Below are 57,671 nucleotides of genomic sequence, written 5' to 3'. Positions count from 1 at the left end.
TCTCCGCCGGAAAGATTGCTTCCGCTGTCTCCGACAACGGTATCGTAGCCATTGGGAAGTGATGTAATAAAATCATGGCATGCCGCTTTTTTTGCTGCATTTTCGATTTCGCTGTTTGTAGCATCCGGCTTACCGATTCGTATATTTTCTCGTATAGAAAGATGAAACAAATAATTATCCTGTGAAACATACGCAATATGTTCCATTATCTGCGAAAGCGGTATGTTCTGCACATCGACACCGCCTATTTTCACGGTTCCGCTTCCCGCATTCCAAAAAGACGCAATGAGTCTGGCGACAGTGGATTTGCCCGATCCCGACGGTCCGACCAAAGCCGTCATTTCATTTTCATTCGCTTCAAAGGAAATGCTGTGTAAAACCTCTGTATCCTTGTAAGAGAAAGAGACGTTGGAAAATTCTATTTTTTCTCCTTTAAGCTGTACTCGTTTTACCGGGCGTTCCATTTCTTCCGTATCCAAAAGGCTTCCGATTTCTTTTACGGTGGCATCTACCATAGCAAGGCTGTCTGTATATCGCAATGCCTGAATAAGCGGAGCAATCAAGCCCAATGATAAAATAATGCAGGATATAAAACTGCCTGCGCTTATGCTTCCGCCTATATAAAACAAACTTCCGACAGGAAGAACTCCGATTAGACTTGAGGGTGCTATTGCAATACCTGCCGCATAGTACGGATTCGTCTTTTTGAACCATTCCGATTTAGAATTTTCATTCTCCTTTACCGCCTCTGCATATTTGCGATAAGAATCGCTACTTTGATTAAAAGCCTTAACCACTTCGATTCCGCCTATATATTCAACCGTAGCGGCATCCATAGCTTTTGCGGCTTTAATAACTCTGTCATAACGCTTCTCATAATCTTTCATCATTCCCATATAACAGAGCATCCCGACAGGAAAGGTTGCAAGAGCAATAAGTGCCAGCCTCCAATCAAGGAACATGAAATAAATCAACATTAAGACAGGAATCATAATATTTGCTGTTAATTCCGGTATCATGTGAGCAAGGGGTAACTCCAGTTTTTCAACCGTATCTACAAGCATCGTTTTGAATTTTCCTGACGGGGTATCCAAGACAAATCCCATGGGCACTCGTGACAACTTTTTCGTAAGTGCAGTACGAATATTTTTTAGTATAGTAAATGCGGCTTTGTGAGACCGCACCGTAGATACAGTTGATAGACCAAGCTGCAAAAGGTACCCCAAAAGAGCAATTACTGCCATCGGCATGATTGATTTCAAGCTGTAATCGCCGGCGCATATTTGAATAATAATGCGTGAAACTGCAATATACGGGACGATTCCAAACCCTGCACCAAGAACGGCAAAAACAACCGAACTTAAAAGCAAGCCTTTACATGATCCGGCAAACTCAAATAAGCGATGCAATGTGTTTTTGTTCTTCTTATTCTTCATTTCGATCTCCTTCTGCTAAAATATATTTTTCGATATTTTTCTTTTCTTCACCTCTCAAATCGGCAATTATTTTACCGCCTGACAAAAGCAAAACTCTGGAACATATTGTTTTTATAAATTCAATGTCGTGTGTAATAATGAGCAGGATTTTTTCCTGTTCAGAAAGTCTCTCTACCATCGTTCCTACTTCCCGCATGCTTTTTAAGTCAAGCCCACTGGTCGGTTCATCGAAAATAAGAATTTCTTTATCACAAAGCAAGCTGATTGCCACTGCCAACCTCTGTTTTTGTCCTCCTGAAAGTGAAAGGGGATGTCTGTTTTTTAATTCGGAAAGAGATAAGGCCGATAAAGTTTCGTCAATAACAGACTCATCTGTTGTTTTTGTTCCGAGTGTGCATTCTGTTTCCACACAATCCGTAAAAAGTTGATGTCCGACATCCTGCATCACCATGTAAGATTTTTTAATACGCGCTTTTGCAGACAAACTCCTGCCGTCTACAAAAATATTTCCCGATTTTTGTTTTATCAGTCCGCATATCGTGCGTGCCAGTGTCGTTTTTCCTGTTCCGTTTGCGCCGGTAATTGCGACGATCTCTCCACCATTTGCGGTAAACGAGATGTTTTGCAAGATAATCTTTTCACCATATTTGACATGAATATCTTTCAGCTCTAAGGTGTGTTGGGAAAATTTTTTATCATTGGTATTTGTTTTGATTTCAGAAAGATTTCGACACCTGAGCCCCATATTTTGTATTTGTTCAAGCGGGAGCTCGCAAAAATCCTGTATACTCATATCCTTAAAAATCTGACCCTCCTGCATTAAGATGACCCTGTCTGCAACATCTGTTAAATACCACAAGCGATGTTCTGCAATGATAATCGTTTTCCCTTGTTGTTTTATTTTTTCTATCAGTTTTTTCAGTTCAAGCACGGAATGAAAATCCAGATTTGAGGACGGTTCATCCAATACAAAAATATCCGGATTCGTGGCATACACAGACGCAAATGCAATTTTTTGTTTTTCCCCTCCGGAAAGTTCAAAAATGCTGCATCCTTTTAATTTTTCTATATGCAAATCTTTAGTAATCCTTTCAAGCTGCTGTTTTAATTCTTTCATCTCCAGCATTCTGTTTTCCAGTCCGAAAACAATTTCACTATCTGTATCTGTGTTGAAAAATTGTGTTCTCGGATTTTGAAAAACCGTGCCGACACTATCGGAAAGAGTTGAAATTTCGGTCTCGGCAACATTCATTCCTTTTACAGTTACTTTGCCTGAAAGTTTTCCTTCAAAAAAATGAGGAATCAGCCCGTTTACCAATCTGGTAAGAGTCGTTTTTCCGCATCCTGATGCACCGCACAAGAGAACACATTGTCCTTTTGGAATATTTAAGTGTAATTCCCGTAAAGAAGCTTTTTCCATATCCTTGTAGGAAAAAGAAAGTTTTATAAATTCAATCAAGGGAATACACCTCCTCGTAAAAAATCAAAAAATATCATGCAAATAATCCCTATATAGATTGTTACAATCAGAGCATCATGGATTGAAAAACAAACTTTTTCCATACAGCTGCGCCTTCCGACATGATCTATTCCTCTTGTAATTGCGGCTTGTGTGATTTCATCAGAGATTTTAGAAGCAGATACCAGCATGGGTACATATACATACTCCATTATTTTGACCGGATGGCGTAAAAATCCTGTAAAAGAAGCGGTTATCCCTCGAAGAGCCATGGCGTCCTTAATATAGTTCCATTCCTCAGCCATTGTCGGAAAGTATCGCAATGTAACAGAAAGTGCAATAGTGAAACCTTTAGGCAAATGCAATCGACTGAATGCAGCTAAAAAAGCACTGACCTTTGTAGTTTGTATTAAAAATGTGCCGAGCATAAAACAAGGAATAAGTTTTCTTATATAGACATCAAACATATATATGATGCCTCCGATCGTAACAGGTAATTTTGATATAACAAAAAGCTGTACCATCAATAACACAATAAAGAGAATTCCGTATTTTGAAGCAGTACGGAACTCTTTCGCCTGTAAGAGCAATAATATAGGGATTGCTGTAAAAAGGCATTCTATAACGATACTTTCATTCAGAAACACGGAAATACTTGTTATTGATAAAATCAGCAGCTTTGTTCTGGGATCTAAAGCCATTTATATAATCCCCACTTTTTCAAAATGTTTTTTCAATAATTTTTTACCTATAAGGCCTCCGATTATGGCACAAATAATTGTCCCCAAAATCATTAAGGGGATAACCCACCAATTTATTCTAATAGCATTGATGATTCCTTCAAAAGAAGAAACATCTCCTTTTCTACGCATGAATTCATCAAACTGTGCAGGCATGATAGTCATGGGAATATAGGCTCCCATTGGAGACAGCGCAAACACGCAATAGGCAAGTAAATTTCTTCTGAATGATTTGAAATTTCCTGATTGGCAAATAAAGTCCGCAATAAATCCAAATACGATGAAAAATACCGACATCATCCAAAACATACCGGTAACAAATAACAAGATTCCGGCAAGTATACCAAGTATGGAAAGTGATCCGCGCTTCGGTATTTTAGCGGTGTATAACATAAAAACACTGCCCGCAAATAAAGCTACTATCATCGGCATAAACGGAAAAGTGACAGGTGTCATTTGTGCGATACCGCCTATAACAAATGCAATAACAAAATAAATAAGTGAAAAAACGCCTATGGAAATATAATCTCTTGTTAGTAATATATTTTCTCTATTTTTCATAATAATCTATATCCTTTCTAAATATAGTTGTTAGCCTTTGCTAACCTTGCGTGAAAATTTTACGCTTTATTTAAACCTTAAAAGTCCATCCCATCCCGAATTAAAAAAAACTGCAAGCTCTTTAACATATTTAATGGCTTGTTCTCTTGTCATATCATGCACAATCGTTTCAAAAACAGCTGTAAAATATGCACTGGTAATCATGTGATGTAAATCATGACTGACGTTTCCTGCCATTTTGCCTTTTTCTTTAAGAATAGCGTAATATTTTTCCGTACGGGATACTTCCAATTCTACAAGTTCATGAATATAATCTTCGTATTTTGTGCCTTCAGAACAGCAAATTACAAGCTTGAATTCTTCAAAATAATCATAAATATAATTCACAAAATGCAAAAGATATTTTGTAGACAGCTCTCTGCTTTCTAAAGTTTTATTTTCTGGAATTAAATCAAAATGTGCATCTTGTGCAGCTTTGAACTGTTCTATTAACCCATCAGCTACATCAGAAACAATAGCTTCAAATAAGGCCGCTTTATTAGGATAGTAACCATAAAAAGCACCTTTCGTAAATCCTGCTTCCTCGACAATTATTCTAAGTGAAGCATCCTTAAATCCTTTTTTTAAAAATTCTTTCTTGCCGACTGCCAATATTTTCTTTTGAGTCTCAGAAATAGTCATTTAAACACCTCCATCAACAATATACCATCGGTATATACTATCAGTATATACCGATGGTATATTGTTGTCAATAGTTTTTTTTACATTCATAATAATATTCACATTTTTTCAATTTCCTGTTTGAAATTTACTCTAAAAATTAAATCATACGAGAACAAATTAAACTTATAATGCTAATGTTATCTTTAATCCAGAACTTTTTGAGCCTTAAAACAAAGAAATGTTTATTATGAATGTAAACTATTGCAAAATAATAAAGAATTACAAAAGTCCTTCGATTGGAATTATTCACCATATAAATCAACAAATCTGCGTTCTTCTATGGAGAGAAATATTTTAAAATTAATACAAAACCTATGATATAAATACAGCTAAAGGAATTGATTTATGGTATAATACAAATGTAATACTTAATAAAAGCTTAACGCTTGCTACCCTAATCATTCTTTTGTAGCAAGCACAGTAAGTGTACGGACACTTACGAAAAAATTGATGAAGCAGCCCTCTGGGATCTGCTTCTTTTTTTATCAATTTTTTAACTTGTTAGGGTGTACCCTAAGACCCCGAAATACATTCAAAGGAGGATTTACCTATGGCAAATAGAACACGAAATGAAAGACTTGAAATTAAATTAACTGAAGAAGAAAAGGCTCTTTTTGAGGAGAAAAGAAAACTTGCGAAATGCAAAAATATGAGCCATTTCATTCGCAAGTGCGTTTTAGAAAAGGAAATATATCAAGTGGATTTAGAACCCTTTAGAGATTTACAAGGCTTGCTTTCCAATGCTACAAACAACATCAATCAGATTGCAAAGCGTGTAAATTCTACCGGAATAATCTACAAAGACGATATAAACGATATGAAAAAGCAGATTGAATATTTCTCAAAAGAGTTGTGGCAAATACATTCTCTGCTTCTTAACAGAACTTCCGGAGGTGATTAAATTTTATGGCTATTACAAAAATACATCCTATAAAATCAACACTTAATCTCGCCATTTCATATATTGTTAATGGAGAAAAAACGGACGAGCAAATCTTAGTAAGCACTCATAAATGCCATCAGGAAACTGCTCATACTCAATTTTTAAGAACACGAAATGATGCGGGAACAAACGGAACTGTTCTTGCAAGACACCTCATTCAATCCTTTTTACCCGGAGAAGCAAGTCCTGAAATGGCACATCAGATCGGTCTTGAACTATGTAAAAAGATATTAAAGGATGAGTACGAATTTGTCTTATCTACCCATATAGATAAAGGGCATATCCACAATCACATCATATTCAATAATGTCAATATGGTTACTGGTAAGTGCTATCAATCCAACAAAAGAAGTTACCACCAAATCAGGTATCAGAGCGATAAGTTATGTAAAGAAAATAACCTATCTGTGATTGATGAGTTCTACGAGAGCTATAAGAGAAAGTACAAAATAAATGGCAAGTCATGGTATGAAAATGAGCAATTTAAGAAAGGTACTTCTTGGAAAAGCAGGCTTCAATTTGACATTGATCGTTTGATAAAACAGTCTAAGGATTGGGAAGAATTTCTAAAGAATATGGCGGAACTTGGTTATGAAATAAAACATGGCAAACACATTGCCTTTAAGCCAAAAGATAAGCAGAGATTTACAAGAGCTAAGACGATTGGAGAAGACTATACAGAAGATAGTCTAAAAGAGCGTATTGCAGAAAATCAATCTATTAAAGCCCCTCCTGTCAAAAAACGAATTGGAAATGTCATCAATATGAATAGCAATGCCAAAGTGAAAGAGAGCAAAGGTTATGAATATTGGGCAACCAAACATAACTTAAATACAATGGCTGAATCGGTTATTTTCATCAGAGAACATGGCATTAACTCCGTTAAGCAGCTTGATGAATACATTAGGAAAAGTGCTGAAGAAAGGCAAGGTTTACAAGATAAAATCAAAGAAATTGATAAGGATATGCAGCTACTTTCTGATACGATGGAACAAGTTCATACTGTTAAAAAATATCGAGCCTACTACAAAGAATATAGAGCAAATCCTTCTGATAAGGCATTTTTTGAGGAGCATAAGGCTGAAATCACACGCTACGAAATGGCTCTTGCAAAACTTAAAAAATCCTATTCAAAGCTGCCTGATTCAAAGGATATTTTAGATAAACTTGATAAATTGCAAGAAAAAAAGAATACCCTTATGCAAGAGTATTCTTCTGCAAAATCTACTATGGACGAGCTTTATCAAATACGAAAGAACTATGGAATTTACATGGGCAAGGAGATGGAGAGATGATTTTTTCTCTCCTCTTTTTAAATTCCTAAATTTATTTTCATAACTATTTTTTACGAACTCTCATTTTCTTTAGTATTCTATATGAAATAAAACAGCAACCAATATTTACGATTATGCTAATCAGCAATTCCATAACCGGTGTTTTATATAGTCCCGATAAAACGAATACAGATGATATTAGATATATGGCCCTTACAACTTCCTTTGAGGCAAAGAAAATTCCTATAAAGGAGTATATTTCAGCGATAATCAGAGCTATCCAGTAGCTTCTTTTTACAAGTCCAATAAATGCAATAATTGGAGATATTGCCATAAAAACACCTATTCCAGTTAATACATATACAGCAAAATAATGAACTACTTCACTCATGTTTACCGCATTTAAATGCAATACCGCTTCTACAATTAAAGATACCATAAACAATATTAGATAAACAAAAATGCTACCCAACAGAGTAATTATCATTTTTGCAGTAATCATATTCCTCTCATCTATCGGTATTAGCTTCAATGATTTGAGTACATCTTCTTGTTCTTCACGGCAAATAATATATCCTCCAAACAACGCTATCAAACTTGGCAATACATAATATGTTGTTAAAGACTGCACCTGTAAAATATACCACAAATGTATCTATATACTTTTTGTCACCAAATGAAAATTGTCCTTGAAGAAACACAACCCCTAACGTCATTATGAGTGCGAATACAAGCAAAAAAATCAATTTTGATCTGTGAAGTTTTTTATATTCAGCTAATACAAGCGTCTTCATTATGATAGTACCCTCTTTACTGGACAAACCAGTAAGGAGGGTACATATCAAATGCTCACAGCCTTTTTCTTATATACTCTTGAAAGTATTATCTGAGTTTTCGTTTATTGTTTTAAAACCACTTTTTATTGCAAATAAAACTCCTGCAATCATAAATACAAATACTATTAATAGAGGGACATAATTCATATTTGTTATCAAACCTTTTATTGCAAATGCTAATTCATAGTTGCTCCTGTAGGCTCTTAATACAATTCCAATAATGAACATAAAGATATAGGCTAAGAAAATATTTTTAAACAATATTTTCCCCTCTCCGAAAACCATATTTTCAACTTGTTTTTCTGTCATACCTGCTGTTGATAGAAGTTTAAAGTCATTGGCTCTCGCTCTAAGGTTTCCTTTAAAGCTATTATAGGCATTGGACAGAGCGATGGTTATAAGAATGATTTGGATGCCAAGATTTAATAGTTTTTCATTTCTTGTTTGTTCTTTATTCATAGCAGCTTTTATAATTTCTGTAGAAGTGCCATGATCTGATTTTGGAACATAGCTCGAAATCACTTTTTCGGCATCTTCAAATACTCTTTCTTTGTTTTTATCGGCTTTAATTTTTACAAAGTAATAATAAACTGGGTTGCCTTTATAGATTCCATATTCATCAATAAATTTTTTCATGGTACTTTCACTTGTAAAGATAGATATTTGATTGTCATTATAAGCTTCTAGATTATAAGGCATTTCATCGATACTTGAATCTATTTTTATAGGCATGGACTTACCATCTGCATTATATTTTAAAGTAACTTTTCCTGTATCATTATCAGAAATTTTTATATATTCATTTAAAGAATAAGGACTTCTACTATCTTTTGCAATTTTATTTAGTAGTAAATACTTTGCATTCGAAATATTATTTTCATTTAAAAGTTTTTCGAAATCCTCATCTTTTAAGGCATATATATTGGAATATAATTTATCTTCCGGTATTTTACCGCTATTTAAAGCTTCATTTAAATCCTTAGAAATAAAGTCCTCATTTTCACCAACGTAAAATTTTGTATCAACTCTTTGGTATACATGCAATTGGTCTATGCCTTCAACTTCTTCTATATCATGAACAAAGTTTTTATCCAAAAAATCACCTACATAAATACTAGATTCAAAATTGTAAGGACTTTTATAAGAATTATATTTTTCATTTAAAGCTCTATATGACTGGTCAACTAAAACTGTAGTCAGTACCAAGGCAGACAGAGCCATGGAAATTACAACAATTCGATAGGTTGAACGATAAGACCTGTAATAATCTTTTGCTAAAGTCTTTTCTATTGGTCCATTTATTTTTGATTTTCCTAATTTAATATTTTTTTCTGTAATACCATTTAAACCTTCTATTATCTTTAATTTTGCACTTTTCTTGGCAGGGATCAATGCTGAAAAATACACCATTATCAAGGATAACAAAACAATTATTAAAATAGATATAGGGCTTGGAAATATGAAATGGAAATCCATAGATTTTACACTTTGACCTAAAATATTTGATATGTTTTGATAAGATTTTGTATTATTAAGCCACATCAAATATAAGAGCAGATTTGCAGAAGCCAAAGATAAGATTGTTCCCAAGGCTATTGGTAAGGTTGAAAGTTTAAATGCTTTCTTTCGAATTAATTGCTTTACCTGCTTATCTGTCATCCCAGTGCTTTTTAATAGAGCAATTTCCTTTAAATCCCTATTATTCCATACATTAAAAGCCCCATAAATGATAAATGCAAAAAGTAGGCAAAGAAAGAAGGCTGCTCCATATTGTTCTAAAGCTGAGTTTACAACACTTTTTGGTGGAATGATTCCTTTTGGATAGACCATTTTATATTCTAAGATATCTTTATTATAAAATACTCTACCAATATCTAGGGCATGGTTCTCATCAATATTCATTTCTGATAAAATTTCCCTAGTCTTTGTATAGGTATCTCTTATATTTTTATACCAAATTTCTGCTTCGGTACCAACATTTTTTTCAAACAAGACTTTTTTATCATCACTTTTAGATAAACCTACAAGCATAGCCTCTTCAAATGAATAGCTAAAATCTTCATAAGTACCAACTATTTTATAAGTTTTATCACGAACAGTTATTTCAGAACCCAAATCATATTCTTTATTTTTTATCAAAAATATCTCTGGAACTAAAAGTTCATTTGCTTTTTCTGGCTTTTTTCCTTCCTTAATATCATAACGTAAAAGGCTTGCAGGATCTCCATTTTCATATATAACTGCATTTAAGTCTGTTTTTATTACTTTATTGAAAGAAACTTTTTCTATATCTTTATCGTTTTTTAATTTATCATAAAAACCTTGGTCAATTCCACTTATATTCACATGATAATCTCCAAAAGTTTTCTTTACATACTCATACTTGTCAGTTTTTAACGAGTTGAAGATAAAAATTACAGTTCCTAGTAAAATTACTGCCAAAAGTATGGAAATTTTAATAGCAAAACTGTCTTTCTTATTATTTTTTACAGCTCCATCAGCTAGGTCATTAATAATTTTCATAAGTTTCATCTCCTAAGAAATTTAACCTACCATCTACCATTCTATAGACCTTATCACAAGAATTTGCTACTTTTTCATCATGAGTTATTATCATAATTGTAGAATTTAATCTCTTATTTACAAGTCTGAAAAGTCCTGTGATTTCTTCAGAATTTTTTCTATCGAGATTTCCTGTAGGCTCATCTGCTAGAATGATGGCAGGTCTTGTAATCAAACTTCTGGCAATAGCGACTCTTTGTTGCTCGCCACCTGATAATTGTTTTGGATACCTATCAAGCTTTCCTTCTATTCCTAGTATCAATAAAATTTCCTTTAAATATTCTTCATCTGCCTTTTTATTGTCTAACAAAAGAGGAAGTAAAATATTTTTTCGAACGTTGATGTTTGGAATCAAATTAAAAAATTGATAGACAACGCCTATATTCCTTCTGCGGAATACTGTCATTTCATCTTTGTTAAACTTGGTAATATTTTTATCTTGAATAAATATATCACCACTTGTTGGTTTATCAACTCCTGCTAATAGATGAAGCAAGGTAGACTTTCCTGACCCGCTATCTCCAATAATGGCGACAAGATCTCCTTTTTCTAGTTCAAAATTCACATTTGATAGAGCGCGTACTTCTACTCCACTATTGTAAGTTTTTGTTAAATCTACTGTTTTTACAATATTCATATTTAGCCCTCCTTAACTTGTCTATATAATACTAGGCTTAAGTGACTGGAAAGTGACTAGAAAAAAATGACTGTGCTTTATTTACACAGCCATAATTAAATCAGTTATAAAATCTTAGTTCAAAGGAATTTGATTTCTTCCCCTTATGATATAAAAGCTCTCCATTTTGCCTTTCCATAACAGATTTTGCCATAGGAAGTCCAATCCCATAACCTTTTGAATTTGGATCTATCTTATAAAAACGTTTAAAAACTTTTTCTAACATTTCACGATCCAAACCTTTAGAAAAATCTTCCACAAAAATACTTTTATATAGATTAGTTTCTTTTAGATGAATTTCTATATGTCTACTTTCTGTAGCTTCTATGCCATTTTTCATCACATTGAAAAGTGCTTCATAGGTCCATTTCTTATCGCATATAAGATAAAAGTCTTCTCCATAAAGAGGAATTTCAATATTATCATTAATAAAATAATCTTTTAGGTTTCGTATGATATCTTCAATTAACTCTCTAGCTGATATACTATCTTTTGCCATTTCTATTGTTCCAGAATCAAGGGCTGCCAATTTTAATAAAATGTCAGATAAGTTATGGAGTCTAAGTAAATTATCTCTAAGTCTTTCTATATATTCTTCTGAAACATTATCAATTTCGTCTTCTAATAGGTCTAACAATAATAAGGACCCCGTCAATGGAGTTTTTATTTGATGGGCAATATCTTCCGTATATTCTCTTAGAATTTCTTTATTTTTCTCAGCATTTTCAGCTATTCTCTTGTTTTCTATAATAATTTTAATAATCTCATCTCTTAATTTTCCAAATTCATCATCTATAATTTCATAATTATCCGAGTTTAAATCCAATGAATGGAGAAGGTTAAATATATTATTAATCTTATCTTCTAGCTCTATTTCTTTTTTCTTTTCAAATTTTATAATAATTAGAAACAGGATTATATTTATTAGTAGAAAGCCTAAAAGTGTTAGAATATCAAATCTTGGGTTTAGATAGACTACAAATAAAGACATCAATAAATTTAGGACTATTATAAGTAAAATTCTTTTATTTTTTCTCATTGTCCCACCTATAACCTATTCCTCTAACTGTTTTTATATGCTCTCCATACACGCCAAGTTTATTTCTAAGTCTTTTTACAGTTACAGTTAGAGTGTTATCGTTTACTTCATAAAAATCATAAACCCATACATAATCTAAAATTTTCTCCCTTAATAGATTTATATTTTGGTTTTCTAAAAGCATTTCCAATATAGCAAACTCTTTTAAGTTAAGGTCTAGATCTATTCCATCTATTGAAGCTTGTTTTGAAATGAGATCTAAAGATAAATTTTTAAAAGTCAGTTCGTCAACCTTTTTTATTTTTCTGCTAAATACATTGTCTATTCTCGCCTTTAAAACAGGGAGAGAAAAAGGTTTTGTAATATAATCATCTGCTCCTTGAGAAAGACCTTTGATAACATACTTATCTTCGTCTTTTACAGTAAGCATTATTACAGGAAGGTCAGAAAATTCTCTCAGCCACTTTAAAAAATTAAAGCCTGATCCATCTGGGAGATTAGCATCAAGAAGAATTAAATCAAAATCATTAAAATTAAGATTCTCTGTCTGAGAAAGATTGTTATAAATAATAGTTTCAATATTATGCTTGTTTAAGTAAGTTTTAACAGCAAAAGAAATTGTGCTGTCGTCTTCAATCATTAGTATTTTCAATTCTATACTCCTTTCTGAGATATCACATTTAAAATAACTACAAATTCTGCCAAAGAGACTTTCTAAATCAGCTATTTACATTGCAAACTCTACAGTAAAAACAGTTTTTATATTTGGCACACTACTTACGCTTATTTTAGCATTATTTACTCGCAGTAATTCTTTGGAGATTGATAATCCAAGTCCTGAACCTTTTGTTAATCTTGAACTATCTGCCTGATACATTCTGTCAAATATATACAGAATATCCATCTGTGCTTAAACATTTTTTAATTAAATTACATAATGCAATATCATCATCTATAATTATTATCTCTCTCATATCTCATACCTCCATAATACCTATTCAACATAGTCATCATCAAAGGAAAATACATCATTTGATATACAATCTAAAGTCTAAAGGTTCTTTATAAAAATTAAAACTTATTTATATTATTCGTCCTATTCAATGAAATTAGTTCACCAAAATCTGTATCCAGTTCAATACAAATTCTATAGAGAATTTCCATGCTGACAAATTCACCTTTTCCCATTTTAGCTATCGTTGCAGGAGCTATACCAACTTTTTCCTGTAGGTCTCTTTTTTTCATATTTTTATCTATTAAAAGTTTCCACAGCCCATTATAGTTTATTTTCATATTACCATCCTTAATATTCATATAGTTGAACTTTTATTTCTTTAATTATATCATAATTTCACCAAATAAAAAAGAGTCGGTGCAGCCCTAAGACCACACCGACCATAAATTTACCTCTCAGCTTCTTTGTTTACTTCTTTCTTTTCTTTTGGTTTTTCCTTATCTTCAGCCTGATATTTCTTAATAGCTCCAAGTACAGACTTTTTCTTTTCTTCTTGTCCTTTCATTTGTTCCTTTGCCTTTAGTAGCTTTGAAGAAAGTATTCTGATATTGCTATGTTCCTTTCCGTTATCATCAATAGAGGTTCTTATTTGTCCAAAGAGCTTAACAAAATCTCCCTGCTTAAAGTTCTTTGGAATATCACTTTTTTCTCCATAAGCTGAACAATTATGATACACCTTGTTTCCTTCATCGTCTTTGGATACTACGGAGAAATTCGCCACCTTAAAGGCTTCTCCGCTTTTGTTTTCCCTTTCTACTACATCGACCTCTCCAACAATATTTCCGACAATATTGATAAGATTATCCTTTTCTTCCTGAGCATAAGGCAGGTCTTTTATCTGCCCCTGTTCCCTCAAATCCTCAATCATATAGTCAAATTCCTCATGCAGCAAATTAAGGCTGTCATTGTCCATATAAGCATCATAGAGCTTATCTAAGGCACTTTCATCATTGATACCTTTTTCCATGCTTATAATCGCCTTTACAAAGTCCTTGTGGTTATCACTTACCATATCTTCAATCTGATTTCTCATTGTTTTGTAATCCATGTTTTTATCTCCTTTCATGGCAAAAGGGAGATTCCCCTCCCTATCTTAAAAATTCCTGTTCTTTTGTTTTTTGCTTTTCTTCTGTTTTACTTTCATTTTGATAGGCTCTTATCTGTCCTAAGATAGATGGCTTATCCTCAGATTTTTGTGCGGTTTCTTCTTTGCTATGAAGATTGTCCTCTACATCGTAGGTTGACTCAAAATAGTCGCTATCCCTAAAGTCATTGTCATATCTGTCAGGAATGCCATCATTATCAATATCTTTAGAAAGTGGATCATAGAAGTTACCTTTATCATCAATGTCAAGTCCCGTTGCTGCTCTTAAATCTTCTGAATCAACATAAACCAAATCGTTAAAAGAGGACATTTCTATTTCATTTTTCATATTCTTTAGAGCTTCATTCTCTCCCTTGTTTTCATAATCAAAGCTCTCTGTTTTGATAGGCGTATCATCAATGTACTGCGTCCAAGTTTTCTCCTCTAAATCAAGCTCATACTGAATACCATGCCTTTCATCCGGTGTATTGGTATAGGCGATACCGATATGTTTTAAGTCAGGATACAGGGTATTAAATTCATCATAGCTATGATTTTCTTCATATTCCCTGTTACAGAAATCAATGATTGCCCTTTTTACATCTTCTATAAGCGGATTATCATTTCTCTTTTCTTCCACTTCTCCCATATCGAGTAGCTTATTCAATTCTGCAAGTCTTAACACCTTAGTTTTCAGCTCATCAGCTTTTTCAAAAGGCTTTTTTAATTCCTCTTTGGCATTTTCCAGTTGTTCTTTTGTGCTGATGAGTTTTTCTTCAAGCATGTTTAATTTTTCAGGCATTTTCTCAAGAGCGTTATCCAGTCTTGTAATGTTACCGTCAGCACTTGTTCCAAGCTCTCCCGAATGCTTTGCAGCACCGTTTAAGCTAAAGTTATGTGAATTAGTGAAGAAGTTGTAACTTACCTCTAAATCCATGTTTCTATACTTACCTATAACCTTGCTTTCATTGATTTTCACTTTATAAATAGCTTCAAGTAGCTTTTCTCCGGCTAATTTCTTGTCGATAATCTTCTCGCCTAAAATAGTAATAGAAGTAAACTTTTCCTCTCCTTCTGCTTTAGGCTCTACATTGGAGATATCTTTTTTGACAGCTTCAATGAGCTTTTCCGTTCTTGCGATTTCTTCAGGATAATTTTTCGCCACCTTATCCTCTAATCTGTAACGGTTAGACTTATAGTTTGCTTCCAGCATTTTAAGTTTTGTAACCTCATTATCCAAGTCCATCTTTTCCTTAATCTTAGGATCGCCTGTGGCAAGAGCTTTAATCTCTGCATAGTTAAGGGAGCTTTCGTCCACATCTTCCGCCACACGAACAGGAGTCTTTGAAGTCATAATCTGTGAAATAAATTTCTGCTTATTCTCTATCGTCTGCCATAAATAAGCATCAAATGTATTCTCTGTAACATAACGATAGATATTTACTTTCTCATTTTCGTTCCCCTGTCTTACAATTCTACCCGCACGCTGTTCAAGGTCAGCAGGACGCCATGGCACATCGAGGTCATGCAAAGCAATAAGTTTGTTTTGAACATTCGTTCCGGCTCCCATCTTCTGTGTTGAACCCATTAAGATACGAACTTCGCCTTTTCTTACCTTTGCAAAGAGTTCATCCTTTTGCTTATCGGAATTTGCTTCATGGATAAAGGCGATTTCTTCTTTCGGTATTCCCATAGCTACGAGCTTTTCTCTAATATCATCATAGATGTTAAATTCTCCATCTCCTTTTGGAGTGGACATATCAGAAAAAAGTAGCTGTGTTGACCTGTTTTCTTTTGTCTTATCCCAAATGGCAAAGACATTCTTTACGCATACATTGACCTTGCTATCAGGATTATCAGGAAGCAGAGGATTGATTAAACGCTGATCTAATGCAAGTTTCTTACCGTCATTGGTAATCTTTAGCATATTATCAACATCTGGCTCTACAACTCTATTTCTGACATCATCTGCTCTTTTAGAAAGGCTCTTTAATATTTCCTTTTGTTCTTCAGAAGGCTCTGTTTTAATAACTTCATAATTAGCTTCAGGTGTAGGAAGGTTAAGCATATCCGCAGTCTGAATATCTGCAACTTCCTTAAACATACTCATAAGCTCAGGCAAGTTATAGAACTTTGAAAATCTCGTTTTCACCCTGTATCCTGTTCCTTCAGGAGATAATTCAAATGAGCTTTGCGTTTCTCCAAAAGTGGAAGCCCAAGAGTCAAAATGCTCCAAGTTGTTTTTCTTTAGACTTTCATACTGAAGATAACGCTGCATGGTATAAAGCTCTGTCATAGAGTTACTTACAGGCGTTCCTGTGGCAAAGACCACGCCTTTCCCACCTGTCATTTCATCCATGTAACGGCATTTCATGAACATATCAGAGGACTTAAAGGCTTCTGACTGTCCGATACCTGCAACATTTCTCATTTTTGTATAAAGGTAGAGATTTTTGTAATTATGTGCCTCGTCAATAAAGAGCTTATCTACACCTAATTCTTCAAAGGTGATGACATCGTCTTTCTTAAAATCATCGTTTAATTTCTCAAGCCTTGTTTCCAGTTTTTTCTTTGTCTTTTCAAGTTGTTTTACTGTAAAATTCTGGTTTCTGTCATGCTTGTATTCTTCTACATAGTTTACGATTTCATCAATCTGATCTTGAATGTGCTTTTCCTGATATTCCTTACTCATCGGGATTTTTTCAAACTGCGTATGTCCGATAACAACCGCATCATATTCCCCTGTTGCAATCTTTCCGATAAATCTCTTTCTGTTTTTCGGCTCAAAATCTTTCTTATCAGCCACCATAATATTAGCTGACGGATAGAGCTGCATAAACTCTCGACCGATTTGCCCTGTTAGGTGATTCGGGACAACAAACAAGGACTTACTGCACATTCCAAGTCTTTTACTTTCCATTGCAGAAGCCACCATTTCAAAAGTCTTTCCACTGCCTACCACATGGGCAAGCAAGGTATTTCCTCCATAAAGGCTTCTTGCTATGGCATTTCTTTGATGAGGTCTTAAATCTATTTCCGTATTCATTCCCTCAAAAGAAAGATTGCTTCCGTCATATTCTCTGTTACGGATAGAGTTAAAACGCTCGTTATACAGTTTTACAAGACGGCTTCTTCTTTCCTGATCGTTAAATATCCAGTTCTTAAATTCTTCTTTTAATAGCTCCTGCTTTTGTCCTGCAAGCATGGTTTCTTTTTTATTTAAGACAGAAGTTTTAGAGCCGTCCGGATTTACAATTTGGTCAAATACCTTTGTTTCTTTAAGGTTTAAGGCATCTTCAATCAGCTTATAGGCGTTTACCCTTGATGTACCAAAGGTCATTTCAGCAAGGTCATTTCCTCTGTCCCTGCTTTTTCCTTCTACATTCCATTCGCTTGTAAGATTGGAAAATTTTACCTTAATATCCCATTTGGCATACCCCGGAGTTTTAAGCGTTTCAAAGATGAATTTCTCAATATCTTTAATCGGTATCCAAGTTGCACCAAGCCTTACATTGATTTCACTTGCTTCAAGCTCCTTTGGAAGAACTTTTGTAAGCTCTGCTTTTTGGTATTCCAAACGGTTCATTTCATAGCTTATCAGCTCTTTTTCTTTTCCATTCTCGGAAAAGCCAAGATGAGGAAGCTCTCTTTCCGTTTGTCTGAGCTTTGATAAGTAACTGTCTACTATGGCAATCTTATCCCTTATATTCCCACTTAAATATTCATCCTTTGTTACATAGCCATATTTGTAGGAGTTGCTGCCATTTGCACAAGCAAAAGGTAAATCCCCATCCTCCAAGTTAAAGGAAAGTGGTCTGTAAAAGTTTTGTTCTTCTCTGATATTTAAGTAGATTTCCCCTCGAAGCTCCTCAATTAAAGTCGGTCTGTCTTTTCCTGTAAGACTTCCCATATAGTCAAAGTCCACATATCCTTTTTCAGACACCGATAAGACAAGGGCTTCTAAAGAAGTATCCACATGGTCTATAACTTTAGCCTTTGTAATAGTTCTTTTGGAGAAAATATCTCCCTTTGCCTTGAAATTTTCTTCTTCATCAAGGATTTCTATGGAGGAAACAAGAGGGAAGTTACTATCTTCTTTCAAGGCTCTGGTATTGCTTAAATTATTGACAAAGCCATGCTTCTTTGAAAAGTTATCATAGACTTCATTTAGTTTTTCCTGTGAAGCCTTGATTTCTTCTTCGCTAAAATCTTCTTTCTGCTTGTAAATCACATCTTTTAAGGCAGCATTCAGCTCAAGGTAATCCTTGATTTTTTCTTTATTCTTGTCTGATACTTCCTTTTTGATAAAGAGTGAATTTTCTCTGTAATAGACTTCATCATCAATCAAGGTGTATGAGAAGTTCTTTACATCATCGGTTGCAGGGATAGAAGTTATTTCATCATCAAGTAGCTCTATTTCTTCATACTTGGCATCTTTTGAAATTCTTTCTCCCGCAATCTCGATACGATCCTTTAACGAAGCCATATTGTTCTCTTGCCCTAAAAAGGCTATTGGTTCACATGTTAGAGTTTTTCCAAATCGACCACTTACCTCACGCATAGAACCAAGCACCTGCTCAGGATGATCGACAAAGTATTTGTTATATACAAGTCCATTTTCATCTTCCGCAAGGTGTATCCAATCTTCATCTCGCTCAAGTACGCTATCTCTTTTCTTTAGGAAGATAATATCCGAAGTTACTTCTGTGCCGGCAACACCCTTAAAGGTATCATTTGGAAGCCTGATTGCTCCTAAAAATTCAGCTCTTGCTGCAAGATAGCGTCTTACACTTTCGTCTTTTTTATCCATTGTCCCTGAAGATGTAATAAAGGCGATAACCCCGCCGTTTCTTACCTTATCAATGGACTTGGCAAAGAAATAATCGTGAATAAGGAAGTTATTGCGGTTATATTCCCTGTCATTTACCTTGTACTCCCCAAAGGGAACATTTCCGATTGCAACATCAAAGAAGTTGTTGGAAAAGGAAGTTTCTTCCAGTCCCTTTACCTGTACTTCACTTTCAGGGTATAAAAGTTTTCCAATACGACCGCTTACCGAATCAAGCTCTACGCCATAAAACTTTGACTTATTCATTTCATCAGGTAGATTTCCGATAAAGTTCCCGATTCCCATTGACGGTTCAAGGATATTTCCCTGTTTAAATCCCATGCTGGAAAGCGTCTTATATATTCCGTCAATGACAGTTTTCGGTGTGTAAAAGCTCGTTAGGGTAGATTCTCTTGCAGCTTCATATTCTGATAGTGATAAATTTTCTTTTAAGAATGCTCTTGCCTCTTTCCACTGTCCATCCTTACTTTCATCAAAGACTTCAGATAATCCACCCCAGCCTACATATTTTGCTAAAACTTCTTGAGCTGCAATATCAAGCTCTCGTTCTCCGCTTTCCACCCTGTTAAGCATAGAAACTGCTTCAAGGTTATTGTTTAATCTCTCGCTTGGAGATAGCTTTTCAGGGAGCGTTTCTTCTGTAATTTTAAAGTTATGAGCTTCCGCTTTCCTTATTTGAGTTTCTTCAGTAGTCTGCTCTGGCTGTTTATATGTCAGGTTTTCAAATACCCTCTCAAGGTCGCTTTCCAGACGATATGGAATTACATCGGAGCCTGTAATCATACCTCCAAGATACTCTATATTATCCTTAACCGTTACTGTCTTTAGGTTATTTCCCATATCATCAAATCTTGTGATGGTACAGTCTTTTCCCTTGTACTTCACTTCATCACCGATGATAAATTCAGGTCTTTCAAGACTTACTTGTCTTAATAAATCCTCATCATCTGTAAAGGATATAATCGGAATTTGATGATTACCTTGCCTTACAGGATCAAGCCACAAATCATTTCTTCCTGTGATTTGATTTTTGGAAATCTCTCTTACTTTGTACTCCTCATGATTAAAATAGATGGTATCGCCTTCTTTAACTGCAAACTCATCTGAAAAACTTTCCTCTTTTTCATTAAGCTCTACTTCTTCTCTTTCCTTTAGATAATCAAATAAGATAGCTTGAACTGTGTCAGCCCTTCTAACTTCTTCTGTTTCTTCAGGTGCTTCAAGCTCTACTTTATCTTCAAAGCTAAGTTCTCCGTTAAAGACATGATGAAGCTCCTGCTCATCCATCTGCTTTTTAAGTTCACTGTCTTTAAGTTCTCTAAAGGTCTTTGGAAAATCCTCTAAAACAAGTCTTTGGGCATTTAATTCCTTTAACTCCTCAAGATTAAAATATCCCCATTCAGGTTCGATACCTAAAACAAGTCCAAAAGCATCTTTACTTTCCCTGTCATATTCCGTCATATACCAAGTCCAGTTACTTCTAAATGGAATAATGTATGCTGCATGAACCTGTTTATCCGCTAAAGCGACATCCTCTTGTGCATAAAGTTCAGGAACTTTCTCAAGCATTTCATCAGTCATTAGATTATTTGGATCATCTTTAGAGTAATAACTTGGCTCTTTTTGTTCTTCTATCTCTACCTTGCTTTCAATATTTTTTTCTTCAAGATAAAGATTTTTAGAAAGCAGCTCATCTATATGCTTTGCTACATTTGACCATGTAAGAAATACATCGTTACAATGATTCTTCTGTAATTTAAGTCCCTTTGCATCGTGCCATTCATCACTTCCCTTTGCTCCTGAAACGGCATGAGAATGACCTCCGATCCCATACTCATCTTTTAAGAAATTCGCTTTTTCCTGAAGCGTATGATTTTCTTTGAAAAACTTAGTAATTCGCTCTTTTCCTTGAGATACTCCACTTCCTCTTGAAATCGTAGCAAGAACTTCATCTTCAGTAATAAAGCCTTGTACCTTTGGAAGTTCGGTAAGATAAGAGGTATATTCCTTTCTCGGAAGTTCAAGCTCCTGCAATTTTTGATAAAGGCTATCTACCTTGTGATAATGAAATCTTAGTACATCTTTGTTTTCTTTGTATCCTGCTAAAAAACGGCTGTACTCCCTAATTGTGTCTTTCAGATATTGGGGATTTTTTAATGCCTCAGATAATATTTTTGTTTCTTCCGGAAAGCCACCACCTCTTTCTATAAAGTCAAAATAGCCTTGTGCTTTCCCTTCTTCACTTAAATCGTGATATAGATACCATAGCGATTCTGAAACTCTATCTCTTTCATAGTCCTGTGCTTCTAAAAGCTCTACATTTGTAGCAAACTCTCCTGTTTCTAAAAGCTCACTGATTCTTCTTGCAGCATCACTCCAGCTTAAAATTTGCGTCATATCTTCTCTTGCTGATGTTCCATAAGCTAAATGAACGCCTTTATCCGAATACCAGGAAGATACCTCTCTTTCATCAATATATATTCCATTTCCGCCTCTAAAGGTATCTTTAAGGTATTCTCCTAATTCTTCTACTGTTTTCCCTTTGGAAAATTCAGCAATGATAGGAAGTCTTTCGCCCTCATGGTTTCCACCGTTTACAAGAATACTGTCAATATCATTTTGAGTAAGAGGTATTGTAAGTTTAATCTGTCCTGATCTGTTTTCGGGTAAAGAAAAAGAAGCCTTGTCAGCTTCTCTTATCTCTTTATCCGTATTTTCTTTTAGATTTCCACTATCTCCTTGATTGTCATTTCTTTGAGGGCTGAAATCATCGCTTTGTACTGCGGATGGCTCTCGTCCTCTATCTTCCAAGCCATCATCAGTTTCGGCTTCTCTGCTCGCATAAATTCTATCGCCTGTTTCTGAGTATCCATCAGGTGCCCTATCAGTTTCTTCTCCTTGTATAGATCCACTAACATCTCGAAGTTGCTCTGCTCCTCGCTGTTTGAAAGATAATCCAGTCTCATCACTGCGTATGTCGGATTCGGATATTCCCTCATAAAGTCCATCTCTTCCTCCAACTGATTCAGTGTATTCTCTTTGATTTTCTCTATTATCTCGTCCGTACTCTCCATTTCGGAAAATTCGCTCGTTTTCACTAATTCTTTCCTGATCATCTCGTCGAAGTACATTTTCTTCTACCTCCTCTAATTTTTCTTTTATTCTATTATATCCTGCTTCTTTACCTCTTAAAACTTCTTTTTGAAGCTCTAACTCTTTGCTTTTTTGAATGGTTGCATCAATGACTGTTCCGCTAATGTCCGATACCGTTTCTCCAAGGCTCATAAGAGAAATGCTGTCAAGCATTGCAAAGTTTTCCTTTAACAGCTCCTTATCCATAGGATAGTCTAACTTAAATCTTGAAGCTACTGCATAGCTCACTGAGTCCCTTGCAAACTTGGTAAAGGATATTCTGTCCTCATCAGATATTCTAAGCTCATTCATAAGGCTATCTATCTTTTCATCTCCGTAGAGCCTACTTAAAGAAAAGATATTTTCTAAGGTGTTTTCACTTTCTTCATACCCTTCAGCTTTTATCATTTCTTTTAATACATCTCTATGAGCTTCTTTATCAAATCTCCAAAGATTTACCTCATTGACATCTCTGTTTTTGGAAACTGTCTGACTAATATCAAAGATATAGTCCACCTTTTTGTATGTGCCGTAGTCCTCTAAAATGGGAATACCCTTTTGACCTCGCATAACGGTTCTTCCGAAGCGTTCCCTCCAGTAATCAAACTTGGCACAAGCTGTCGCTTCAGGATTTTTATCATAAATACTTAACTGACTTCTAAAATCATATTTCTGATTGTTTCCGACAACCTTTAAGAGCTTCAGATATTCTGCTTCACTCTGCAGAACATCTTGTTTTATTAGTTCCAAAATGTTATGAAAATCATTTATTCGCATGTTTACCTCCTTCTTTTTTACAAATAAAAAAGGCGGTTAGATTTTACTCTAATCACCTTTGTAATAATATTGCATTATCATCCTATTTCAGCTTTTTAATTGATTCACTCTCGGATAATATCTTCATCTGTTCAATTGCTATTGAATTTAGTTTTTCCAGTCTTTCAGATTGACTCATGCCCTCATTTATAAATACCGCATTAAGATTTTCAAGATTAGAAAGGCATACAAGCTGCGATATATCTGCATAATCTCTAATATTTCCTTTCAAATCCGGATTTTCATCACGCCATTCTTTCGCTGTTATTCCAAACAAAGAAACATTAAGAATATCTGCCTCACTTGCATAAATAAAGTTAATTTTTTCTTTTGAAAGTTTTTCAGGTACAAGTTTATTTTTAATGGCATCTGTATGAATCCTATAATTGATTTTTGCCAAATTCCTTTTTATATCCCAGCCTAACTTCTTTTGTTCTTCTTCCTTTAGGCGTTCAAATTCTTTAATCAAATACAATTTAAAGTATGGAGATACCCAAGAAGCAAACTCAAATGCTATATCTTTGTGAGCATAAGTTCCGCCATATCTTCCTGCTCTCGCAACTATACCGATAGAATTCGTTTTTTCTACCCACTGCTTAACAGATAAAATAAATCGGTTAAATCCTGCTTCATTTTTAATTCCCTCGAATTCGGGGGAATTAAAATTTGTATTATACATTTCTTCCCAAATACCTAAAAACTCTATTGTATTCTTGTTTCTAAGCCATTTTTCTATTAAAGCAGAGCCGTTCTCAATATTTCTAACCATATCTGTCAAAGAAATGTAGTCCCTATTATCTATGGCAATAATGCTGATTTCTGAACCTTCAACATTTATTTTAGACACATAATCACCTCTCAATCATTAAATTGATTACCTTATATTATAGCATTTTTAGGGCATTTTTTCCACCTTGAAATTAGTGGCATCTTACTTGGTATAAGTGGAAACCACTTCTTTTATCTCATTTTCAATCGCTTCTAAAAAATTTTCCTTTGAAGATTGCCCCTGTGCAATATCCGATAACTCCATTTCCCACTTTGCTGTTGTTTCTGCTGATTTAAAAGTATCGGCTACAATCGTTACAAGGCTGATTCCTTTATGTGTAGCAATAAGGTTCTTTTTATCTCTTTCTACAAATCCCTTGAAAATCAAATTTTCAATAATCCCTGCTCTTGTTGCAGGTGTTCCAAGTCCTTTTCGCTCAACCTCTACTCCTTTTTCAAGTGCATCATTTCCTGCAAGCTCCATAGATTTAAGAAGAGTATCTTCAGTAAAGTGTTTAGGTGATGTTGTATACTTTTCTTTTATTTCCTTGTTTTCAATGCTCAATACATCACCAATGTTCACATCAGGAAGTGCCATATCTTCATTTTTCTTAGACTTGTATTCTTTAAGATATTTTGTAAAGCCTTCATCTTTAATTGTCTTGCCGGAGCTTGTAAATTCAAAACCGTCAAATTCAGCTACAATCTTCCTTGTGTTTTCCACTAAAGGATAGCCCACACTTGTGTGGAATTTATCGGATATAAGGAAGTAAACTTTAGCTTCACTTAAAGGAAGTTCTGAAACATCTTCTTTTAAGGAACTGATTGTCGGGATAATCGCATGATGATCTGTAACCTTTTTAGAGTTAAATACCGTCTTAATACGACCCGTATCAAAGTCATTCTTTCCTAAGATATGATTGATGGTACTTGTAATCATATCTTCCGTTAAGCATCTGCTGTCTGTTCTCGGATAGGTAATCAGTTTCTTTTCGTAAAGACTTTGAGCATAATCAAATGTCTGCTTAGCTGAGTATCCAAAATATTTATTGCACTCTCTTTGAAGCGTTGTCAGGTCAAATGGCAGCTCAGGCTTTGTTATCTTTTCCTTTTGAATAACATCGGTAATTTCTATCTTATCGCCTACTAAATTTAAGAGCTGTTCCGCTGTTATTTCATCATCAATTCTATCTGTTGATAGTGTAAAGCCATTAAGGCTTAATTCCACTGTATAATATTTTTCTTTCTTAAAATTTGCTATCTCATCATCTCTATTTACAATCATTGCAAGAGTTGGTGTTTGTACCCTCCCAACAGAATAACTCTGTTTATATAGGCACGAATACAGTCTGCTTAAATTCATTCCCACAAGCCAATCTGCTATTGCCCTTGCTTGTGATGATTCAAATAGATTATCGTAAAAACTTCCATCTTTTAGGTTATCAAAGCCCTCTTTAATTGCACTATCTTCCATTGATGAAATCCAAAAGCGTTTCATCTGCTTTTTACAATTTGCCTGATTATATACAAGCCTAAAGATGGCTTCTCCTTCACGCCCTGCATCGCAGGCATTTATCACAATATCTATGTCCTTATCATTCATTAGCTTTTTAAGAATCGTAAATTGTTTCTTTGTAGACTTTGCAATCTCATACTTATATTCCTTTGGAATAATCGGTAAATCAGCCATATTCCACTTCGCATATTTTTCATCATAACTATCAGGATTTGCCATTTGAATTAAATGTCCAACACACCAGCTTACCTTGTATCCGTTTCCTTCATAATATCCGTCTTTCTTTTTTGTAGCTCCAATTACTTTTGCAATAGAAATTGCAACACTTGGCTTTTCAGCAATTACAAGTTTCATCTATATTTTTCCTCCTGTTTTCAATATAAAAGGGCGAAAGATTTTACTCTCTCGCCCTGTGTTTTGCACCAAATATTGTATAGTTTTGGGTGCAAACTCATTCTACCTCATCAGCCTGTTTATCTTCTGTTTCTGCTTCATCTACTTCATTTTCACTTTCTTCTTCCTCCGAAAAGAAATCATCATCTTCCTCCTCAAAGCCTTCAAGCTCCTTATCTTCTTTTTTCTTAATGACCTTGAAATAATATCCTGCCCCTAATGCTCCTGCTACTACAAGAATGAGAATTAAGTAAGTTCCCATATTGCTGCTTTCTTCTTTTTTTACTGGCTTAGGTTCTTCTTTTTCAGGTTCTTCCTTTTTAATTTCCTGTTTCGGAGCTTCTTTCTTTTCAACCATATTGAGAAGATCATCTTCTGATACTTCTGTTAGGAGCATGACATTCTCGCTATCCTCATCGTGATTGATGATTAAATGAAAGGTCTTGCCATTCTTAGTAGTAAAGGTAACAAACTGTCTTGCATCAGCAGAATATTTATCCGTTTCTTTATTATCTTTACTGTCATTATGGTGAATTGGATAATCCTTGTTCGCATTATCCTTATTTTCCGTAACAGTTCCTCGTGCCTTTGATGGAGCAGAAGCAACTCCTTTATTGGTATTTACATTCTTACTTGAACCATCCATAGAGGAATCCTGACTGCTGTTATTGGCAGGCTGTTTCGGTGTCAGCTTATTGGGATAACGAACTTCTTTTTCTTTTTCATCGGTCTTGTCAACATTTGTGTCCTTTGTAATCTTTCCTGTATTATCCTGTGATGATGAGCCTTTACCCGTATCACTTACAGATGTTTGAGGAAAGTTTCCTGTTCCTGTTTTCATTCCAGAGATAGGGCTGATTGGTGTTACAGTAGGATTATGCGTAACTGTAGCCTTGCCAACCTCATTCGTCTTTTTCTCAAGCTCCTTAATTTTCTCAGTTAGCTTCTCAATCTCCTTTTTCATATCCGCCGATAAGTCCTTATCGTCTTTTCTCTTTTCAAGTTTTTCCTTCAGCTTATCTATTTTTTCCTCAAGGTCTTTGATTTTCTCCTTTTGCTTGTCGCTTAATTTATCCTTGTCCTTAATCTCCTGACTTAGCTTATCAAGTTTTTCCTGAAGTTCCTTAGATTCCTTTTCCATTTTTGAAATATCATCTTTGCTAAGCTCTGTTTGAGTTCCCTTATCTTCTGTTTTTGGCTTTTCTGTCTGCGTCTGAGCATTACTTTCTAACTTTTTTACAATTCGGATAATACTATCGCTTCCATCACCTTTTACTGTGTAGTTTACAAAATCGTCATTAAAGCTCATGTTATCAGGAAGCATTTCAAGATCAGAAGCGTCAATCACCTGATTTTTGTCAAAGAAAGCTGAATACTCCTTATATACCTTTCCATCCTGATATTGATATTTGACCTTTACTTCACTTTTTGTCTGACTTTCCTGATTCTTTGTATCCTTATTGTCTGTTTGAGCTGACGCATTCGCTACCCTCTTATATAAATCCTCTAAAGGTAATTCAAGATATGGGACACCGGTATGAAATCTGTTCCATGTTTCAATAATCAACTTGTCCTTAACAACCTTGATTTCTTTTACATTGTTGATATTGGGATTTGCTTCCTTTACTCTGCCAATAATAGCGTTCTTTGTTTCCTCTTTAAGCTCTCCCTCATAGTCAACTGTTACTTTCTCAATTTTTCTATTTAACTGTAAAACAGGGCAGGTATAGACAATGACATTTGCTTTCTTTCCTTTTACGGTTCGCTCTTCCGCATTTTCTGTAATATCTCCAATATAGTAATTATCTTTATCTCTTGGAGAAACGATACTTGTAAAAGCACCTGTCCCTACATTGTGAATTCGATAATATGGATATGTTTTCTTTGTCATGTATCTTAGATCATCTAACTGATTTTCTTTGTCCATATTCTCATTGGTAAAGGTTTCATTATACTTATCGACAACTACACCTCCCTTTTCTTCAAAGGATTTTGATAAGGAAAATTTAAAGTTCAATGGCTGACCTTCTTTATTTTCTTTTCCGACATAATAAAATCCTCTAAAGGTGTCATCTGAAGTATGATCCTCAAATTTCAGTTCATAATATGTTTCATATTTTTCAGGCGGTTCATTTGACGCAAATACTGTCTTTGCACCAACTTTTAATACCCCTAAAACTCCACCCATTAACAGGGTAAAAGCTACAACAATAGCTGTAATTCTTTTATTTTTCAAACTGGTTTTCATTTGTTTTCTCCTTTTTCACTTCTGCTTTTTCTCTGTTTACTTTTGCCATTAAATCACTGATTGTAATGTTGTTCTTTCTGCAAATGGCAATAATTTCTTCGTTTTCAAGTTCTTCCTCACGAATGAACAAAGGCTCCAATTCTTCATCAATCAGAGCCTTTTTATCCTTTAACTTCTTTATTCTGTTTTTTACTGCTGTCAGTTCTTTTTTCAAATTGTGTCCTCCTTATCTGTTTACATTTGGCGGAAAGCCGAAGCCTACTGGATGATGCTGACAGAAAGTTGCTATCCAATCATCTAAGGTAGTTACTCTGATTCTCCCGATATTATCTATTACCTTGCCATCGCCTATATAAATGCCTACATGACCATAGGTAAGTCCTGCTGTACTTCCACTACTACTGCTTTCCACCGCTACAAGCATTCCCACCTTGAGTTTTGACCTGTCTGATGTAAAGGTGTAGTTTCGGTACATATCGCAGGCATTTCCGCCAATATATCCAAGTCCTGCATTTTGATAGACCTGCGATACCCACATGGCACACCAGCCTGCACCCGGAGATGGCGTAATGTATGCAGCATTTACAATTTTCTTTTGAACTTCCGTAGAAGCTTCATACTCTTTTCCGCCTCCGATACCTCCATTGGAAGCAATAAGGTCGCTATTACCAAAGGCTTCTCCCATATTGCCTTGAGCAAGGAATAAGGCTTCATAGTGCTTTAGATTGTCAGGATAGTTTGCAAAGACTTCTCTGATGATACTGTCCATTTCCCTTTTATGAAGGGTTACAATGAGTTTCTTGTACTCGTAAGGTTCTTCATGGCTTTCGGTATATTCATTTCCATCTTCATCGGTATAAGTTTCTGTAACTGTCCTATATCTGATTTCCACTTCTTCCTTATACTCAAGGTCATACATGGACTTAAAAAGCTCATTTAATACGGAGCTTACTTCCGATACATTCTTTACTTCTCCGCACCTTGATGTAATGTAGGATAAAAGCTCATGGACATTATGCCCGATGTACTCTGTGTTATTTAGGATGTACTCGTCATATCCGGGATAATTCTCTTTGACATGATCAACCTCGTTTTGAAGCTCACTTTCCATAGCGGAAAAGTTCTGATTGATTTCATTTAGGACATTTGGCTTTGACAAATAGCTTGTTGTAAGAACAGAACTTGTGGAGTTCATAAAGCCTGTCATTCCTGTCCCTGCAAAGTTGATAAAGAAAGTTCCCAAAATAATAAGACCTATGAAAATAATCATAAGTCCCTTTGCTTTTCTTAATATAACTTCCTTTGAACTTTTAAGACTTCCGATAAGCCCTTCCTTAATGCGATCTCTAAGCCTTGACTTGTTCTGCCTTTTAATGGAATCTTTCATCTGCTTTCGCTTTTGAAATCGCTTAAAGTTATTTGCTTTTTGATACTCCTGTGTCTTTTTCAGCTCCTCTTTGGCATCTCGAAACTCTAACTTGGATTTTCGCTTTCTGATTTTATAGTCCTTATTCGTAAGGTCATATCCTTTTTTTGCTCTTTTCTTATCCGAATAGTTCTTAATGCCATGAATGAGTTTTGAGCTTGTATCGGCTGTTTTTTCTCCTGCCTCTACCCCTTGATTTTCATCACTTCCATGTGATAAGTAATCTCTTACGGTTTCACTTCCTTTAGCAAGTCCTGATAAAGCGGACACCTTAGAAGCCTTGTCCCTAAAAGTTCTTTCCTGTTCTTTAGAAAGCCTGTTTTTCTTTTCTCTATCCAGAATGGCTTCTTTTCCGCTTTTTTTACTATCCGCCTTTTCCTCTTTGGCTTCTTTATCCTTTTTTCTGGTATAGAGCTTATCAGAATAGTTTTTTCTCTTATAATTTTTCTTTTGAGCCTTTTGGCTTTTTGAAAAGCTGTTTGTATCTTCCACTTTGCGATGAAGATTATCTTCGACATCGTAGGTTGACTCAAAATAGTCGCTATCCCTAAAGTCATTGTCATATCTGTCTACGATTCCGTCATTATCAAGGTCTTTTCCTAAAGGATCATAGATTTTTCCATCCTTAACCTCAGTATCATAATCCGCTTTCCCGATTTCTTCCTGACTTACACTTCCTGTTTCAGGACTTCTATACCTTGCATTTCTTTTAGAAGTTTTTCCGTTTATTTCAGTTTCTGCACTTCTCTTACTGACCTTTTCATGCACCTTATCTTGAAATCTGTCTTTGTCATGGACGATTTTCCCTCTGTAATCATCATTATGCTTTAGTTTATTTTCTTCAGGCTCTATGCTGCCATTACTTTGCAATGTTTCCTTTTCTATCCTTGCCCTTTGCCTTTCCTTAAAGTCCCTTTTCAGTTTCTGCCCCATAAGCCTACCTCACTTCTTCAGGCTTAGTTGTCATCTTCTGATAAAGGATTGTGTCTTTCGGGAACTTATCAAGGAAAGGAACAATAGTATTTCCAAAAAACAAAAGTCCTTCTCCTGCATTGGAATTGGTTACATATTTTAGCTGTGGCTGTGAGATTTTAAGTTTCCTTGCTAAAATTTCTCTATCGCCTGAAGCCTGATTAAGCATTAGCACAAAGTCCGTATTATCAAAGATATTTTCTATCTCCTTACTCATCAGTAGGTCTTTGACATTTTGTGTAATACCTGTCGGGATTCCTCCCCACTTACGAAATCTTTTCCAAATTTCTACGGAATAAGAAGCTGTCTGCTCGTCTTTTAAAAGCAAGTGAAACTCGTCGATATAGTACCTTGTAGCCTTATTCCCTCTGTTTTGCGATACCTTATTCCATACCTGATCCTGAATAACGAGCATTCCAATTTTTTTAAGCTGCGAGCCTAACTCCTTAATGTCAAAACAAAGAAGCTGCTTATTTAAGTCCACATTGGACTGATGGTTAAATACATTAAGAGAACCTGTTACATAAATCTCCATTTCCGTTGCCAGTTTTTTCCCGACTTTTTCTTCCTGATTTTTTAACATATCATATAGGTTTTGAAGAATGGGCATATTACAAGGCTTTGGATTTTCAAAATACTTTTCATAAATCTTAGGAAGGCATCTGTCTATAACCGACTTTTCTTCTGCTGTAAGACCGCTACCACCAACTACTAATTCAAGCATTGACATAATGAAGTTTGCTTTATCTTTCAGCGGTGCGTCCCCATCGCCATAGTTCATATTGATGTCAAGGGGATTTAGATAGTCTTTTGACTTACTGCTAACCTTTATGACTTCTCCTTTAAACTGACGCACAAGGTTTCCGTACTCGCCTTCCGGATCGCAGATAATCACATCATCATCGGTTGTAAGAATGGCATTTGCCATTTCTCTTTTTGCACTAAAGGACTTACCACTTCCCGGAGTTCCGAGAATTAGACCGTTTGGATTTTTCAGTTTCTTTCTATCTGCCATAATCAAGTTATGACTTAGGGCATTTAGTCCATAATACAAACTGTTCGCCGAATTTATGAAAAGCTCCTCTGTAGTAAAAGGCATAAAGACTGCCGTAGATGATGAGGTTAGTCCTCTGTCAATTTCAATCTTATTTACCCCAAGTGGAAGTACACTGATTAAGCCCTGCTCTTGTGAGTGATCAAGTCTTTTTAACTTGCAATTATGCTTATTGGCAATGGAGCTGATTTGAGAAATGGTATTATCCAGCTTTTGAATTGTCCTTGCAAAGTTCATAAAGATGATGGTTACGACAAACATACGCTCATCTCTTGTCTGGAGGTCTTTTAAAAGGCTTTTTACATCTTCTCCATAGGTAATTAAATCACTTGGAAGAATGTCCATATCATATCCCGACCTTACAGCCTTTTTATTTTCCTCAATCTTCATCTTGTCAATATCAGTATTTTTCCTTTTTACCATCTTGATGGCTTCTGACTGCTCGATTGCCTTGATGTGAAAAGAGATATTGATGTTATCGTCTATATCCAAAAACTCGGCAAGCATACGGTCTGAAAGCTCACTTGCAAGGATTTGAAAATGACTTGCTGCTCCGATAAACTTTCCAAACTTAAAATACCTTGACGGTGTAAAGTTAAATTCATCAGGAGCAATGTATGTCTTTGTGCTTTCCTTTTTCTTTAAGTTCTTATATGAAAATTCAAAGGTCTTATTAGGATTTAACACATCGTGAAGAATCTTTAGCCTTTCCTCTCCGTTCAGGCTTTCCGCTCTTACTCCCATACTTTTAAGACTCGATAATATATCTATCTCCAGTCTTTCCAGTTTTGATGTTGCCTGCTCTAAATTATCCGCTTCCACCGTAAAGGTTACATACTTTGATTTTTTCAGTCCGTTATTTCCCTTTACAATCTGACTTTTAAGCATCTCCCTAAACTCAAGGCGTATATCGTCAAACCCGTCCTTTTTATCCGGTATTTGAATGGCTGATTTCATTTCTTCATTTCTGCCAAGCTGATTGATATATGAAAATTCGATGCTAATACTTGGATCAAAGGAATTAAGAAAGTTTGCAAACTGATTAAAAATCAAATCCCTATCTTCTTCTAAGGCAAGCTGATAGTTTATATCCTCAAAGGCGATACTCTTATTAAAATGCTTTTCATCAATCTGACATATCCCGCTTTTTAAAAGTCTAAGGTAGGGAATGGTATCTTCAACAGTGTATCTTTTCGGTTCTTTCCTAAAGATAAGGTCAAGTAATCCGCCCCTATCTTTTTTAGACTTTCCTTTATTTTGCTTTAAGTCCTGTTTTTGACTTCTTAACTTCTTTTGGTTTTGTTCTAACTTTAGCTGCTGAATCTTTCTTTTGTCTTTCAAGGTAAACCTCCTTTCTCACTCTTTTTTGTGGCTGATAAAATTTATGAAGGTAAACATACTTAAAGTATTTCTCAAAGCTAAGTCCGTCCTTTTCAAAAAGAGTGATGAAAAATATAGGGAGAGTGGACACAATGAGAAAGATGACTGCTATATCATTTGGAACTACCTTTCGCATAAATAAATAGATTGGTATTCCAATCATTCCTGCAATCGTAAAACCTATCAGTTGTCTTTTGGTCAAGTTGAATGCAACCTTTGTTTTTACCTTCTTTAAGTCTTTTGGGATAGGTACATACGCCATAACTTACCTCCCATCTTCTTTATTCTTTGAAAGCTCCTCTATATGCTCATATACGGAGCCGATTTCTTCCTGAATACTTGCAATCTGTTCATCTATACTTCTGTTATATCTTTCCTGCATTAGACAAAAATCATTGTGGCAGCGACCGATGTCCTTTGTTCTTTCTTCCAAGTCATTCACTTTGCTGTGAAGCCTGATTCTATCCATCACTGCCAAAATACCTGTTCCAACTGCTACTGCTATCAATACTGTTTTTCTTTTGTTCATCATATATTTCCTTTCTTTTAGTGTGCATTTAATACGCTTTTGGCCAGTGTTCCGCTCTTTAGCATCATTAACCCCAGCAAAACCGCATATCCAAGTATCGTAAAGGTACTTGTGTGTATATCTGTTATCTGTATTGTCTTAACTAATACTGCGTATATTCCAAGACAAACCATTAAAAAGAGTCCTTGTAATCCTATGGCAAATAAGCCTTTGATATAGTTTGTTCCGATTTGTCCCCACTCTTTGTTTCCCATTGTGGCAAAAGGAATGGCTGAAACGGATGAGTAAACATAAATCTCAAACATTCTGCCGTATACCACAAGCATAATCACAATAGAAATGACCTGTATTGCCACCTTTATGAGCGAGGTTTCAAAAAGTATCATGACAAGCTCTCCAAGACCTTTATCTTTTAAGCCTTCTACCATCGTTACAATCTGATCTCCGGAGATAACGGCAGAGGTGTTAATTACCCCTGCTGCTTTATTTACCATGTGCTGTGCCACATCAAAGACCGCCATAGAAAACTGAAAAGCATGGGACACTAACCATACGGCAATCCACATCTTTATGATGTACTTGAAAAATTCAAAGGTATCTGTATCGTGCATATTGTTCTTTTGCATAACCATATTGATAAGCTCGATACAAAGGACTGCCGTTATGATTAGCCCTGCAATGGGGATAATGACAGAGTCGTTAATGCTTTTGATAAAACTAAAAACCTGTCCGTTCCACCCCATCGGTGTCTTTCCCACATCCGTTGCAATCGCACCAACTTTATCGTTGATGTCAAGAAACATGGACTCTAAGTTTGCTTGGATACCGCCCAGTAGAAGATCTTTGAAAAACTCCTCTATCTTGTCGAATATCCCAAACATTTAATTTCTCCTTTTCTTCTTACTTGAGTACATTTGCAAGAAGCGGAATCAGCTTTAATCCGATAAGGACAATACCGCCTCCTGCCATAAGCTGCTTAATGCCCTGAGATTTTGCACCCGGATTGTCATTACCATAACCTTCCATCAGGTTAATAACGCCCCATGCTCCAAGTCCTGCACCTACTGCCATAACTAAAATCTTTAATACATTTACTGCCTGTGTAAAAAATTCCATAATTTATTCCTCCTCGTTTTCTTCTTTCTTTTCAATTTTGTTGTATGACTTCACAACAAAGTTTTTGTAAGTCTTTCCCTCTTTTTCACGCTTCTTGAAGTAGCCAAAGATATGAATCAAATCGCCCTTTTCAAAGGCTTTTGCTTTCTCCGCTTTTTCTCCATAGGCTGCACAGTTGATATATTCCTTGCCTTTCCCATACTTTTTTACAAGCGTAAAGTTTACAACTTCAACAGCTTCTCCCTCTTTGTCAAAACTCGAAAAAGTTGGTTCTGCCAATAAGTTGGCATTGATGTTAATCATTTCTTGCTTCATTAAAAATTTCTCCTTTTCTTTTCAATAAAAAAGCGATCGGAGTTTTTTCTTTTCCAATCGCTGATACTCTTGCTATTTAGTTTTCCTTAGTGGGACTTCTTATCCTTACCATCTTTCCTCCTGATTTTGAGTAATAAAAAAGCAGCAAATCTATGTTCTTTAGACTTACTGCACTCTTGTAATAACCGTTTCTCTATTTAATTTTGCTTTCCCTTTTCTCTTGATATATTCCTCAATATCAAAGGCATTTTTCTTATTAAAATCTTCAAGTAACTTATAATTCTTGTGCTTTGTAATATCGAATTTATCCGACAAAAATGGTCTGACACCTCGAAGCTGAAAGATACACTTGTTACCATCCATAACCGTTATTTCATCTTGGCTCATCAATTCTTTCCCTGTCTTTTGGTAATTGAGTCCATAACTATTAGCATTGGAGCGTGTTTCAGAAGTGTTATACAGGTCTATGGTTTCCTTACCCAGAGTTTCAGATAGTTCTTTAAGTGTTGTCTTTTCCTTTCCGCCAAGAAACAAGGTGCTATCACAGTTACCTACAATGGTATCTGCATTATCCTTGTAGATTGCCTTTAGCTGAGATTGTGCCTGCAAGATAATACTTGCTGAAATCTCTCTGCTTCGGATTGTTGCAATCAATTTCTCGAATTTAGGAATTAAGCCGATGTTGGCAAACTCATCAAGCAAGCACCTTACATGAACAGGTAATCGTCCTCCATATTCATCATCCGCCTTATCACAAAGCAAGTTAAATAACTGCGAATACATAATAGACACTACAAAGTTAAAAGTATCATCCGTATCGGAGATAATAACAAAGAGTGCTGTCTTTCTATCTCCAAGGGTATCAAGCTCAAGTTCATCTTCTTTCATCAAGTCCCTAAGCTCTTGAATATCAAAAGGAGCAAGTCTTGCACCACATGAAATAAGAATAGATTTAGCTGTTTTTCCAGCAGCGAGTTTGTATTTTTTATATTGCTTAACTGCAAAGTGTGTAGGCTCTTTCTTTTCTAATGCTTCAAAGAGTCTGTCTATCGGATTCATATAGGTTTCGTCATCTTCCCTTACTTCCGAAGCGTCTATCATATCAAGGAGTGTTGCAAAGTTCTTTTCTTCTCTTGGAGCTTCATAGAAGATATATCCGATAAGAGCTGTATAGTAGAGTTTTTCAGCTTTTACCCAAAAATCTTCACCTGCTTTTTCTCCCTCACCTTTAGTGTTTGCGATGATTGTCTGTACTAATTTGAGTATATCTTTTTCACTTCTAAGGTAGGCGAATGGATTATACTTCATACTCTTTTTGAAGTTGATGGTATTTAAAATTTTTATCTCATAACCGTTATCTTCAAGCATCTTACCACATTCAATGACTATCGTTCCCTTAGGATCTGTAACACAATATGAAGAGTGCATTTGCATTAGGTTTGGCTTTACATAAAATCTCGTCTTTCCGGAGCCAGAACCACCAATAACAAGTACATTCTTATTTCTTGCATACTTTGGATTAGCAGGTCTGCCATTCATAGTTAATCGTTCTGTTTGAGTAAGCAAGATATTGTTTTGGAACTTTTCATCCACATACGGCTCTATATCTTTTCTCGTTCCCCATCGTGCTGATCCATACTCTTTCCCCTGTCTGAACTTTTTTGCATTTTTGCCTTTGGTATAGACAATAAATTTAATTATAGCTGCCACTCCTACGCCCATTAAAATATCAGCCACATGAATACTCGGAATAAAGCTCATGGTATTAAGTTCTAATATTCCTTGAAAGATTTTATCTATAACATCGCCACCCGTATAGGCTCTTACATGGTGAGAGAAGATATTGCCCACATAGAAAAATGCAAGATAGGGAATATTCTGCTTTAGAAACTTTGCCTTATCTTGCACCTTAAATAAGCCTTTGATGTCTTTTAGTATCTTATCTATCATAGGCTCTGCTCCTTTTGTTTATTCTTGACTTTATCTTTAGAAACAGTGTTCTTTGCCATCTCCTTGAACTTTTCTATGCTTTTATGAATGGACTCTTTCCTTTCCGTTTTCTTTTCCGATTCTGAAAGAGCATGTTTAAAGGCTTTATCCATTACTTTCATATCTTTCGCCTGAAAGAATACGGAGTATTTCCCGCTTTCTTTATCTTTCATTACTGAAAACTTTACCCCATATCTGTTCAGCTCTTTTTTCAGTTCCTTCAGCTCCGCTTCTTCTACCGGAATTTCTTCAAGCTGTCCCTTTTTAACCATATCTTTGAGCTTCACTTCATTTCCGTTAGCATTAACCAGCTTTTCAAGCCCTCCGAGTTTCTCAGCCTCTTTCATCAATTTCTTGAGTAAAGTCAAAAGAAGTTTTGCTGTTACTTTTCCGGCTTTAACCTCCATATTCAGCGTTTTTCTTGCAATTTCTTCATTGATCAAGTTCTCTCACCTCCTGTCAGCAGTCTTTCTTTATTCCTCTTTAATTTTTCTTCCTGAATAACTTTCCTGTAATCTTCTCCAAGTACCATCACAGGAATACACATCTCGATAATTCTTGAGTAAATCCTCTGATATTCCACACTATCCGTACAGTTTTCAATTTGGCTGTATGAAAGATTTGTGGTAAAGATTGTTGGCTTATGCTTTAAGTACCTGTTATTCACAATGTTATATACCTGCTCTTTGGCATAGCTTGTATCTCTTTCAATTCCTAAATCATCTAAGATGAGAACGGAAGTGTTTACAAGAGATTCGATATATGCGTTTTTATCAAGGTCAAATCCGCCTTTTTGCAGTTCGTTAATTATCTGTGCAAAGTTTCTAATCTTAACGCTTATCTGATACTGTTCAATCAGAGCATTGGCAATAGAGCAGGCAAGATAGGTCTTTCCACTTCCAACTGTTCCATAGAACAGGAGTCCGATATTTTCTTTTCTCATCAATTCATAATCTTTTACAAAATTCTTTGCGATGATAAGACTCTGATTTTCTTTTCCCTGATAGTTTTCAAAGGTATATGCCCATTGAATCATGGATGTGAAGCAGATACTTTTTAATCTCTCGATTTCAAGCTGCTTTTGTCTTTCTTTTTCTTTTGCTTCTCTATCTCTATCGCATTTACAAGCTGTCTTAAATATCATCTGCTTTCCGAAAAATTCTAATGCTTTTCCATCTTTTCTTTCATGGCACACTTTACAGTAGGCGTGTCCGTCTTTGATGTATTCTTTTTCAGGATCAAAGCTGTATTCCACATCTTCTATCATCACTTTTTCTAATTCTTTAATCATAAATGTACTCCTTTGTTATATTCCTCCCATGTAGGGATATTGGTTTTTTTCTTACTTCCCTGATCTTTATAAAACCAAGAAAGGATTGTTGCTTTATGGTCTTTATATGTCTTTCCGGTACTTTGAAGATAGGTTGATAATCTTTCAATGTAGTTATCAAGCTCTCCTGCCATTTTTATTTGTAATTCTCCTATATCTTCGTCCTTTAAAAAGACATTTTGAAATGTTCCAAGTCCGTTTTCTCCAAAACTATATTCTCTCTTACTATACTTACTCTTATTATTCTCTATATAGTTAGAGTCAACATTTTGAACTTCCTGAAGTTCATTTTCTTTACTTCTGAGGTTAAAATCTTTTACTTCTGAAGTTAAGTTTTTTGACTTCAAGAGGTCATCTTCTTTTACCGCTATTATGCTCATAAAATCTTTAACATAAATGACATTCGGCTTACCAAGCCCAAGCCTTACTCTTTCAATCAGTCCTATTCCTTTTTTGCTGTCTAACTCGTCCAATGTTTTTATGGCAGTAGGCTTTGAGATATTTCTTCTTCTCATAATTTCTTCAACAGTAAAATAGATAAATACTCTGCCTTCCTTGTCCACCCAGTTATTCTTAAAGGACATTCCTGTGCGTTTCAAAAGCATGGAGTATAGGATAATGGCTTCAGCAGACAGTCCCTTAAATTCTTCTCCGTCTACTAATATTTCAGGCACTTTCAGAAAGTTAAATCTTTCCGCTTCTCTGTTATAGAAATAGTCAAAGTCCATGCAAGATCACCTCCCTCCTTAAAAATTTGCAAAGAAAAAGACGATAGTTTTTTCTTCTATCGCCTTTGGTAACCATTTTTATGAAATTTTTTAGATTGATTTTATTGCTTCATTGATACCTTGTAAAAAAGCTATAACTGTTGCTCCAACCATCGGTATTCCGTATGGACTAACTAAGAATCCTAATATCAATGCTTCGATTCCGATGGTAACTTCTTTTTGCAGAAAAGATGCAATTGCTCCAAATATGCAAAAAATCATCAGCAAATACAGTAGGGCTGTTCCGATACCAAGTAGAAATGTCAGAAATGCAGTGAGGATACTTAACACCAAGCTAATTGGAAACAAGATTATTTTTATTATCCATCTCATCATTTAGTAGTCCTCACTTTCTAAAGCATTCTTTGTATCTCCACACACCATATCAATGCAAACATTCACATCAATATAATTTTTTAAGACTTTTTTTCGTCCTCCCTCTCCGTCTTCTACAAATACATAATGCTTATAAAACTGCTTAAAATGCAGTATTTTCACGATTTCACTCTTTGTATCAACGCTATGCACTCCACATGAGAAGTATAGGGAAATAAATCAAATATTTCGACTTTTTCTACTTTATATTTTTCTTTTAATATTTTTAAATCTCTTGCTAGTGTTGCGGGGTTACATGATATATATACTATCTTTTCGTAGGAATTTTTATTTAGGTAGTCGACTAATTTTTTATCCATTCCTTTTCTAGGTGGATCTACTAGGATTTTATCCATTTTTATTTTTTCATCTTTTTGAATTTTTTCTAATATTTCTTCTGATTTTCCGCAAATAAATCTTGCTTGTAATTTATTCTTTTGTGCATTTATTCTTGCATCTTCTATTGCTTCTTCTACTATTTCTACTCCTAGAGTTTGTGCTTTTCTTGATGCTATTTCTAGGCTCAAGGTTCCTACACCTGAATATAGGTCGGCAATTTTTTCATTTTCTTTTACTTGCAAAAATTCCATGGCTTTATTATATAGGTTTTCAGCTTGCTCTCTATTTACTTGAAAAAAAGATGCGGGCGATAGTTTATAATAAAGCTTATTAATTTTTTCTTCTAAATATTCTTGTCCGTATAATAAATTAAATTCGTCTCCATAGTGGGCATTTGTTCTATTGTTTATGTTTTCGTATATTGAGACTACATTTGCATCTATTAAGTTGCCTAGTATTAGATTTAATTTGTTTATTTTTTCTTTTGAGGATATTATGAGCATAACTTGGTCTTTATAGTTAGTTCTAATGCCTAGGGTTTTTATTTTTGCTAGATTTTTAAATTTTGTTAGAATTTTGAGAGTTTTATTGGCATTGGTGCTTTGCATCAAGCAATATTCTATTGGAACAATTTCTTTTGAGTTTTTCATATAAAGCCCAATCTTACCATTTTTTACTTGAAACTGCATATTGTTTCTGTAGTTAAAAGTTTTTTCTGATGAATTTACTTTTGAAACTTTTATGTCTAGTTCTGATATCCTTTGTAATTTGTTGTTTACTGATTGTCTTTTCCAATCCAGACTTTTTTCATACTTATAATTTAAAAAATCACATCCTCCACATTTGTTAAAATATTTGCATGGACTTTCTACCCTATCTTTGGATTTTTTTAAAATTTTTGTGACTCTTCCTTTGTAAAAGGATTTTTTGTCTTTTGTTATTGTGTATGAAACTTTATCTCCAATTACTCCTTTATCCAAAAATACGGGTATATCATCAAGTTTTGTCATACCCATACCCTTATAATCAAAATCAATAATTTTACCTATTAATTCTTTACTTTTCATTTTTTAAAACTATCTTTCTATCATATAAATCTATTAATCTTCTTTTATAAAGAGCTCCTTGTGCTCTTTTGAATGCTGATTTTGACAATCCTGTTATTTCTTTTACTTCTTCAGGAGTTGATTTATCCCCAAGATAAAGTGTCCCACCATTATCTTTAAGCATTTTTAAAATTTGTTCAGCATCTACATTCATTTGCTTATAGGCTTTTTCCCTTAAGGTTAATGTTATAAATCCATTTGTTAATACTCTTGCTACTCTTGCTTGAACTTCATCGCCTATTACAAGTAGGCCTTTTACTTCTTCTTTTGGAATCATTCCATCATATTTGTCTTCAACTGCTACAAAATATCCAACTTTTCCTATGGCATATATGGTTCCTGTTACCATGTCATTTATCTGAAAATTTTCGTTTAATTTTAGCTTATCTTTTATATTCATTGTTAGTGCTAGTCTTTGACTTCTATCATGGAATAGATATAACAAATATTTCTCTCCCACTTGCAACCTACCTTGAGTTTCACCAAAGGGTAGTAATATGTCTTTATCTATTCCAATGTCAACAAAATATCCATACTTTGACTTTTCAACTATCTTTAATTTCTTAAGATCGCCAACTTGTGCCAGTGGTTTTTTTGTTGTTGCACAAATGTCTTTATTATGTCCGTTATAAATAAATACTTCTATAAATTCTCCCACTTTAGGATTTTTTACTTCTTCTTTTTTTATAAAAATTTCATTGTTTTCATTATCTAGCAAATAGCAACCATTTCCAGTGATTTTTTTTATTTTTAATTTTTGGATTTTACCTAATTCCATACTTTCTCCTCTATAATTTTTTTACCATAAAAAAATGTCTTATCATACAAATCATCAATTTGTCCGTAATCCACACTCATAAGATATTCTAAGCCATAATACATAAAGCTTGGATGTTTCATTAAATTTTTAAATATTATCTCTACCTTACTATAGTTTCTCAAATCATAATATTTCGATAAAAGCATACCAAATTTTACTGATTCTTCTACTGTAGAATCTCTCATTAACAGTATAGATAAACCTAACAACTTATCTTCTGAAAATTCAATTTTCTGCATAAGATTTACTAAAAAAGGTCTTTGCGCTTCTAATGCTCTATTTTTTCTGAAAAAATCATCAAATTCTTCTAAGGCTGAATTTTGTCTACCATAAAAATCATCAAGAGCATTATTTAATTGTCTAGTTGATATAGATTTTATACTTTCTTTTTTTGTGATTATATTATACTCATAACTTCCGTCTGACAAATTTAGATTTTTTAAAGCTTCAATATCAAAGTTAGTTTCAAGTATTTTTCTATATATTGACACTTTTTTCCTGTTAAATACATTAAATATTTTCATAACTTTTTCTTATATTATATAGATATTAAGAGAAAAGAGTTCCCTTGGAACTCTCAATCTGAATTTTCATTGCTATCATTATCATCAGAATCTTCTCCATCTCCTATAACTACAACTCTATCTTGTGGTATATAATATGATTTTGACAATGTTTCAGTTTTAACTATCTCATCATCTTTAACAATTTCCTTGTAGGTTACATAGGAATAGCCCTTTGAACCACTTTTTTTAACTTCAACTTCTCCATTTGGGATTTTATCTGAATATTCTTTTACTATGTCCGGCTCTATAACTTCAAGTAGTTTTGGAACTATGTTTATTTTATAATCTCTGTCTTCACTGTTTCCGTAAACCATAAAAGATAAGTTTTCTCCATCAGCTTTTGAAGTAATATAAATATTATGATTTGTATTGTTTTTAAATTTCAAATCTTTAGATCCTCTTGCAACTGCAGCGTCTGTACCTAATGGAACATAAGAAATAGGTCTTGTGTGGTTTGACCTCTCAATAATTTCAAGATCCGCCCTTATCAATGCATTATATAGGGTTGTTGATACTTGGCAAATTCCTCCACCAATTCCCCTATCAAATTCTCCATTTACAATTACTCCTGCAGATTTAAAACCATTTTCTTCTGAAATATCTCCTATAGTTTTATTGAAGGAAATTTCTTTTCCAGGACCTAAAATCATATTTTTAAAAAATCTAGCCCCTAATTTAATATTTTTCTTTCTGTTCTTTTCAGATTTTGAATAGTCAGTAGTAAACTCTCCAAGTTTTTTATCAATTCCTTCAAACATTTTAGATGAAACAGCAGGCTCTGTCTTATATAATGGAAGTTCAATATCCTTTCCACTTTTTAAACTATCCTTAATTAATTGCCTTATTTCTTCGGTTTCTAAATATCTTCCAGGAATTTCTTTAACAATAATACAATTTCCACTTTCATCAATTTGAATATTAGCATCTTTTGGTTTTAAATATACAATACTTGCAAGTTCATCTATAACATTATTGATCTTGTCATCATTGTAGTTTGCTTCTAAAGGAATATTTTTATGTAAAAAACCTCCCATTGATATTCTAAAGAAATTTGATAAGCCATTTTTTCCTCTTCCAAAAGCATAAGCCTCATTAATCGCTTTATCATAATCTAAAGTATAGCCAAATTCATTTAGAGGGTAATTTATATCTTTATCATCATATAAAAATTTTATTGATTTTGCATTAATATCACTTTGACTTTTTTCCTTTACTTTTAAAAGTGCCTCATCTTTACTAAGTTTAGAAACTTTTACACCATCAATACTTATACCTGAATATATAAGATCTGACTTTTTGCTATGATTATAATTAATTATTAAACTTAAAAAAATTAAAGCTATAAGGGCAAAAAATAAAAGATAAACATTATTTGATTTTTCTTTAAATTTTGAAAATAATACCTTGGTCTTTTTCATCAATTCTCCTTAAATACATACAATAATTTATAAGTGAATAAATCCCCATGTTTTAGACTTTTTGACTTACAAATATCTAAAAATCAAAAGACAAAAAGCATTTAGATATAGCATCCCTAATATATCTAAAAACTAAGTATGTCTTCTTTATTTTAAATTTTTTATGTACTAACAAGTCCTATAAAATTTCTCTATTTGTATTTAGAATTTCTACTGGAAAATTTCCTAATATAAATTTAATTTCACTTTCTATCACTTTATCAATTAATTTTCTATCATTAGAAACACAAGAGAAACCAATAATTGAACGGTTCCATTTATCATTATCTCCGACTTCAGCAATTGAAATATTAAATTTATTTTTGCTCTTATTAATTAAAGATTTTATTACAGACCTTTTTTCTTTTAATGAATTAACATCATATATAAAAATTTCCAAGCTACAAATTCCAATATTCATATGAAAATTATATCATAAATCGAAAGTTATATTATAAATTTATAAGAAAAAAATTCACTTTATCAGTTTTACTTATGGCATAAGCTATAGAAATTAAAAAGTCCACATCAATCAGTGGACTTTTCTAATAATTCTCTTAATTCTTTATTATAGCTTTGTCTTTTTTTATTTATTTCTTTTCTCTTGCTGTAGCCTTCAATTATAATTCTTTCTTCCTCAGTTTCAGCAACTATCTCTGGCATTGAACCAGGCTCAGCTTTTTTTGCCTTGAAGGTTAAAAAGCACATTACAGCAAGTTCTTTTTGACCTGTCATAGCTTTTTCTACAAATATTTTTGTGAAAATTTCTATTGAAGTATTACCCACACCTGAAACCATGGATTCTGCTAATAGAAAATCCCCTTCATATAAAGGTCTTACAAATTGTATTGAATCAACAGAAATTGTAGCAACTGGTCCTCTTATATGTTTAATGGCACATTGACCTGATGAATGGTCGCAAATATCTATAATTTTTGGCCCATACATTGTTCCTCCTGTGTTTAAATCTCCTGCCATTACTCCATATTGATATATTACTTTTGATTCTGATACTTTTTTCTTATTCATATAAATATTTTGCTACCTCCGCTCCTAATTTTGCATTATTTTTTACTAAAGCTATATTTGCTTCAAGAGATTTTCCTCCTGTTACTTCCACTACCTTTGATAATAAAAATGGTGTTGTTTCTTTGCCATGAATTCCTTTTTCTTTTGCTTCTTCTAATGCTTTTTCTATGGCTTTATTTATGGCTTTTTCATCCATTGATGCTTGTTCTGGAATTGGGTTTGTAAATAAGATTCCTGTTTTCAATCCTAAATTCCATTGAGTTCTAGCAATATCAGCTGCATCTTTTGCTTCGTCTATTTTATAATCTACCTTAAATCCACTGTGTCTTGTGAAAAATGCTGGCATCTCATCAGTCTTATAGGCAAAAACTGGTACTCCCTTTGTTTCTAGATATTCCAAAGTTAATCCAATGTCTAAAATTGATTTACAACCTGCACAGATTATCATAATATCATTTGCTGCAAGTTCTTCTAAATCTCTTGAAATGTCAAATGTTTCGCTTGCACCTCTGTGAACTCCACCTAGTCCACCTGTAACAAAAATCTTAATTCCAGCAAGTTTAGCAATAATTATTGTTGAAGCTACTGTTGTTGCTCCATTTAATCCTTGGCTAACTATATAAGCAAAATCTCTTCTTGAAGTCTTTATTACATCTTTTGAAGTAGATAAAAATTCCAATTCTTCTTCTGTCAAACCAACCTTAATTTTTCCGTTAATAATTGCTGTTGTTGCAGGAACTGCTCCACCCTTTCTTATAATATCTTCACATTCTTTTGCAGTTTGCAAATTTTTTGGGTAAGGCATACCGTGAGAAATTATTGTTGATTCAAGTGCAACAACAGGTTTATTATTTTCTAAAGCATCCTTAACTTCAGGACTAAATTCTACATATTTTTTTAAATTTTCTTTATCAAGCATTTTTTACTTCCTCCATTAGTTTCTCTAAATTATAATCATGTGGGCTTGCAGTCTTAGATTTTAAAACTATTCTTGAAGATGCCATAGCAAGATTTAAACATTCTTCGACTGATTCATCATTAAATAAACCATAAGAAAAACCTGCCATAAAAGCATCTCCAGCTCCAGAAGCATTTACTACATTTAACTTAATTGATTTCTTAAAAATTTTTTCTTTTTTAGAAAAATAGTAAGCTCCCTTTGAACCTAAGGTTATACATAAGGAATTAAGACCTTTATCTAATAATTCCTCAGCAATTTTTTCTATATCATCCTTTTCATCTGTCAAGGCTTTTGCCTCATATTCATTCACTTTTAAAAAGTAGATATATGGTAAATAATTTTTTAATTTTACAACTTTTTTTGTAGAAACCCCATCTACCAAATATTTACTTGGAATATTTTTAAATAAATATCCTAATGCCTCTTCTTCTAAATTAGTATCAAGAATTGTTAATTTTGAAGAAGAAATGATATGTCTTTTACCTTGCAAAAAATCCTTATCTATTTTTTTTACAAGATCCATATCGCTTATGGCGAGTTCCATATCCTTAGAATCATCTAAGATTGCCAAGTAATGAGGGGTTGAACCACTAACTATCAAAATATTTGAAGTGTCTACATTTATAGATGAGAGTTCATTTTTTATAAAACTTCCGGAAGCATCAGTTCCCAAGACAGAAATAAAACTTGTTTTTATTCCAAGCCTTGCTAAATCAGCACAAATATTTCTGCCAACACCTCCAGAAGAATATTTTATATAACCCGGATTTGAATCTTTTCTAATAATTTTATTATAAGAAGAACCGACAATATCCATATTTGCTCCACCTACAACACTTATGTAGTCATCTTCTCTTAAAATATAAGTCCTACCTAAGATATATCCATTTTTTGCCAAATTATTTATATGGGTTGAAACTCCAGACCTTGTTATATTTAATTTCTCTGCAATTTCTCTCTGACTAATCTGTGGATTTTTTCTTAAGAGTGCCATTATTTCTCTTTCTCTTGGAGTCAAAATTACACCTCTAATCTTTTGACTAGATTATAATAAATTGATTATATTAAGTCAAGTATTTATATAAATAAATTTTATTTCTAAGTATAAGACATAAAAATTAAGTCTGTCCTTATTATACAATTAAAAGTAAAAATTTTTTATAAAAATACTGGAAATAATATTTTAAAATCCTATCAAGAATTGATATATGTTTATATTATTTCTTAGAATTTTATAAAGAAAAAATAATCGCAACAAATGCGATTATAAAAATTTTTCCTGATTTAAATTTATTTCATCTTCTTCTATAGCTTTCTTGTAACAAGAACGGCATAAGGGTTCATATTCACCCTCTGCTCCAAGCAATAACCTATCATTTACATTAACTTTTCTGTGGCTGACCCAGGCATCTGTCCCACATCTTTTACAAACAGCGTGATGTTTATATAAATAATCAGCTTTTGGCATGAGCTCTTTGACTATTTCAAAAGAATGAGCAAGATAGTCCATATCCAAACCTGCAACTACAACAGTAACAGACATATCTAATATTTCTTCTATATTTTTTAAAATCTTTTCAGGTTTATCTTTTAAAAATTGTATCTCATCTATACCAATTACTTGAGGAGATTTTTCCAAAACTACTTTTAAAATATCGGAAGAATCCTCAACGGTAATTGCTGAAAAAGAGTTCTTATCATGGGAAACTATTTTTGATTCTGAAAATCTGCTATCAACTTTTGGCTTGAAAGCCATAGTTTTATAATTTGCAATAGAAAACCTGTTTAAATCTTTTTCTAATGAACTTGTTTTGCCTGAAAACATAGAACCCGTATGAAGAATTAGTCTTCCTTTATATTGATGCATATATCCTCCGACTAAATTTCTTCTATTACTGCATTTTCTATAATTACATCTTCAAGTGGTTTATCCATATAATTTACTTCAAGACCAGAAATTTCATCTACAACATCAAGTCCTTGGAAAACTTGACCAAATACTGTGTGCTTTCCATCTAGCCACCAGGCACCGCCATTATTTTTATAAGCTTCAATCACATCTTCTGTAAATCCCCTAGATGGTCCTGCATCTTCCATTTGCCTTATTATGTCCTCTTGGCAACTTGGTACTTGAACTATAAAAAATTGTGAACCATTAGTATTAGGACCTGCATTTGCCATAGATAAAGCTCCTCTTATATTTCTAAAATTTATAGAAAATTCATCTTCAAAAGCCTTATTCCAAATACTTTTACCGCCACGACCTGTAGCTGTTGGATCTCCTCCTTGAATCATGAAATCTTTTATAACTCTATGAAAAATTGTTTTATCATAATATTTATTTTCAATAAGACCTATAAAATTTTCCACAGCCTTGGGAGCTGCTTGGGGAAAAAGTCTTATTTTTATTTGTCCATGATTGGTATTTAAAACTGCAATTTTTTCGCCTTTTTTTGGTTTTTCTAATTGTTCTAACATAATAACTCCTTACTTTCTTGATACATACTTTTCCATATTTATTGTAAATCCTTTAGTAACATTTCGCAAATAAATAAATATAATTGTTATGAAGGCTCCTTTTAAAATTGATGACAAAGACATAGAAAGCCATATACCTGATACCCCTAAAAATGGCATAAATATCAGTGCAAAAGGAATCCTTGCAAGATTTAAAACAACTGCATTTACAGCCGGATAATTTGTAAGTCCAAGTCCATTCATCATTCCAGTAGTTCCAATTTCTACAGGCATAAAATATTCAGAAAGTGCCATTATTCTAAGATAGACTACCCCAGCTAAAATTACATCTACATCTCCTGGAATAAAAAGTTGATATAACTGATAAGGGAAAATAAACATCAATAATGCTGAAAAAATCCCAACAAAGTTTATAATTATTAAACTTGCCTTTCTACCTTCTTTAATTCTATCAAAATTTCCAGCTCCATAATTTTGTCCAAAAAATGCTGCAAAAGCTGCAGAAAATCCATCACTTGTCATCCATGAAATTGATTCAATTTGAGAACCTATAGAATAGACAGCTATTGAAACTGCTCCATATGTTGCTATATATTTTGTTAAAATTACACCACATAAAGCTTGAACTGTTGATTGAATAGATGGTGGAAATCCTAATCTAAGATGGTCAGTAAAATATTTTATATCAATTTTTTTGAAATAATTTACCTTTGTAAATATTTCTTTAGCCTTAATACCCGAAAAAATATATAAAGAACTTGCTATTGCTTGGGCAAGAACTGTTGCCATTGCAGCTCCTGCAATACCCATATGCGGAAAGGGTCCGAATCCAAATATTAATATAGGATCAAATAATAAATTAAATAAAAGTGCAATTATTGAAATTGAGAAGGGTGTAATGGAATTTCCCCTTGCCAAAAATACAGCAGAAAATGAAGGATTTAAAAATGTAAAAATCAGTCCTGCTGAAACTATTGTAAAATAAATAAGGGTTAAATTTTCAACTTCTTTTTCTAAATTATAATATCCGATTATCTTATTTCTGAAAGTCAAATAAAAAAATGTTAAAAGAAAGCAAAAAAATAAATTAACCCAAAATCCACTAATCATTACTTTCTGTGCTTCTTCATGATCATTTCTGCCATAAGCCTGAGATAAACCTACAGAAAGCCCTGTATGAGCAATAAGTGTTATAGCCTGGGCTATCCATACAAAAAAGGAGCAGGTTCCTACTGCTGCTACTGCTCCTGTTGAAAGTCTTCCCAACCACATTAAATCTACTAAAGAGTAACACATTTGCACAAAAGCAGTCCCCATCAAAGGTAAGGATAATTTTAGTAAACTTCTAAAGATATTGCCCTCTAATAAATCTAAACTTTTTTTCATATTACTCCTATATTGCGTATGCGTCAAATATTCCTATAAAATGTACCACAGAAGCAGCTAATACAAATAGATGCCAAATGGCGTGGTTATATGGAATCTTCCTATCCATGTAAAAAATTGTTCCTAATGAATATAATACACCACCTATAAGCAAAAAAACAATAAACTTATAAGATGTTGTAAGTATAATTTGTTTTATAAATAAGATGCTTAACCATCCTAATACAAGATAAATTATAGTTGAAAGCTTTTTAAACTTTGTAAATTTTCCATTGATAAAAAGTTTAAACAAAACTCCAATTACTGACAATCCCCAAATTAATGAAATCAAAACTATTCTTTTACTTCCGCTAAAGGAATTTAAAATAATTGGTGTATAAGTTCCCGCTATAAGTAAATAAATTGACAAATGGTCAAATACTCTAAGAACTGTTTTTGCTTTTTCAAAGGGTATTGAATGGTAGAGTGCCGAAAATAAATAAAGTAAAATTATGCAGGCTCCATAAACTGAAAATCCAACAATTTGAAGCGTACTATGATTTTTTACTCCAAAAATAATTAAGACTACAAGTCCTACAATTCCCGCCACAAATCCTAACCAGTGACTAATAGCATTAAAAAGTTCTTCTTTAAATGAATATTTAACCCTGTCAACCATTTTTAGCAATCTCCTTGATCTGTAATAATTATTGGTCCATCTTTAGTTATAGCCAATTGATGTTCATATTGAGCTGATAAAGAACCATCTTTAGTTCTTGCTGTCCAACCATTCTTATCTATTGTTATTTCTTTTTTACCTTGATTAATCATTGGTTCAATTGTAAATACCATTCCTTCACGAATTCTAAGACCGTGTCCAGCCTTTCCATAGTGAAGAACTTGGGGATCTTCGTGCATTTCTCTTCCTATGCCGTGACCAACAAATTCTCTAACAACTGAATAGCCATTTTTTTCTGCGTGTTCTTGAATGACAGCTCCAATATCTCCAAGTCTATTTCCTATTCTTGCAAGTTCAATTCCCTTATACATACATTCTTTAGTTACTCTAAGAAGTCTTTTGGCTTCATCAGAAACTTCTCCAACTTCATAGGACCAGCCTGAATCTGCAAGCCAACCATCTACATTTACAACTAAGTCTACATTTAATATATCTCCAGATTTTAAAGCATATTCTGATGGAAAACCGTGACAAACTTCATCATTAACTGATGTGCAAACACTGTACGGATATCCTTCGTATCCTTTTTCTTCTGGACTTGCTCCATGTTCGTATAAATAATTTTCAACGAATCTATCTATTTCAATAGTTTTAACACCTGGTTTAATGAAATTTCTAAGTTCATGATGAACATTTGCAAGAACTTTTCCTGCTACAATCATCTTTTCAATTTCTTCTTTTGTTTTTATAATTACCATTTAATCACCTCAACTAAATTTTTTAAATCTAAATCTTCTTTTGCCCAATCATAGGCATCACGATTTAATTTTATGGCTGTCTTCAATTCCTCTAATGCAAGGTCTTTTTTGCCTAAATTTTTATAGGAACAAGCCAAATTATAATGTAAATTTACTGAATTAGGAAAATCAGAAAGTCCAACAAGTAAAATACTTACTGCTTTTTTATAGTCTTCTCTTTCAATATAAAGAGCAGACATATTTAAAAATAAATAAGGACTTTGAAACTCCCCTACTGCTTTTTTATAATAATTCAAAGCTTCATCATTGTTTCCTAGGGCCTTATAAATAACTCCCATATTAAAAAGTCCTTCCCCAAATCCCGGTTTTATATTAAGAGATTTTCTAACATATTTTAAAGCTTTTTCGTATTCTTTTTTTGACTCGTATATTGCACCTATTATATTGTAGCTGTTATAGTCATAGGAATCAATTTCTATACATTTTTTTAAGCACTCTATAGCTTCATCTTTTCTATCCAATTTATCATAGATAAGACCTAAATAAAAATATGCCCTATCGTAATTTTTGTCAATTTCTATAGCCTTTTTATAGTATTCTATAGAAAAATTATAATCACCCTTCAAAAAATCATTAGAAATAGCAAGTCCATAACAAGCCCCAGCCTCATCATTTTTTAAGTCAAGAATTTCTTTAAAGTTATTAAAAGCGTCTTGGTAATTTTTTAAGAGTAAATTTATGTCCGCAATCTCATACATAGCATCAATTTTCTCTTTATCACTTTTGCTATTTGAAAGTGCTTTTATAAATGCATTTTTAGCTTTAGAATATTCTTCCTTATATAAAAATTCATTAGCTATAATAATATAATTATAATATTTATTAGAATTAATCATGTTTTGTTATGGTAACTGCAAGTTCAAGACCTTTTATAGGATTTAAAGATTTCCTATAAAGATTTGCCCATTGCAAATTACTTCTTAAATATTCCTCACTTTCTATTCTAATTCTATCATTTTTATACTCAATTCCAATATTAAAATTAAAATTCATTTTTAAATTATCTTTAATAAACTTAAGAAAGTATTTACTTGCCCTATCCGCATTTTTAATCACTTTGCAAGTATAAAAAATCCCCTTATTATCACAACTTATAATATAATAGTTTTTATTAAGTAATGAAACTTTCTTTTTGATATTTCCCAGCATATTATTTTCCTCTAGATAATCCAAGGAAGAAAACAGGGCATAATATTTAATATCCCTGAGCTGGTCTTGTAATGCAAAGTAAATATTTTCAAAATCATATGACCTATTCTCTAAATTTATTCCCTTATGAGCAAGAAAATACGAATCAAATCCAGGACTTATAGTATTTAGATAAAAAATATTCTTACCATAGTTTCTTGCAGCTTTAAAAAAATACTCTTTTGACCTTAAACTTTTAGGTCTACTAATTATAAAAATATTTTCTCTTGTTTCATTTTTGAAAAAATCTTCTATCCTTTCAATAGGATCTGAGTCATCAGAAAAAAACATATCTGTGGATATAATATTTTCATTCTCATTAATATTTTTATCTATAATATAAATACTATTATTCATATGTTTCTTCCTTCACCAAAAAACCACCTGAATCAACGACTTTTTTTACCATTAATTTTGAAGCTAAGGCAACTGAAGCTAAATGTGTAATAATTCTTGATTTTTCAACATTTTTTATACAGAGATCTATTGGATCTTTTTCAGTTGGCATTTCCTTAAAAATTAAATTTATCCCATCTTCAAATTCTTGGCAGAATGTATTATATGCCAATTCCATTGTTCCAGAATTTTGAACTTGGAAAAACATACCTTTGCAAACATCAGGTATTTCCATAATCTGTTTTAGTAAAGTTATTGCTATCAACTTAGCTAAGGCTTCTTTATTGTATTTTTTATTATTAGGCCTTGGTATCATTTTATTTTTTACATAATTATTTAACATTGATTTTGTCACAAAATCTTCACCAAATATGCTAAGGAAAAATAATTCCTTCTTAATAAAATCCACAACTTGCGTTGCATATAAATCAAAATCAGGAAGTTCATCCCATCTTGATATATGGGTATTCTCTAAAGATTTTGCGTAATCTAATATTGCTTTATTAATCATAAATTACATCACCTAGTTTTTAAAACTAATTTAAGTATATATGATTTTTATATAAAAGACAAGGTACTTTTAAAACTTTATTTGATTTGTTAAAATTTACTTGGTGATTTTATGAGAAGATTTTTATCTTTCAATGATTTTTTTAGGGAGTACTTTAAGGGTAAGGCTGTTAAATTATCTTTAGACGGTGGTTTTACCTGTCCTAATAGAGATGGAAAAATTTCAAATAAGGCTTGTCTTTTTTGTTCAGATGCTGGAAGTGGTGATTTTTTAAACGGCAATTTAACAATAGATGAACAGATTGAAAAGCAAAAATTATTTTTGAAGAGTAAATGGAAGGCAAAAAATTATATAGCATATTTTCAAAATTTTACAAATACTTATGGAGATTTTTCATATATAAAAAATTTATATACTTATATTAGTTCAAGAGATGATATTGTCGGAATTTCAATAGCTACTCGACTTGACTGTATTGATGAAAATATTATTGAGCTTCTAAAACAAATCAGTCAGAAAAAACTCCTCTGGTTAGAGCTTGGTCTTCAATCTACTAAAGAAAGTACAATATCACTGATCAACAGAGGCTACACTCATAAAGAATTTGATAAAAATCTTCAAATCCTAAAGAAAAATAATATTAAATTTCTTCTTCACCTAATTTATGGACTTCCTAACGATTCTATAGAAGATATGAAAGAAACTTTTACTTATGCCAACAGTCAAGGTCCTTTCGGCATAAAATTTCATAATTTATATATACAAACAAATTCTCCTTTGTATAAATATTATTTAGAAAATCCTTTTAAACTCATTAGTAAGGAAGAGTATATTGATTTAATAATTTATAGTCTGGAAAATTTAAATAAATACACTGTTGTTCACAGAATTACAGGTGATGCCGACAAAAAATTTTTTTATGAACCTAAATGGAGCGCCGATAAATTGTCAATTATCTCACAAATTGATAAAATTTTAAAAGAAAAAAATATCCCCATTATTACTAATGAGGATATCATAAAAGCTTGTAATTATTGGAGATAGTTATCTCTTGTTAGAGTTTCTCCAAATTCCCATTTTTTCTGCATCTTTAATCAAATCATCTCTAAATTCTGGAGCTGCAAGATTAATTATCCCTTCTGCTCTTTCCCAAGTTGAACGTCCCTTGCAATTAAAGATACCATATTCTGTTACAAGATAATGAGTACATGGTCTTGGTACAGAAATTACTGAGCCTCTTGGAAATTCAGAAACTACTCTTGATTCTTCCTTATCAATTTTTTTATTGAAAAATTTTGATGATAGGCAGATAAATCCCTTACCACCTTTTGATAAATAAGCACCTAAAGTAAAATCTAGTTGTCCGCCTGTTCCTGAAATATGTTTGTAGCCTGTTGATTCAGAAGAAACTTGTCCATAAAGGTCAATGTTTACAGCATTATTTATAGAAATAAAATTATCAATTGAACCTACAACTCTTGCATCATTAGTATAGTCAACAGGAACAGCCATTGCTTGAGCATTATTATCCAAAAATTCATAAAGTTTTTTTGAACCTGCTGCAAAAGCATAAGCTTGTCTAAATCTATCTACATTTTTCTTAGAGCCGTTTACTTTTCCCTTTAAAGTCATTTCTACAAAAGCATCAACATACATTTCTGTATGAATTCCTAAATCTTTTAAATCTGAATCAGCAATTAGTGAACCAACAGCGTTTGGCATTCCACCAATACCAAGTTGTAAAGTTGCTCCATTAGGAATTTCTTCAACTATTAATTCAGCCACTTTTTTATCAACATCAGTAAAACTACCAGCAGGAATTTCTGCAAGAGGTTCATTTTCTGATTCAATAATATAGTCAACATCATTTACAGAAATTTCATGTTCCCAACCACCTTGGCAATATGGAACATTTTTATTAACTTCAACGATAACTATTTTTGCTTTTTCAATAACTGCCATTTGATGTGAAGCACTTAATCCAAAGTTGAAATATCCATGTTTATTCATAGGAGTAGCAACAACAACAGCTATATCAACATCAATATTTTCTCTTATCCATCTTGGAAGTTCAGAATATCTTAAAGGTACATAAAATCCACCTTCGCCAGCATTAATTCTTTTTCTATCAGGTCCACCTGAATGATAAGAATTCCAAATTACCTTTTTACCTTCAGGATCTGCATCAAAAATTTTAGGTTTAGAAAGCACAACACCTGAACAAACTGAAATTTCATTTAATCTGTCAAGGTCATTTGCAAGAGCCTTATCAAAAGTCTTACTCATTAATGCACCCCATCCATAATCAATTCTCATACCATCTTTAACAAGACCCGCTGCCTCTTTAGGGTCTATTAATTTTTCATTATAAATTTTACTAAAATCCATATTTCCTCCTTAAAATTACTATTAGTTTTATTTATATTAAAAGATTTCCTAAGAAAAAATCTTATAGAAATTAATTTTTCTTGATTGTTCAATAAATTTTAAAAATTTTTCATCTAATTCATTTATTATCTTATCATTTATTTCGACAGGAACTTTTTTACAATGTTTTAATGAATAAATATATGCTCCCTTAACTTCTTTTTTATATATATTTTTGAAAACTTTGCTATAAAAAACCAACTGCCACTTGTAATTCTTAACAAGTTCCTCTTCCGATAAATCTGAAGTCTTTAAGTCAACAATATATATACCTTCATCATAGACAACCTGGTCAATAAAACCTCTAACAATATGACCATTAAAATCATAAAAAAATTCCAGTTCCTTATAAAGGATTTCCTTATCCCTCATATTAAGGTAGTTAACAATTAATTCCCTTATTTCATTAAATTTATTACCATTAATGTCTTCCTTAAAAATTTTAAATAAAAATTCTATATAATCATCTATTTTTTCATCATTATAATGCTCAGCAAAAAAATGTAGCATATTACCACGAACTTTAGGGTCAATATAATAAGTATTTCCCTGAAGTTTTTTTGCATCTCTATTGAAAAAGAATTTCATAAGATAAGCATCTTCATCATAATCATAGTTTAAAAAGTCTGTTATAGAATAGTTTTGCCTATACCTATATTTGAAAGCTTCATTTAAGTTTATTAACTTTCTTGTATCTTCATTTATCTTTACTTGATATTCTTCTTCATCAATATTTACTTCCTTAAAAAATTTATCTGGTGCATTTAATATAGACATATAAGATGCTGGGGATTGTTTTTTTTCTGAACATATTATTAATCTATCTCTAGCCCTAGTCATGGCAACATAAAGTACTCTTCTCTCTTCCTCGAAGTTAATATCCTTTTGCTCATTATTAATAAGATCAAATTTCCCATTACTCCTTTGACTATCTATAGCAAGACCAAACTTTTTATTAAATGTAATCTTTTGAGAAGTTTTATTTGACAAAGGTTTAGACATATTGATTAAAACAACTGTCTTAAATTCCAAACCCTTGGATTTATGAATCGTTAATAAATTAACTCCCTGACTTTTATCATTAACCTCAACAGATTCTATGTATCTTTCAAATACCCTAAAAGAACTTAGACCTTTTTCCTTAAACTCTATTGATTTTTCATATAAGATTAATATATAATCCCAATCATTCTATTAAGTTTAAAAATCCTAAATTCATCAATACATTTTTTTATCAAATAATCCAAGCTTGAAACATTTTTTATCTTCTTAATTTTTATGTACACATCAATAGCTCTAGCTAAATTGCTATCAGAAATATCTCCATGACATACTTCATCAATTGACCTATAACCTTTTAGAAGAACTGTAACTAGACTGTTAAAAGATAAATCACAAAATGGTGATGAAATATAATCCATAAAAGATGTAAAATCATTTTTATTGAATATAGACCTCAAGAAACTTAAAATAAATTTAATTACTTGAGTTTGTTTAAGGTTTATTTTACCCCTATTTACATCTATATTATTTTGCTTTAAATAGGTTTCTAGTTTTTCAAGTTCTCCATTTGTTCTAGCTAAAATTCCTATATCTTTAGAATCATTTTCACTCAGCAGATATTTTATTAATTTTAGATAATCATCTTCATCACAAACTGTATATTTTTCAATCTTTCTTGAAGCCTTATTGTTGGCAACAAGACCTTGATAATCAGTAAAAATATTATTAAATAGAGTGTTAATATCAGAAATAATAGATGCATCAGTTCTGTAATTCTTATTCATGTTTAAAGTCAAAATTTCTTTATCCTTATCTCGGAAAAGCTTGTAAAAATTATCAAAAATACCGATGAAAGAACCTCTAAAGCCATATATAGCCTGTTGCGGATCACCTACTATAAAGATATTTTTGGAATTTAAACCACAAATAATATTATTTTGTAAAATATTTACATCTTGGAACTCATCTATCAAAATATAAGTAAATTTTTTATTTAATTTATCTGATACATCTTTATTTTGAACAAGTTCATTACCATAAATAAGAAGATCATCAAAATCAAGAAGACCTCTCTCTCTTTTTTCTTTTGTATAAAGCTTATGAATTTTTTCTAAAATTTCTATAATAATTTCATAATATTTATAATTAGAATCATCTAATGCAAGTAATAAATTTGAAATCTGTTCTTTTACTGAGTTAAGCTCA

51 protein-coding genes and 3 pseudogenes (1 of these 54 running past the window's edge) are annotated in these 57,671 nt (G+C 33.0%); 3 read left to right on the top strand and 51 right to left on the bottom strand.

The annotated features are described in order from the left end of the window. From HMPREF9131_RS07805 to HMPREF9131_RS07785, 5 genes are all read right to left on the bottom strand, one after another. Window positions 1-1,436, bottom strand: partial view of an ABC transporter ATP-binding protein gene (locus HMPREF9131_RS07805; protein WP_009346298.1) — the 5' portion only. 319 nt of this gene lie to the left of the window's left edge; only the first 1,436 of its 1,755 coding nucleotides appear in the window; it begins with the start codon at window positions 1,434-1,436; its stop codon lies off the left edge, out of view. Beyond that, window positions 1,426-2,895 (bottom strand): ABC transporter ATP-binding protein, encoded by a 1,470-nt coding sequence (locus tag HMPREF9131_RS07800; RefSeq protein ID WP_000569061.1) that lies wholly within the window; start codon window positions 2,893-2,895, stop codon window positions 1,426-1,428. The genes HMPREF9131_RS07805 and HMPREF9131_RS07800 overlap by 11 nt, the downstream gene beginning before the upstream one ends. Continuing rightward, window positions 2,892-3,596 carry an energy-coupling factor transporter transmembrane component T gene (locus HMPREF9131_RS07795; RefSeq protein WP_001162459.1) on the bottom strand — a complete coding sequence of 235 codons (705 nt, stop codon included), beginning with the start codon at window positions 3,594-3,596 and terminating at the stop codon, window positions 2,892-2,894. The genes HMPREF9131_RS07800 and HMPREF9131_RS07795 overlap by 4 nt, the downstream gene beginning before the upstream one ends. Continuing rightward, window positions 3,597-4,196 carry an MptD family putative ECF transporter S component gene (locus HMPREF9131_RS07790; protein WP_009346286.1) on the bottom strand — a complete coding sequence of 200 codons (600 nt, stop codon included), beginning with the start codon at window positions 4,194-4,196 and terminating at the stop codon, window positions 3,597-3,599. Window positions 4,197-4,262: 66 nt separating this feature from the next. Beyond that, entirely contained in the window at window positions 4,263-4,877 is a 615-nt protein-coding gene (locus HMPREF9131_RS07785; protein WP_000155678.1) for a TetR/AcrR family transcriptional regulator, read from the bottom strand. 592 nt (window positions 4,878-5,469) lie between these two features. Here HMPREF9131_RS07785 and mobC point away from each other — a divergent pair. Further along, the gene (gene mobC, locus HMPREF9131_RS07780) at window positions 5,470-5,820 is read left to right on the top strand and encodes a plasmid mobilization relaxosome protein MobC (RefSeq protein ID WP_000013643.1); all 351 of its coding nucleotides are present in this window, start codon (window positions 5,470-5,472) and stop codon (window positions 5,818-5,820) included. A 5-nt stretch (window positions 5,821-5,825) separates the two neighbouring features. Beyond that, window positions 5,826-7,157, top strand: coding sequence for a relaxase/mobilization nuclease domain-containing protein (locus HMPREF9131_RS07775; RefSeq protein WP_009346329.1), 1,332 nt, complete (start codon window positions 5,826-5,828; stop codon window positions 7,155-7,157). A 43-nt stretch (window positions 7,158-7,200) separates the two neighbouring features. Here HMPREF9131_RS07775 and HMPREF9131_RS07770 read toward each other — a convergent pair. The 43 genes and pseudogenes from HMPREF9131_RS07770 to HMPREF9131_RS07575 form a co-directional block, all read right to left on the bottom strand. Continuing rightward, window positions 7,201-7,930 (bottom strand): annotated as a pseudogene (locus HMPREF9131_RS07770) (ABC transporter permease). 69 nt (window positions 7,931-7,999) lie between these two features. Further along, the gene (locus HMPREF9131_RS07765) at window positions 8,000-10,495 is read right to left on the bottom strand and encodes an FtsX-like permease family protein (protein WP_009346333.1); all 2,496 of its coding nucleotides are present in this window, start codon (window positions 10,493-10,495) and stop codon (window positions 8,000-8,002) included. Then, entirely contained in the window at window positions 10,482-11,171 is a 690-nt protein-coding gene (locus tag HMPREF9131_RS07760) for an ABC transporter ATP-binding protein (protein WP_009346336.1), read from the bottom strand. Before HMPREF9131_RS07760 ends, HMPREF9131_RS07765 begins: the two co-directional genes overlap by 14 nt. A 100-nt stretch (window positions 11,172-11,271) precedes the next feature. Further along, entirely contained in the window at window positions 11,272-12,249 is a 978-nt protein-coding gene (locus tag HMPREF9131_RS07755) for a HAMP domain-containing sensor histidine kinase (RefSeq protein ID WP_009346317.1), read from the bottom strand. Next, window positions 12,236-12,901, bottom strand: coding sequence for a response regulator transcription factor (locus HMPREF9131_RS07750; RefSeq protein ID WP_009346290.1), 666 nt, complete (start codon window positions 12,899-12,901; stop codon window positions 12,236-12,238). Before HMPREF9131_RS07750 ends, HMPREF9131_RS07755 begins: the two co-directional genes overlap by 14 nt. Window positions 12,902-12,976: 75 nt before the next feature. Next, window positions 12,977-13,150 (bottom strand): annotated as a pseudogene (locus HMPREF9131_RS08315) (sensor histidine kinase); the annotation flags it as partial. Beyond that, window positions 13,134-13,223, bottom strand: a pseudogene (locus HMPREF9131_RS08975) (DNA-binding response regulator); the annotation flags it as partial. The pseudogenes HMPREF9131_RS08975 and HMPREF9131_RS08315, both read right to left, overlap by 17 nt. Before the next feature lie 97 nt (window positions 13,224-13,320). Continuing rightward, entirely contained in the window at window positions 13,321-13,542 is a 222-nt protein-coding gene (locus tag HMPREF9131_RS07745) for a helix-turn-helix transcriptional regulator (RefSeq protein ID WP_007894591.1), read from the bottom strand. Window positions 13,543-13,652: 110 nt separating this feature from the next. Continuing rightward, window positions 13,653-14,312 carry a hypothetical protein gene (locus HMPREF9131_RS07740; RefSeq protein ID WP_007896208.1) on the bottom strand — a complete coding sequence of 220 codons (660 nt, stop codon included), beginning with the start codon at window positions 14,310-14,312 and terminating at the stop codon, window positions 13,653-13,655. A gap of 40 nt (window positions 14,313-14,352) precedes the next feature. Continuing rightward, window positions 14,353-23,106, bottom strand: a complete 8,754-nt coding sequence (locus tag HMPREF9131_RS07735; RefSeq protein WP_036744535.1) for a helicase-related protein — start codon at window positions 23,104-23,106, stop codon at window positions 14,353-14,355. Window positions 23,107-23,188: 82 nt separating this feature from the next. Further along, window positions 23,189-23,992, bottom strand: a complete 804-nt coding sequence (locus HMPREF9131_RS07730; protein WP_002843620.1) for a KilA-N domain-containing protein — start codon at window positions 23,990-23,992, stop codon at window positions 23,189-23,191. An 84-nt stretch (window positions 23,993-24,076) separates the two neighbouring features. Continuing rightward, on the bottom strand, window positions 24,077-25,783 hold the full coding sequence (locus HMPREF9131_RS07725; protein ID WP_009346275.1) for a DNA topoisomerase 3: 1,707 nt from the start codon (window positions 25,781-25,783) through the stop codon (window positions 24,077-24,079). A 97-nt stretch (window positions 25,784-25,880) separates the two neighbouring features. After that, window positions 25,881-28,070, bottom strand: a complete 2,190-nt coding sequence (locus tag HMPREF9131_RS07720) for a CD1107 family mobile element protein (protein WP_009346316.1) — start codon at window positions 28,068-28,070, stop codon at window positions 25,881-25,883. Further along, window positions 28,048-28,284 carry a hypothetical protein gene (locus HMPREF9131_RS07715; protein WP_000711923.1) on the bottom strand — a complete coding sequence of 79 codons (237 nt, stop codon included), beginning with the start codon at window positions 28,282-28,284 and terminating at the stop codon, window positions 28,048-28,050. The genes HMPREF9131_RS07720 and HMPREF9131_RS07715 overlap by 23 nt, the downstream gene beginning before the upstream one ends. A gap of 12 nt (window positions 28,285-28,296) precedes the next feature. Next, complete coding sequence (locus HMPREF9131_RS07710) at window positions 28,297-30,429, bottom strand: CHAP domain-containing protein (RefSeq protein ID WP_009346274.1); 2,133 nt, start codon at window positions 30,427-30,429, stop codon at window positions 28,297-28,299. 4 nt (window positions 30,430-30,433) lie between these two features. Continuing rightward, on the bottom strand, window positions 30,434-32,863 hold the full coding sequence (locus HMPREF9131_RS07705; protein ID WP_009346325.1) for a VirB4-like conjugal transfer ATPase, CD1110 family: 2,430 nt from the start codon (window positions 32,861-32,863) through the stop codon (window positions 30,434-30,436). Beyond that, window positions 32,775-33,164 carry a PrgI family protein gene (locus tag HMPREF9131_RS07700; protein ID WP_007896228.1) on the bottom strand — a complete coding sequence of 130 codons (390 nt, stop codon included), beginning with the start codon at window positions 33,162-33,164 and terminating at the stop codon, window positions 32,775-32,777. Before HMPREF9131_RS07700 ends, HMPREF9131_RS07705 begins: the two co-directional genes overlap by 89 nt. Window positions 33,165-33,167: 3 nt before the next feature. Further along, the gene (locus HMPREF9131_RS07695; protein WP_007896551.1) at window positions 33,168-33,431 is read right to left on the bottom strand and encodes a hypothetical protein; all 264 of its coding nucleotides are present in this window, start codon (window positions 33,429-33,431) and stop codon (window positions 33,168-33,170) included. A gap of 17 nt (window positions 33,432-33,448) precedes the next feature. Further along, entirely contained in the window at window positions 33,449-34,312 is an 864-nt protein-coding gene (locus tag HMPREF9131_RS07690; protein ID WP_000466901.1) for a VirB6/TrbL-like conjugal transfer protein, CD1112 family, read from the bottom strand. A 19-nt stretch (window positions 34,313-34,331) separates the two neighbouring features. After that, window positions 34,332-34,547: a Maff2 family mobile element protein gene (locus tag HMPREF9131_RS07685; protein ID WP_000394208.1), complete on the bottom strand. Its 216-nt coding sequence runs from the start codon at window positions 34,545-34,547 to the stop codon at window positions 34,332-34,334. Window positions 34,548-34,550: 3 nt separating this feature from the next. Beyond that, window positions 34,551-34,862: a hypothetical protein gene (locus HMPREF9131_RS07680; protein ID WP_000807040.1), complete on the bottom strand. Its 312-nt coding sequence runs from the start codon at window positions 34,860-34,862 to the stop codon at window positions 34,551-34,553. A 165-nt stretch (window positions 34,863-35,027) separates the two neighbouring features. Next, a complete protein-coding gene (locus tag HMPREF9131_RS07675; RefSeq protein WP_009346277.1) occupies window positions 35,028-36,812 on the bottom strand; it encodes a VirD4-like conjugal transfer protein, CD1115 family in 1,785 nt (594 codons plus the stop codon). After that, window positions 36,809-37,294 carry a PcfB family protein gene (locus HMPREF9131_RS07670; protein ID WP_009346332.1) on the bottom strand — a complete coding sequence of 162 codons (486 nt, stop codon included), beginning with the start codon at window positions 37,292-37,294 and terminating at the stop codon, window positions 36,809-36,811. The genes HMPREF9131_RS07675 and HMPREF9131_RS07670 overlap by 4 nt, the downstream gene beginning before the upstream one ends. Then, window positions 37,291-38,142 carry an ATP-binding protein gene (locus HMPREF9131_RS07665; RefSeq protein WP_009346280.1) on the bottom strand — a complete coding sequence of 284 codons (852 nt, stop codon included), beginning with the start codon at window positions 38,140-38,142 and terminating at the stop codon, window positions 37,291-37,293. Before HMPREF9131_RS07665 ends, HMPREF9131_RS07670 begins: the two co-directional genes overlap by 4 nt. After that, window positions 38,139-38,909 carry a replication initiator protein A gene (locus HMPREF9131_RS07660; RefSeq protein WP_007896428.1) on the bottom strand — a complete coding sequence of 257 codons (771 nt, stop codon included), beginning with the start codon at window positions 38,907-38,909 and terminating at the stop codon, window positions 38,139-38,141. The genes HMPREF9131_RS07665 and HMPREF9131_RS07660 overlap by 4 nt, the downstream gene beginning before the upstream one ends. Before the next feature lie 90 nt (window positions 38,910-38,999). Continuing rightward, window positions 39,000-39,281 (bottom strand): CD1845 family protein, encoded by a 282-nt coding sequence (locus HMPREF9131_RS07655; protein ID WP_126476003.1) that lies wholly within the window; start codon window positions 39,279-39,281, stop codon window positions 39,000-39,002. 3 nt (window positions 39,282-39,284) lie between these two features. Then, on the bottom strand, window positions 39,285-39,446 hold the full coding sequence (locus HMPREF9131_RS08410) for a hypothetical protein (protein WP_001843395.1): 162 nt from the start codon (window positions 39,444-39,446) through the stop codon (window positions 39,285-39,287). After that, window positions 39,443-40,729: a 23S rRNA (uracil(1939)-C(5))-methyltransferase RlmD gene (gene rlmD / locus HMPREF9131_RS07650; RefSeq protein ID WP_009346292.1), complete on the bottom strand. Its 1,287-nt coding sequence runs from the start codon at window positions 40,727-40,729 to the stop codon at window positions 39,443-39,445. The genes HMPREF9131_RS08410 and rlmD overlap by 4 nt, the downstream gene beginning before the upstream one ends. Next, on the bottom strand, window positions 40,719-41,546 hold the full coding sequence (locus HMPREF9131_RS07645) for a S1 RNA-binding domain-containing protein (RefSeq protein WP_009346311.1): 828 nt from the start codon (window positions 41,544-41,546) through the stop codon (window positions 40,719-40,721). Before HMPREF9131_RS07645 ends, rlmD begins: the two co-directional genes overlap by 11 nt. After that, window positions 41,537-42,112: a hypothetical protein gene (locus HMPREF9131_RS07640; protein ID WP_009346331.1), complete on the bottom strand. Its 576-nt coding sequence runs from the start codon at window positions 42,110-42,112 to the stop codon at window positions 41,537-41,539. The genes HMPREF9131_RS07645 and HMPREF9131_RS07640 overlap by 10 nt, the downstream gene beginning before the upstream one ends. Before the next feature lie 53 nt (window positions 42,113-42,165). Then, entirely contained in the window at window positions 42,166-43,572 is a 1,407-nt protein-coding gene (locus HMPREF9131_RS07635; protein WP_009346287.1) for a VanW family protein, read from the bottom strand. Window positions 43,573-43,750: 178 nt separating this feature from the next. Further along, entirely contained in the window at window positions 43,751-44,032 is a 282-nt protein-coding gene (locus tag HMPREF9131_RS07630) for a DUF503 domain-containing protein (protein ID WP_009346306.1), read from the bottom strand. Between the two features lie 107 nt (window positions 44,033-44,139). Further along, window positions 44,140-44,640, bottom strand: coding sequence for an acyl-CoA thioesterase (locus tag HMPREF9131_RS07625; RefSeq protein WP_009346313.1), 501 nt, complete (start codon window positions 44,638-44,640; stop codon window positions 44,140-44,142). Further along, window positions 44,633-45,559 (bottom strand): pseudouridine-5'-phosphate glycosidase, encoded by a 927-nt coding sequence (locus HMPREF9131_RS07620; RefSeq protein WP_009346320.1) that lies wholly within the window; start codon window positions 45,557-45,559, stop codon window positions 44,633-44,635. The genes HMPREF9131_RS07625 and HMPREF9131_RS07620 overlap by 8 nt, the downstream gene beginning before the upstream one ends. After that, window positions 45,552-46,619, bottom strand: coding sequence for a carbohydrate kinase (locus tag HMPREF9131_RS07615; RefSeq protein WP_009346323.1), 1,068 nt, complete (start codon window positions 46,617-46,619; stop codon window positions 45,552-45,554). The genes HMPREF9131_RS07620 and HMPREF9131_RS07615 overlap by 8 nt, the downstream gene beginning before the upstream one ends. Before the next feature lie 246 nt (window positions 46,620-46,865). Continuing rightward, the gene (locus tag HMPREF9131_RS07610; protein ID WP_009346276.1) at window positions 46,866-47,468 is read right to left on the bottom strand and encodes a thymidine kinase; all 603 of its coding nucleotides are present in this window, start codon (window positions 47,466-47,468) and stop codon (window positions 46,866-46,868) included. A gap of 11 nt (window positions 47,469-47,479) precedes the next feature. Continuing rightward, the gene (locus HMPREF9131_RS07605) at window positions 47,480-48,079 is read right to left on the bottom strand and encodes a peptidylprolyl isomerase (protein ID WP_004824896.1); all 600 of its coding nucleotides are present in this window, start codon (window positions 48,077-48,079) and stop codon (window positions 47,480-47,482) included. A 9-nt stretch (window positions 48,080-48,088) separates the two neighbouring features. After that, on the bottom strand, window positions 48,089-49,465 hold the full coding sequence (locus tag HMPREF9131_RS07600; RefSeq protein WP_009346304.1) for an MATE family efflux transporter: 1,377 nt from the start codon (window positions 49,463-49,465) through the stop codon (window positions 48,089-48,091). A gap of 7 nt (window positions 49,466-49,472) precedes the next feature. Continuing rightward, window positions 49,473-50,123 (bottom strand): hemolysin III family protein, encoded by a 651-nt coding sequence (locus HMPREF9131_RS07595; RefSeq protein WP_009346281.1) that lies wholly within the window; start codon window positions 50,121-50,123, stop codon window positions 49,473-49,475. A 2-nt stretch (window positions 50,124-50,125) separates the two neighbouring features. Next, entirely contained in the window at window positions 50,126-50,881 is a 756-nt protein-coding gene (gene map, locus HMPREF9131_RS07590; RefSeq protein ID WP_009346330.1) for a type I methionyl aminopeptidase, read from the bottom strand. Further along, window positions 50,875-51,777, bottom strand: coding sequence for a lipopolysaccharide assembly protein LapB (locus HMPREF9131_RS07585; RefSeq protein ID WP_009346297.1), 903 nt, complete (start codon window positions 51,775-51,777; stop codon window positions 50,875-50,877). The genes map and HMPREF9131_RS07585 overlap by 7 nt, the downstream gene beginning before the upstream one ends. Then, the gene (locus HMPREF9131_RS07580; protein WP_009346309.1) at window positions 51,770-52,486 is read right to left on the bottom strand and encodes a hypothetical protein; all 717 of its coding nucleotides are present in this window, start codon (window positions 52,484-52,486) and stop codon (window positions 51,770-51,772) included. Before HMPREF9131_RS07580 ends, HMPREF9131_RS07585 begins: the two co-directional genes overlap by 8 nt. Then, on the bottom strand, window positions 52,479-53,036 hold the full coding sequence (locus HMPREF9131_RS07575; RefSeq protein WP_009346294.1) for a DUF1836 domain-containing protein: 558 nt from the start codon (window positions 53,034-53,036) through the stop codon (window positions 52,479-52,481). Before HMPREF9131_RS07575 ends, HMPREF9131_RS07580 begins: the two co-directional genes overlap by 8 nt. Window positions 53,037-53,147: 111 nt before the next feature. Here HMPREF9131_RS07575 and HMPREF9131_RS07570 point away from each other — a divergent pair, with 111 nt between their 5' ends. Continuing rightward, entirely contained in the window at window positions 53,148-54,080 is a 933-nt protein-coding gene (locus tag HMPREF9131_RS07570; RefSeq protein ID WP_009346324.1) for a TIGR01212 family radical SAM protein, read from the top strand. Here HMPREF9131_RS07570 and HMPREF9131_RS07565 read toward each other — a convergent pair whose 3' ends face one another. The 3 genes from HMPREF9131_RS07565 to HMPREF9131_RS08800 form a co-directional block, all read right to left on the bottom strand. After that, complete coding sequence (locus HMPREF9131_RS07565; RefSeq protein WP_009346300.1) at window positions 54,081-55,424, bottom strand: acetyl-CoA hydrolase/transferase C-terminal domain-containing protein; 1,344 nt, start codon at window positions 55,422-55,424, stop codon at window positions 54,081-54,083. A 48-nt stretch (window positions 55,425-55,472) separates the two neighbouring features. Beyond that, a complete protein-coding gene (locus HMPREF9131_RS08805; protein WP_232202606.1) occupies window positions 55,473-56,495 on the bottom strand; it encodes a 3'-5' exonuclease in 1,023 nt (340 codons plus the stop codon). A 137-nt stretch (window positions 56,496-56,632) separates the two neighbouring features. Continuing rightward, a partial coding sequence (locus tag HMPREF9131_RS08800; protein WP_009346307.1) for an ATP-dependent helicase occupies window positions 56,633-57,671 on the bottom strand: 1,039 nt, incomplete at its 5' end.

Source organism: Peptoniphilus sp. oral taxon 836 str. F0141 (assembly GCF_000179335.1).
GTDB classification, from domain to species: domain Bacteria; phylum Bacillota; class Clostridia; order Tissierellales; family Peptoniphilaceae; genus Peptoniphilus_A; species Peptoniphilus_A lacrimalis.
Note: the sequence above shows the minus strand (reverse complement) of the source record. Positions and strands in the feature narration are given on the sequence as shown.

What these genes read in the sequence shown, in the direction of transcription:
- HMPREF9131_RS07795 (WP_001162459.1), bottom strand. Translation starts at nt 3,596, where the DNA reads ATGGCTTTAGATCCCAGAACAAAGCTGCTGATTTTATCAATAACAAGT.
- HMPREF9131_RS07790 (WP_009346286.1), bottom strand. Translation starts at nt 4,196, where the DNA reads ATGAAAAATAGAGAAAATATATTACTAACAAGAGATTATATTTCCATA.
- HMPREF9131_RS07785 (WP_000155678.1), bottom strand. Translation starts at nt 4,877, where the DNA reads ATGACTATTTCTGAGACTCAAAAGAAAATATTGGCAGTCGGCAAGAAA.
- mobC (WP_000013643.1), top strand. Translation starts at nt 5,470, where the DNA reads ATGGCAAATAGAACACGAAATGAAAGACTTGAAATTAAATTAACTGAA.
- HMPREF9131_RS07775 (WP_009346329.1), top strand. Translation starts at nt 5,826, where the DNA reads ATGGCTATTACAAAAATACATCCTATAAAATCAACACTTAATCTCGCC.
- HMPREF9131_RS07765 (WP_009346333.1), bottom strand. Translation starts at nt 10,495, where the DNA reads ATGAAAATTATTAATGACCTAGCTGATGGAGCTGTAAAAAATAATAAG.
- HMPREF9131_RS07760 (WP_009346336.1), bottom strand. Translation starts at nt 11,171, where the DNA reads ATGAATATTGTAAAAACAGTAGATTTAACAAAAACTTACAATAGTGGA.
- HMPREF9131_RS07755 (WP_009346317.1), bottom strand. Translation starts at nt 12,249, where the DNA reads ATGAGAAAAAATAAAAGAATTTTACTTATAATAGTCCTAAATTTATTG.
- HMPREF9131_RS07745 (WP_007894591.1), bottom strand. Translation starts at nt 13,542, where the DNA reads ATGAAAATAAACTATAATGGGCTGTGGAAACTTTTAATAGATAAAAAT.
- HMPREF9131_RS07740 (WP_007896208.1), bottom strand. Translation starts at nt 14,312, where the DNA reads ATGGATTACAAAACAATGAGAAATCAGATTGAAGATATGGTAAGTGAT.
- HMPREF9131_RS07735 (WP_036744535.1), bottom strand. Translation starts at nt 23,106, where the DNA reads ATGCGAATAAATGATTTTCATAACATTTTGGAACTAATAAAACAAGAT.
- HMPREF9131_RS07725 (WP_009346275.1), bottom strand. Translation starts at nt 25,783, where the DNA reads ATGAAACTTGTAATTGCTGAAAAGCCAAGTGTTGCAATTTCTATTGCA.
- HMPREF9131_RS07720 (WP_009346316.1), bottom strand. Translation starts at nt 28,070, where the DNA reads ATGAAAACCAGTTTGAAAAATAAAAGAATTACAGCTATTGTTGTAGCT.
- HMPREF9131_RS07710 (WP_009346274.1), bottom strand. Translation starts at nt 30,429, where the DNA reads ATGGGGCAGAAACTGAAAAGGGACTTTAAGGAAAGGCAAAGGGCAAGG.
- HMPREF9131_RS07700 (WP_007896228.1), bottom strand. Translation starts at nt 33,164, where the DNA reads ATGGCGTATGTACCTATCCCAAAAGACTTAAAGAAGGTAAAAACAAAG.
- HMPREF9131_RS07695 (WP_007896551.1), bottom strand. Translation starts at nt 33,431, where the DNA reads ATGAACAAAAGAAAAACAGTATTGATAGCAGTAGCAGTTGGAACAGGT.
- HMPREF9131_RS07690 (WP_000466901.1), bottom strand. Translation starts at nt 34,312, where the DNA reads ATGTTTGGGATATTCGACAAGATAGAGGAGTTTTTCAAAGATCTTCTA.
- HMPREF9131_RS07685 (WP_000394208.1), bottom strand. Translation starts at nt 34,547, where the DNA reads ATGGAATTTTTTACACAGGCAGTAAATGTATTAAAGATTTTAGTTATG.
- HMPREF9131_RS07680 (WP_000807040.1), bottom strand. Translation starts at nt 34,862, where the DNA reads ATGAAGCAAGAAATGATTAACATCAATGCCAACTTATTGGCAGAACCA.
- HMPREF9131_RS07675 (WP_009346277.1), bottom strand. Translation starts at nt 36,812, where the DNA reads ATGATAGATAAGATACTAAAAGACATCAAAGGCTTATTTAAGGTGCAA.
- HMPREF9131_RS07665 (WP_009346280.1), bottom strand. Translation starts at nt 38,142, where the DNA reads ATGATTAAAGAATTAGAAAAAGTGATGATAGAAGATGTGGAATACAGC.
- HMPREF9131_RS07660 (WP_007896428.1), bottom strand. Translation starts at nt 38,909, where the DNA reads ATGGACTTTGACTATTTCTATAACAGAGAAGCGGAAAGATTTAACTTT.
- HMPREF9131_RS07655 (WP_126476003.1), bottom strand. Translation starts at nt 39,281, where the DNA reads ATGAGATGGATAATAAAAATAATCTTGTTTCCAATTAGCTTGGTGTTA.
- rlmD (WP_009346292.1), bottom strand. Translation starts at nt 40,729, where the DNA reads ATGAAAAGTAAAGAATTAATAGGTAAAATTATTGATTTTGATTATAAG.
- HMPREF9131_RS07645 (WP_009346311.1), bottom strand. Translation starts at nt 41,546, where the DNA reads ATGGAATTAGGTAAAATCCAAAAATTAAAAATAAAAAAAATCACTGGA.
- HMPREF9131_RS07640 (WP_009346331.1), bottom strand. Translation starts at nt 42,112, where the DNA reads ATGAAAATATTTAATGTATTTAACAGGAAAAAAGTGTCAATATATAGA.
- HMPREF9131_RS07635 (WP_009346287.1), bottom strand. Translation starts at nt 43,572, where the DNA reads ATGAAAAAGACCAAGGTATTATTTTCAAAATTTAAAGAAAAATCAAAT.
- HMPREF9131_RS07630 (WP_009346306.1), bottom strand. Translation starts at nt 44,032, where the DNA reads ATGAATATTGGAATTTGTAGCTTGGAAATTTTTATATATGATGTTAAT.
- HMPREF9131_RS07625 (WP_009346313.1), bottom strand. Translation starts at nt 44,640, where the DNA reads ATGAATAAGAAAAAAGTATCAGAATCAAAAGTAATATATCAATATGGA.
- HMPREF9131_RS07620 (WP_009346320.1), bottom strand. Translation starts at nt 45,559, where the DNA reads ATGCTTGATAAAGAAAATTTAAAAAAATATGTAGAATTTAGTCCTGAA.
- HMPREF9131_RS07610 (WP_009346276.1), bottom strand. Translation starts at nt 47,468, where the DNA reads ATGCATCAATATAAAGGAAGACTAATTCTTCATACGGGTTCTATGTTT.
- HMPREF9131_RS07605 (WP_004824896.1), bottom strand. Translation starts at nt 48,079, where the DNA reads ATGTTAGAACAATTAGAAAAACCAAAAAAAGGCGAAAAAATTGCAGTT.
- HMPREF9131_RS07600 (WP_009346304.1), bottom strand. Translation starts at nt 49,465, where the DNA reads ATGAAAAAAAGTTTAGATTTATTAGAGGGCAATATCTTTAGAAGTTTA.
- HMPREF9131_RS07595 (WP_009346281.1), bottom strand. Translation starts at nt 50,123, where the DNA reads ATGGTTGACAGGGTTAAATATTCATTTAAAGAAGAACTTTTTAATGCT.
- map (WP_009346330.1), bottom strand. Translation starts at nt 50,881, where the DNA reads ATGGTAATTATAAAAACAAAAGAAGAAATTGAAAAGATGATTGTAGCA.
- HMPREF9131_RS07585 (WP_009346297.1), bottom strand. Translation starts at nt 51,777, where the DNA reads ATGATTAATTCTAATAAATATTATAATTATATTATTATAGCTAATGAA.
- HMPREF9131_RS07580 (WP_009346309.1), bottom strand. Translation starts at nt 52,486, where the DNA reads ATGAATAATAGTATTTATATTATAGATAAAAATATTAATGAGAATGAA.
- HMPREF9131_RS07575 (WP_009346294.1), bottom strand. Translation starts at nt 53,036, where the DNA reads ATGATTAATAAAGCAATATTAGATTACGCAAAATCTTTAGAGAATACC.
- HMPREF9131_RS07570 (WP_009346324.1), top strand. Translation starts at nt 53,148, where the DNA reads ATGAGAAGATTTTTATCTTTCAATGATTTTTTTAGGGAGTACTTTAAG.
- HMPREF9131_RS07565 (WP_009346300.1), bottom strand. Translation starts at nt 55,424, where the DNA reads ATGGATTTTAGTAAAATTTATAATGAAAAATTAATAGACCCTAAAGAG.